This window comes from Stieleria maiorica, from assembly GCF_008035925.1.
GTDB classification, from domain to species: Bacteria; Planctomycetota; Planctomycetia; order Pirellulales; family Pirellulaceae; genus Stieleria; species Stieleria maiorica.
The window spans coordinates 2,947,884-3,005,554 of sequence record NZ_CP036264.1 but is presented as its reverse complement, the minus strand read 5'-3'; the positions used below and the strand labels follow the sequence as shown (position 1 = coordinate 3,005,554).

Annotated in this window: 35 protein-coding genes (2 of these 35 cut by a window edge); 7 read left to right on the top strand and 28 right to left on the bottom strand. The window is 58.1% G+C overall.

Annotated features, from left to right (window positions below):
• On the bottom strand, positions 1 to 1,631 hold the 5' portion of the coding sequence (locus Mal15_RS10345) for a BPL-N domain-containing protein (RefSeq protein WP_167546718.1). Its footprint begins 10 nt before the window's first position; 1,631 of the gene's 1,641 nt are visible here — the first part of the coding sequence; the start codon lies at positions 1,629 to 1,631; its stop codon lies off the left edge, out of view.
• A 48-nt stretch (positions 1,632 to 1,679) separates the two neighbouring features.
• Here Mal15_RS10345 and Mal15_RS10340 point away from each other — a divergent pair, with 48 nt between their 5' ends.
• Positions 1,680 to 2,849 (top strand): SGNH/GDSL hydrolase family protein, encoded by a 1,170-nt coding sequence (locus Mal15_RS10340; RefSeq protein WP_147867685.1) that lies wholly within the window; start codon positions 1,680 to 1,682, stop codon positions 2,847 to 2,849.
• 236 nt (positions 2,850 to 3,085) lie between these two features.
• Here Mal15_RS10340 and Mal15_RS10335 read toward each other — a convergent pair whose 3' ends face one another.
• The gene (locus Mal15_RS10335) at positions 3,086 to 4,150 is read right to left on the bottom strand and encodes a beta/alpha barrel domain-containing protein (protein WP_147867684.1); all 1,065 of its coding nucleotides are present in this window, start codon (positions 4,148 to 4,150) and stop codon (positions 3,086 to 3,088) included.
• A gap of 1,272 nt (positions 4,151 to 5,422) precedes the next feature.
• On the opposite strand from Mal15_RS10335, the gene Mal15_RS10330 reads away from it, so the two are divergent.
• The 3 genes from Mal15_RS10330 to Mal15_RS34005 are packed head-to-tail and all read left to right on the top strand — an operon-like array spanning position 5,423 to position 10,015.
• Positions 5,423 to 8,380 carry a PSD1 and planctomycete cytochrome C domain-containing protein gene (locus tag Mal15_RS10330; RefSeq protein WP_147867683.1) on the top strand — a complete coding sequence of 986 codons (2,958 nt, stop codon included), beginning with the start codon at positions 5,423 to 5,425 and terminating at the stop codon, positions 8,378 to 8,380.
• Positions 8,381 to 8,439: 59 nt separating this feature from the next.
• Positions 8,440 to 9,834: a DUF1501 domain-containing protein gene (locus tag Mal15_RS10325; protein ID WP_147871944.1), complete on the top strand. Its 1,395-nt coding sequence runs from the start codon at positions 8,440 to 8,442 to the stop codon at positions 9,832 to 9,834.
• Between the two features lie 4 nt (positions 9,835 to 9,838).
• Positions 9,839 to 10,015 carry a hypothetical protein gene (locus Mal15_RS34005; protein WP_167546717.1) on the top strand — a complete coding sequence of 59 codons (177 nt, stop codon included), beginning with the start codon at positions 9,839 to 9,841 and terminating at the stop codon, positions 10,013 to 10,015.
• A gap of 226 nt (positions 10,016 to 10,241) precedes the next feature.
• On the opposite strand, the gene Mal15_RS10320 is transcribed toward Mal15_RS34005, so the two are convergent.
• From Mal15_RS10320 to Mal15_RS10310, 3 genes are all read right to left on the bottom strand, one after another.
• Complete coding sequence (locus tag Mal15_RS10320; RefSeq protein WP_147867682.1) at positions 10,242 to 11,609, bottom strand: sigma-54-dependent transcriptional regulator; 1,368 nt, start codon at positions 11,607 to 11,609, stop codon at positions 10,242 to 10,244.
• Positions 11,606 to 12,994 carry a sensor histidine kinase gene (locus Mal15_RS10315; RefSeq protein ID WP_147867681.1) on the bottom strand — a complete coding sequence of 463 codons (1,389 nt, stop codon included), beginning with the start codon at positions 12,992 to 12,994 and terminating at the stop codon, positions 11,606 to 11,608. The genes Mal15_RS10320 and Mal15_RS10315 overlap by 4 nt, the downstream gene beginning before the upstream one ends.
• A gap of 144 nt (positions 12,995 to 13,138) precedes the next feature.
• Positions 13,139 to 14,689 (bottom strand): Do family serine endopeptidase, encoded by a 1,551-nt coding sequence (locus Mal15_RS10310; protein ID WP_147867680.1) that lies wholly within the window; start codon positions 14,687 to 14,689, stop codon positions 13,139 to 13,141.
• A gap of 2 nt (positions 14,690 to 14,691) precedes the next feature.
• On the opposite strand from Mal15_RS10310, the gene Mal15_RS10305 reads away from it, so the two are divergent.
• Positions 14,692 to 14,964 (top strand): hypothetical protein, encoded by a 273-nt coding sequence (locus tag Mal15_RS10305; protein WP_147867679.1) that lies wholly within the window; start codon positions 14,692 to 14,694, stop codon positions 14,962 to 14,964.
• 214 nt (positions 14,965 to 15,178) lie between these two features.
• The gene (locus Mal15_RS10300) at positions 15,179 to 17,125 is read left to right on the top strand and encodes an alpha/beta hydrolase (RefSeq protein WP_167546716.1); all 1,947 of its coding nucleotides are present in this window, start codon (positions 15,179 to 15,181) and stop codon (positions 17,123 to 17,125) included.
• Between the two features lie 90 nt (positions 17,126 to 17,215).
• Here the strand turns inward: Mal15_RS10300 and Mal15_RS34000 are convergent, their stop codons facing one another.
• Positions 17,216 to 17,506, bottom strand: coding sequence for a hypothetical protein (locus Mal15_RS34000; RefSeq protein ID WP_233903393.1), 291 nt, complete (start codon positions 17,504 to 17,506; stop codon positions 17,216 to 17,218).
• 569 nt (positions 17,507 to 18,075) lie between these two features.
• Between Mal15_RS34000 and Mal15_RS10295 the strand changes: the two genes are divergently transcribed.
• A complete protein-coding gene (locus Mal15_RS10295) occupies positions 18,076 to 19,509 on the top strand; it encodes an IS4 family transposase (RefSeq protein ID WP_167546714.1) in 1,434 nt (477 codons plus the stop codon).
• Between the two features lie 443 nt (positions 19,510 to 19,952).
• Here Mal15_RS10295 and Mal15_RS10290 read toward each other — a convergent pair whose 3' ends face one another.
• From Mal15_RS10290 to Mal15_RS10180, 22 genes are all read right to left on the bottom strand, one after another.
• On the bottom strand, positions 19,953 to 20,291 hold the full coding sequence (locus tag Mal15_RS10290; protein WP_147867676.1) for a hypothetical protein: 339 nt from the start codon (positions 20,289 to 20,291) through the stop codon (positions 19,953 to 19,955).
• A 142-nt stretch (positions 20,292 to 20,433) separates the two neighbouring features.
• Positions 20,434 to 20,772 carry a hypothetical protein gene (locus Mal15_RS10285; protein ID WP_147867675.1) on the bottom strand — a complete coding sequence of 113 codons (339 nt, stop codon included), beginning with the start codon at positions 20,770 to 20,772 and terminating at the stop codon, positions 20,434 to 20,436.
• A 785-nt stretch (positions 20,773 to 21,557) separates the two neighbouring features.
• Positions 21,558 to 22,745 (bottom strand): TlpA family protein disulfide reductase, encoded by a 1,188-nt coding sequence (locus Mal15_RS10280; RefSeq protein WP_233903392.1) that lies wholly within the window; start codon positions 22,743 to 22,745, stop codon positions 21,558 to 21,560.
• 1,231 nt (positions 22,746 to 23,976) lie between these two features.
• Positions 23,977 to 24,915, bottom strand: a complete 939-nt coding sequence (locus Mal15_RS10275) for a hypothetical protein (RefSeq protein WP_147867673.1) — start codon at positions 24,913 to 24,915, stop codon at positions 23,977 to 23,979.
• 1,498 nt (positions 24,916 to 26,413) lie between these two features.
• A complete protein-coding gene (locus tag Mal15_RS10270) occupies positions 26,414 to 27,553 on the bottom strand; it encodes a hypothetical protein (protein WP_147867672.1) in 1,140 nt (379 codons plus the stop codon).
• A 1,082-nt stretch (positions 27,554 to 28,635) separates the two neighbouring features.
• Positions 28,636 to 29,334 (bottom strand): PEP-CTERM sorting domain-containing protein, encoded by a 699-nt coding sequence (locus Mal15_RS10265; protein ID WP_167546713.1) that lies wholly within the window; start codon positions 29,332 to 29,334, stop codon positions 28,636 to 28,638.
• 121 nt (positions 29,335 to 29,455) lie between these two features.
• Positions 29,456 to 29,842, bottom strand: a complete 387-nt coding sequence (locus Mal15_RS10260; RefSeq protein ID WP_147867670.1) for an Imm26 family immunity protein — start codon at positions 29,840 to 29,842, stop codon at positions 29,456 to 29,458.
• Positions 29,843 to 31,140: 1,298 nt separating this feature from the next.
• On the bottom strand, positions 31,141 to 31,365 hold the full coding sequence (locus Mal15_RS10250; protein WP_147867669.1) for an addiction module protein: 225 nt from the start codon (positions 31,363 to 31,365) through the stop codon (positions 31,141 to 31,143).
• Between the two features lie 276 nt (positions 31,366 to 31,641).
• The gene (locus Mal15_RS10245; RefSeq protein WP_147867668.1) at positions 31,642 to 32,847 is read right to left on the bottom strand and encodes a hypothetical protein; all 1,206 of its coding nucleotides are present in this window, start codon (positions 32,845 to 32,847) and stop codon (positions 31,642 to 31,644) included.
• Positions 32,848 to 33,452: 605 nt separating this feature from the next.
• Positions 33,453 to 33,917, bottom strand: coding sequence for a hypothetical protein (locus Mal15_RS10240; RefSeq protein WP_147867667.1), 465 nt, complete (start codon positions 33,915 to 33,917; stop codon positions 33,453 to 33,455).
• 1,220 nt (positions 33,918 to 35,137) lie between these two features.
• On the bottom strand, positions 35,138 to 35,896 hold the full coding sequence (locus Mal15_RS10235; protein ID WP_147867666.1) for a hypothetical protein: 759 nt from the start codon (positions 35,894 to 35,896) through the stop codon (positions 35,138 to 35,140).
• 669 nt (positions 35,897 to 36,565) lie between these two features.
• The gene (locus Mal15_RS10230) at positions 36,566 to 36,997 is read right to left on the bottom strand and encodes a hypothetical protein (protein WP_147867665.1); all 432 of its coding nucleotides are present in this window, start codon (positions 36,995 to 36,997) and stop codon (positions 36,566 to 36,568) included.
• Positions 36,998 to 37,612: 615 nt separating this feature from the next.
• A complete protein-coding gene (locus tag Mal15_RS10225; RefSeq protein ID WP_147867664.1) occupies positions 37,613 to 37,921 on the bottom strand; it encodes a DUF2185 domain-containing protein in 309 nt (102 codons plus the stop codon).
• 1,426 nt (positions 37,922 to 39,347) lie between these two features.
• Positions 39,348 to 40,823, bottom strand: a complete 1,476-nt coding sequence (locus Mal15_RS10220) for a sulfatase family protein (protein ID WP_147867663.1) — start codon at positions 40,821 to 40,823, stop codon at positions 39,348 to 39,350.
• Between the two features lie 281 nt (positions 40,824 to 41,104).
• Positions 41,105 to 42,544 carry an MFS transporter gene (locus Mal15_RS10215; RefSeq protein WP_147867662.1) on the bottom strand — a complete coding sequence of 480 codons (1,440 nt, stop codon included), beginning with the start codon at positions 42,542 to 42,544 and terminating at the stop codon, positions 41,105 to 41,107.
• A 237-nt stretch (positions 42,545 to 42,781) separates the two neighbouring features.
• Positions 42,782 to 43,834: an aldo/keto reductase gene (locus tag Mal15_RS10210; protein ID WP_147867661.1), complete on the bottom strand. Its 1,053-nt coding sequence runs from the start codon at positions 43,832 to 43,834 to the stop codon at positions 42,782 to 42,784.
• Positions 43,835 to 43,848: 14 nt separating this feature from the next.
• A complete protein-coding gene (locus Mal15_RS10205; RefSeq protein ID WP_147867660.1) occupies positions 43,849 to 45,459 on the bottom strand; it encodes an alpha-L-fucosidase in 1,611 nt (536 codons plus the stop codon).
• A 370-nt stretch (positions 45,460 to 45,829) separates the two neighbouring features.
• Positions 45,830 to 46,567, bottom strand: a complete 738-nt coding sequence (bshB1, locus tag Mal15_RS10200; protein WP_147867659.1) for a bacillithiol biosynthesis deacetylase BshB1 — start codon at positions 46,565 to 46,567, stop codon at positions 45,830 to 45,832.
• On the bottom strand, positions 46,564 to 47,805 hold the full coding sequence (locus Mal15_RS10195) for a prenyltransferase/squalene oxidase repeat-containing protein (RefSeq protein ID WP_233903391.1): 1,242 nt from the start codon (positions 47,803 to 47,805) through the stop codon (positions 46,564 to 46,566). Before Mal15_RS10195 ends, bshB1 begins: the two co-directional genes overlap by 4 nt.
• Positions 47,805 to 53,675, bottom strand: a complete 5,871-nt coding sequence (locus Mal15_RS10190; RefSeq protein ID WP_147867658.1) for a hypothetical protein — start codon at positions 53,673 to 53,675, stop codon at positions 47,805 to 47,807. Before Mal15_RS10190 ends, Mal15_RS10195 begins: the two co-directional genes overlap by 1 nt.
• A 17-nt stretch (positions 53,676 to 53,692) precedes the next feature.
• Positions 53,693 to 56,101: a hypothetical protein gene (locus Mal15_RS10185; protein WP_147867657.1), complete on the bottom strand. Its 2,409-nt coding sequence runs from the start codon at positions 56,099 to 56,101 to the stop codon at positions 53,693 to 53,695.
• A protein-coding gene (locus Mal15_RS10180; RefSeq protein WP_147867656.1) for a BatA domain-containing protein crosses the window boundary here: on the bottom strand, positions 56,101 to 57,671 show its 3' portion. It continues 697 nt past the right edge of the window; 1,571 of the gene's 2,268 nt are visible here — the last part of the coding sequence; its start codon lies off the right edge, out of view — the gene reads right to left on this strand; it ends in the stop codon at positions 56,101 to 56,103. The genes Mal15_RS10185 and Mal15_RS10180 overlap by 1 nt, the downstream gene beginning before the upstream one ends.

The following is a 57,671-nucleotide window of genomic DNA, read 5'->3' as shown; positions in this document are numbered from 1 at the left end:
TCAATCGAACGTTTGCGGACGTGGGCGATGGCGAGGGGAATCACGTCGGCCTGTCCCGCGGTGCTTTCGAAGTGGGGGCTGATTGCCAATACGCGTCCTTGACCATAACGTGCAAACACGATGGCCGGGGCACCGATCATCGTGTCCTTTTGTGGCTCGTAGATTCCGTTCTCGCTGCGGAAGTAGGCCCAGGGTTCAAACTCGGGTAGCGAGTCGTCGTCACCCGCAGAAAGGATCGGGCCGTTTTGATACCGGATCGGTATTGTTCCAGAAACTCCCAGCACCTCTGCCGCACGAGCGGTCAGTTCGACGTCAACGTCGGTGGCCGGTCCACGATACCACATCGACTTTCGCCCCTTGCCGGGGATCTCCACCGTCTTGTTGAACACGGCGGCGTTCATCAAGTCAAGCGACCATGCATAGTGCGACGAACACAGATAGGCACCGGCGCAGATCCCCACGATTCCTCCGCCGTCACGAACGAATCGGCGAACATGATCGCGACGTTGCGCCCCGATCGCGTTGCCTTGCTTGCTGCCCGAACCACCGGGAAACACCAGCACATCGAACTGCTCCAAAACCGACGGGCGCATGTCATCTCGGCCGACCAACCGCACCGACAACTCCGGCCGACCATCAAGGACCTTGAGGACTTTCGTTTCATTCGCGCCCGAATCGTCGAACACCGCCACGCTGGTCATGCCGCGTTGCGGAGCGGGTGTGAATCGATCGACACAGTCCTCGGTGATCATGCCGATCGACAATAGTGCGGTCGACACCATGTGTCGATGTTGACGCGTCCGCAGCGAGATCGGTTGATCTTTGAAGGTCGTTTCGAAAATAAAACTCGCCGCGCCCAACTGTTCGCCACACGCGCGAGCCAAACTGCCCACCACGGGACCGTTTTGGGCCAGCAGATCGAACGGATGTTTGGGATCCATCACCACGTTGACGGATCGTTGGATGCGTTTGGCAAAGTCGCGTTGGCTGGGGAACGCGATCACACTCGACCCGACCGATTTCGGATTGATGCGGTGAAAGTCGAACCCTTCATGTAGATCAAACACCCACTCCGGCTGATGCTGCATGACGAAATCCCAGATCGCGGCGCTCTGATCGGTCAATGCTTCATCGCGCTCGTCCGTAGGAAAACTGCGATTCAGATCGCGCCGCCGGCGGTCGTTTCGATGCTCCGGCGTCCAGCGAATGTCGGCTGCAAGCCCCAGCCGGTTGACTCGGGGAATGACCACCAGTTTCCCACGCTCGATCGGCCAATGACGGATCTGTTCGGCCGCTCGCGCCCCGGCCGGTTCGTTGCCGTGAATGCCGCCGGTAATCAATACCGTCGGTCCGTCATGCCCGCTGTCGATGACGTACCACGGGGTGTTCCAGGTCGCTTTCGCTCCGAGCGTGCCCGAGGTGATGGTTGGCGACGTAACCGATGTCGCGACCTGGCCCTGCGCCGGTGGGCTAGGCCCCACGGCCAGCGCGAATGCCAGAACGAGAAACCAACCGGCAAGGAAGACCTGACCTGCCGGGTGACGATCCGATCGTGTTTTTTGCAAAGCGGAGATGCCTCGACCGAGTTGGTGGATGGTTGGCGGCGGGACGAAGTATAAAGGACGCATCATCCTGGTGTTCCTGCAACCTGTCCGTCCCCACATACCTTCATCAATTCAATGTCGCTCCGTTCAGTCTATCTCGTCTACACACTGTTTCTCGCGGGATTTGTTTCGCAAGCCATTGTTACGCGAGCCCAGCAACCTGCGACGGACACGGCCACTTGGCAGTACTCTGCCGATCAACTGCGGCCGTTTTGGCTCAGCGACGTCGTGGAGCAGGAACCGGTGTTGTTCGTACGTGATCCCGAATCGGGCGAAGCACGCGGAACACTGTTGTTTCCGATTGACGAGATTCTGACGATGCGAAGTTCCTCGGGCGACATCACGTATCAACAGGGCGTGGACTATCAATTCACTCCCGGCAGTCGCCCGATCGTCATCCCCGCCGGTTCACGCGTGGTCACGACACCGCCGTCGGACCTGCGGAGACCGGCGAATTCGCAGAAACATCGGCTGACGCATCGCGACGGGAATGGGGAGATCCTGTTCGGCGCAAACCTGGAATACCACCGGATGCAAACGCACGTGACATACAAGAAAGCGGACGCCTCTTGGCCGCCGTCGATCCCCGCATTCAATCCCGATTCGCTTCCCAGGACGCTTGAAAAGCTGCGTCGCCAAAAGCCGCTTTCGATCGTGTTGCTCGGGGACAGTATTTCGACCGGTTGCAACGCATCACTTTGGGGAGGCGGGGCACCGTTTCAACCCGCATACCAAGACCTACTTGTCGAGCATCTGCGGCGGCACTATCAAACCGAAGTCACGTTGACCAATCTGTCGGTCGGCGGACAGTCGACCCCGTGGGGCATCTCAATGATCGACCAGGTCACGCCACACGATCCCGACCTGGTGATCCTGGCCTTTGGCATGAACGATTCCGCGGGACGTTCGGCGGAGGAGTTCGGTCAGAACACGGCCCAGATGGTTCGGCAAACGCGAGACACGTGCCCCGAAGCAGAATTCATTTTGATCGCTCCGATGACCGGCAACCGGGACTGGGTGCGGTTAAACCATGACGTGTTGCCGAAATACCGCGACCAATTGGCGTCGCTTTGCGGGCCCGGCATCGCGTTGGCCGATATGACCAGCGTCTGGATCGAAATGATGAAACGCAAGAAGGACGCGGACCTGACCGGCAACGGCGTCAACCATCCCAACGACTTCGGGCACCAGGTCTACGCTCAAGTGCTTTCGGCGTTGTTGATCCAATTCGTTTCCAATGAATGAACGAGACGTGCGCGCAATGATCGTCGGGCCGCTCGCTGACCGGGCTGTCGATTTAGTGAGCCGACGGCGCTAGCCGCGGGCCTAGTGGTGCCAGCATCGCCCTTCGAGGCCCGTGGCTAGCGCCATCGGCTCACTCTTGTTTCGGTTGCGATTAAATCGACAGCCCATGACGCTTCCCGCTGGCATGTGTTGCCGATACCTGAGACGACACTTGCGTTATTTAGACAAGCACGACGTCAGCCTTCCAAGGCATCGCTGGTCGGATGACCCCAGCGATCGCCGTGCAAGTGCGAGACTTTACGGCGGACTTCGGCGGGATCGAATCGCGCCGTCAGCCCTTTCAGGTAATCGTTGCGTTGGGCTTCGGAGTCGAATTCCAGCGGTCGCTTTTCGAACAGGTCGTCCAGCGATTTCATGTGACGACGTTCCAGGAAATTTCGTAGCCCATCGACCAGAGTTCGCACCACCGTCGGGCCTTCGCGACAGACCGCCGAAGTGACCATCGCGACGTCGGCGCCGGCCAACAAGGCTTTCACGACATCAATGCTGGTCCCGATACCGCCGCATGCGGCCAGCGGCATGCCGGGGCAGTAGCTGTGGACTTGCATGACCGGCCCGATGATCTTGGTGACCGTTCCCGGTTCGGTCAGTGTCCATTCCGATTTCAACTGGAACGTGTCCAGAGAAATATCCGTGTCGGGCAGTCGTCCGAACAGAATCAACCCCTGAGCGCCCGAGAGCAACCGGCACGAGAGTTGGCTGAGGCGGGTGTAGCTGCGATGCAATTTGACGAACAGCGGAATCTTGATCGCGTGATCGATTTTGGTCACCACGTCGACGACCGCATCTTCCACCTCGCGCGCCGTGCCATACACACTCGGCGGCGGCGGCTGCAGACACAACTCGATTGCCGACGCACCGGCCTGTTCAACTTCCTTAGCAAAATCCAACCAGTTGCCTCCGCTTTCACCGTTCAAGCTGGCGATCACCGGAATCGAGAGCTGCGATGTGGCGCGGGTGACCATTCCCAAGTACGACTCTGCATCCAATCCGGCGTTCTCCACCGGAACCCGTCGACTGCGTTTGAGCAAAGCCTGTTCCTGGGGCGAAAACGCGACCCCTTTGCGATCGTTCCACAACAACACCTGCTCTTGGAAAAGCGAAGGCAACACGATCGCCCCCGCGCCGGCTGAAACGAAGGCGACTTGGCTCGGTTCCTCCGCCGTCATCGGACAAGAGCCCACCACGATCGGAGCTTGAAGATGTAAGCCGCCAAAGTTGGTGCTTAGGTCGATACTCATCGAATTCCCTGATCAAATGTTGGGGCGTGACCCGAACCAGACGCCCGTGACAAGCTCGCGCGTTCCGTCGTGCGATGGTGGTCTCGGCCCCGCCTTTAACCGAGGAAAAGCAAATCGACATTCCCCGGCCCGGCGGGAACATCCAGTCGACAATCGGATCTTTTAGCATCTCTTGTGCCGAATTGAGTGGTCTCCCTCGTTTGCCGGCGTTTCTTTCACGCGAACGGTTCCGGCCTGTAAAGGGGGGCAATCTCGGCGCCAGAGGCACCGCCAAAGCGACACCGACTCATCAGCTGACTGACGACCTGTTCAGACATCGCGCGGACTGCAAAGGTGGATTCGATGGCCGCAGGACACTCGCAAGAAGCCCGTAAGGGTGCGGAGAATGGGCGAATCCGCGCGCCGCGTTCTCAGGTCCAGGCCGGCTCGTGCGGATTCGCACCTTCGACGTGGCGTTTCATCTCTCGGATGAACCGCCTGCCCCGCCGGGCGCCGTCCGATGTCGCCCTCGCTGTCGGCATGGCAGATGCACTTTGTCGGCTGGTGCGAAAAGAACCAACACCGGCGGCCCCGGAGACAAACCGATGGACATGATGAACGCGATGGTGCTGCCCGGGATCGTCTCGCTTGACGATTGCCGCACTCCGCTGGAGTTCACCTCATTGCCGATCCCGGATCCGGGCCCGGAATCGCGGCACAAATCCCGATCCGTCCAAGAGTCGAAACCTACACGCTCCGACAGGCCAACCGGGCGCTGGTGGAACTCAAGCACGGGCACGTCCGAGGCGCAAAGGTGATCGTGATGGATGGGAAGTAGGACGTGGTCCGGTCGGTTTTCCTAGCCATCGCGGAAAAGGGGGTAGGAAGATTTCGGGGTAAGAAAATGATGAGTTGCACCATCCATTCGCTCGGGCCAATTTTCCTACCTCCAAAATCTTCCTACCTCTTCGCCCTGCCATCGGTGGGCTACTCCCAAACCGCCTCTGTGTTTGAGTCGCGAGTTGGACCAGAGTCGTAAATTGCCTGTCGCGTGTCGCAGTTTCCTCTCGCGGCTTCGGCTCTCAACCGCCATAATGAGGCTCCCACCTGTCCGCGGCATTTCACCTGAGACCATTGTGTCTGGGAAAAAGCCTGCCTAAGCCGCGGCATCGAACTTCAGCTAGAATATCTGGTTCGTCCCCCAATTTCGCTCATTCTGGAGATGAAGTGAATTCGATTCGGAAATTTGCTTGGCGCTGCCTGCTAGCCACCGGCTTAGTGACCTACTGCTTGGTGGGGTCCGCAACGGGCACAGCACCGAACGCCACCGCATCGAGCACGGAAAAGTTGGAGTTCTTTGAGAAAGAAGTCCGTCCGTTGCTCGCCGAGCATTGTTATTCCTGTCACAGCACGACATCAAAAACCATCCAGGCAGGCCTGCGGGTCGACAGTCTGGCGGCGATGCTCGAAGGCGGAGACTCCGGTGAAGCGGTTGTTCCCGGCGACGCCGATGGCAGTCTGTTGATCGAAGCGGTGCGCTACGATTCGTACGAGATGCCGCCCAAGGGGAAGCTGCCGGACGAGGACATCGCGACGCTGGAACGGTGGGTGGAAATCGGAGCTCCCTGGCCGGAAGAAGATGCCCCGGCAGAAACGGTGACGCGGCCCGAATTCGATCTCCGGCAACGCGCGCAAGACCACTGGGTGTGGCAACCGGTTGGTTCGCTCGAGGTCCCCACGGTCCAAAACAAAACCTGGCCACGGCTTCCACTGGATCATTTCGTGCTTCACCGTCTCGAACAGGTGGGTTTGCAACCGGCCGGCGACGCCGACCGATCGGCACTGTTGCGTCGCGTGTCGTTCGATTTGATCGGGTTGCCGCCGACACCCGAACAAGCCGAACAATTTCTCAGCGACGACTCCCCTCAGGCACTCGAGCGACTCGTCGACCAACTGCTCGATTCACAGCACTTCGGTGAACGCTGGGGCCGACATTGGTTGGATCTGGTCCGCTACGCCGAATCGCGCGGCCACGAGTTTGACAACGATGCGATCAATGCATACCAGTACCGCGATTACATCATTCGCGCGCTGAACGCCGACGTGCCCTACGATCAATTGGTTCGCGAGCACATCGCCGGAGACCTGTTGGCCGATCCGCGAACGAACCCGGACGAAGGATTCAATGAATCGATCTTAGGCACCGGATTTTGGTTTCTCGGCGAATGGGTTCATTCGCCGGTGGATATTCTCAAGGACGAAAGCGATCGGTTCGACAACATGATCGACGTCATGTCCAAAACTTTCCTGGGCGTGACGGTTTCTTGTGCCCGTTGTCACGATCACAAATTCGACGCCATCTCGACTGCGGACTACTACTCGTTGACCGGCTTCTTGCAGGGCAGTGATTATCGACAAGTCCGATTCGAATCGATCGACCACAATCGCAAGGTTGCCGAAAGACTGGCGGCGGTCGATGCCAAGTACCGCGACTCGGTCCAACAGTTGCTCACCGAGCATCATTTGTCGCGCGAGCCGATCGGCCCGGTCGACGATGAATTGGCGGCAGCGGTCGTATTTGACTATCAATCCATCGCCACCGACCAGTACTATCAAGACGGGTTTCTGTTCGGTGACCGACCGCGCCAAGCCGGCCAGCCCGTCGTCTCCGCCAAAGACGACAAGCCGGTGATCGAATTCGCGCCCGTCGCCGCCGCGGTCAGCGATCCGTTTTGGAACGGTTTGGAATCGGTCAGCGAAACAGGGATGGGCGATCGAAGCCGTCTGGCCAAGTTGCCACGCAGCAGTCGCACCTTACGCACCCCCACCTTCACCTTGACCGACGGCAACGTCGCCTGCCTGGTACGCGGTGCCGGCCACGTCGTCGCCTGCGTGGACTCGCATCGTTTGGTCGCCGGACCGCTGCACGGCGAGACGATCAAGGCGATCAAATCGACCGATGATTGGGTGCAACTGAATCTGAAACGCTACGTCGGCCACCGGCTGCATCTGGAATTCACACCGGATGAAAACGCCCAACTGGAAGTCTCGCTGGTCACCCAGGGGGCCTCCAAGCAGATTCGCAATCAATTGAAACAACGCCAGGAGTCGATCGCCGCGGGCGTGGAGAAACTGGCAGGCAAAGCCCGCGAACTCCTGCCAAACGAACTTTCCGAAATCGCGCGTTTGTGGCAACAAGAACGAACGCAGTTGCAGTCCCAGATCATGCACCGGTCTCGACTGGCCATGGCGATGATGGACGGCAGCGGTGAAGACGCACACGTCTACATCCGCGGCAATTCATCCAAACCCGGCGAGATCGAACCGAGGCATTTTTTGACCGCCATTTCCGGAGACGCCCCGATGGATATCCGATCGGGAAGCGGCCGACTGGAACTGGCCGAACACATCAATGATCCCGCCAATCCACTGACCTCCCGCGTCATCGTCAATCGGATCTGGCACTACCTGCTCGGTCGCGGCATTGTCCCCAGCACGGATGATTTCGGGGTGCTGGGCCAACGCCCGACGCACCCGAAATTGTTGGATCATCTGGCGACCCGCTTTCGTGAAAACGGCCAAAGCCTGAAACAGATGATCCGTCTGATCGTGCTTTCGCGGACTTATCAAATGTCCAGCCTGGCCGATGAATCCGCGGTGGCCAGCGATCCGAAGAATTTGCTGTATCACCATCGCCCGCCCAAGCGTCTGGAGGGTGAAGTGATCCGCGACGCGTTGTTGTCGATCTCCGGTGAATTGGACCCGAAGCTGTTCGGCGAACCGATTCCGATTCACCTGACCGCGTTTATGGATGGACGCGGCCGTCCCGGAAAAAGCGGACCGCTCGATGGTGCCCGACGACGATCGATCTACACCGCCGTTCGACGCAACTTCCTCTCGCCGTTCATGTTGACCTTCGATACCCCCGTTCCCTTCAGCACAATGGGACGGCGGAATGTGTCCAACGTTCCCGCCCAGGCGCTGATTCTGATGAACGATCCGTTGGTGGTCGATCTGGCCGGCAAGTGGGCCGGGCGTGCCGTCGCATTGCATTCGCAAAGTGGGCCACGGATCCGCTGGATGTACCAGTCGGCGTTTGCGAGACAACCGACCGATCAAGAGTTGGCCGTCGCCGACGCGTTCTTCAAGACCCAACAAGACGCCCGCAAGGTCGGACCGGACGATGTCGGTTTGTGGAGCGATTTTGCCCACGCGCTGATCAACACCAAGGAGTTTATTTTTCTGCGATGACCAAGCACGCCCACTATCATTGCCGACGGTATCAATCCGCACCGACCTCGCGACGCGACATGCTGCGTCGCTGCGCCAGCGGTTTTGGCGCGGTGGCCCTGGCCGGGTTGGCACAGGATGCCGCGTATTCACTCGAGTCTTCTTCCTCGGATGAACTTGGCAAAGCCGGCCACGGACCGCATCACCTGGTCCGCGCCAAGAACGTGATCTTCTTGTACATGGACGGCGGACCGTCGCAGATCGACACTTTCGATCCCAAACCGCTGCTGACCAAATTCAACGGCAAAGACCCCGCCAGCCTGTTCGACGTCGAACCGACCCAGTTCAACAACAACGGCACCGTGCTGGGCAGTCCGTGGGAATTCAAACAACACGGCGATTCGGGGATCCCGGTCAGCAGTCTGTTCCCCCACGTCGCGACCTGCGTCGATGAATTGGCGGTCGTGCGATCGATGGTTTCCGAGTTCCCCGAGCACACCTTTGCCAACTACTTCTTGCACACCGGCAGTGGGCTGCAGGGACGCCCCAGCATGGGCGCGTGGGTCAACTACGGACTCGGCAGCGAGTGTCAAAACCTGCCCGGGTTTGTCGTCATCAACGGAGGCCTGATCCCGCCGGGCGGTTTGGATTGTTTCGGCAGCGGGTTCCTGCCGGCCAGCTACCAAGGGTCGGTGTTCAAACCCTCGGGAAGTGGCGTCGCCAACATCACCCCGACCGAACCGTCGCCAGTCCGGCAACGTGAAAAACTGGACCTGATCGGCCAATTGGATGGATTCGCCGCCGGTCACTTCGGCCGACACGACAGTCTGGATTCCGCGATCCGCAACTATGAACTCGCCTACGCGATGCAAATGGCGGTTCCCGAAGTGATGTCGATCAACGACGAACCGGCGCACGTGCAGAAAATGTACGGGATGGAATCGGAATACGAGCCGACGCGGATTTATGCCGCCCAATGTTTGATCGCTCGCCGCATGGTCGAAAGCGGCGTTCGGTTTATCGAACTGACCTGCCCCCAAGTCGGCGGAGACCGCTGGGATCAACACGGCAATCTGAAACAGGGGCACGAGAACAACGCCCGGGCGGTCGATCAACCCATCGCCGCGCTGCTGAAAGACCTTCGCCAGCGAGGCATGCTGGATGAAACCCTGGTGGTCTGGGCGGGTGAATTCGGACGCACGCCGTTCGCCCAAGGCAAAGACGGCCGCGATCACAACCAGTTCGGTTTCTCGATCTGGATGGCCGGCGGCGGCGTCAAACGCGGAACCACCTACGGCGCGACCGACGAATTCGGTTACAAGGCGATCGAAAACCGGGTCGAAATCCACGACCTGCACGCCACGATGTTGCACCTGATGGGCGTCGACCACACCCGATCCACGTTCCGCTTCGGCGGCCGTGACATGCGATTGACCGACGTCAAAGGCCACGTGATCCACGACATCATTGGCTGACAACATGCGCAGTATTGCTTCGTCCATCGTCATCTTGTCGTCATGCATACTGTTTGCGGCGGCGGGGTTCGTGACGCATAGTGACACCAACCTGTTTTTGAACGGGGTGGCGGTGTTTGTGGGGATCATCGGGTTGATCGGATGGTTTACGTCCTCGGGTGAATCGGGGGCGAAGAAGTGATTGCAAAAATGGCCCACGGATGGCAGCGCGAACCCACGGATAGAATGCGGCCAGGGATCCATCGCTAGACGCTGCGATCGTTGGGTTGAAGCGCTTGCTGCGAAACAGAAATCCGTCTGCGGAACTCGGGTAAGAAAATTTCGCAGGTAAGAAAATGATTGGGCTCATCCACTATTGGATTCAGGCAATTTTCTTACCTCCAAAATCTTCCTACCCATCCACCCGGCTAGGACTCCTGTTTCAACTTGCGGTAGATCGTTTTCCGATCCAGTCCCAGGATGCGGGCGGCTTGGGTCTGGTTGCCTCCGACCGCTTCCAAGACGTGGGTGATGTAGCGGCGTTCGATTTCTTCCATCGTCACCAGTTCACTCGGATCCAGCCCGCCGATGAACACCGTTCCGCCGGCAAAGTGGCTGATCTTTTCCGGCAGGTCTTCGATCGTCACCTTGTCGTAACGCGTCAATGCGACCGCGCGTTCGATCACGTTGCGCAACTCACGAATGTTGCCCGGCCAGGAGTACGCCAGCAGCTTTTCCGGGACGCCCTCGGCAAACCCGTCGACGGATTTACTTTCCGAGCGAGCGAACTGTTTTAAAAAATGTTCGGCCAGTCGCAATGCGTCGGTCCCGCGCGAGCGCAGCGGGGGCAATTGGATACCGATCACGTTGATTCGGTAGAACAGGTCATCACGGAAGCGGCCCTCGGCGACGGAGGTTTCCAGATCGCGGTTGGTCGCAGTCAACACGCGGACGTCAAACGAGATGTCTTTGTCTCCGCCGACCGGCCGCACGGATCGTTCTTCCAGGGCGCGCAACAATTTGACTTGCATCGTCATGGGCATCTCTCCCATCTCGTCCAACAACAGCGTTCCGCCGTCCGCCTCGAGGAACAACCCGCGACGCTGGCTGCGGGCGTCGGTGAAGGCTCCTTTGACGTGACCGAAGAGTTCGCTTTCGAGCAGCGTTTCGCTTAGGGCACCGCAGTTGACGGCGACAAACGGTCCTTCGGCGCGGCGGCTGTTCTGGTGGATCGAGCGGGCCACCAGTTCCTTGCCGGTGCCACTTTCGCCGGTGATCAGGACGGCGGCGTCGGACTGGGCGACGCGTTCTAGTTGTTCGTACAATTGGACCATCGCCGGACTTTTGCCGATCATCGGGCCGAACGCGCTGACCTTTTCGGACGATGCCTGCAGCAATCGAACCTGTTCGGAGAGCTGTCGGTGCTCGATCGCACGCCTCAACGTGATCGCCAACAGATCCATCTCGATCGGTTTGGTGATGAAGTCATAGGCACCGGCACGCATCGCGGTGATGGCGGTTTCCATCGTCCCAAAGGCGGTCATCACGATCACCGGCACGTCGGGTCGGGTTTCGGTCAGCTGTTGACACAACTGCAATCCCGTCGTGCCCGGCATTTTGACATCGGTCAACACGACGTCAAAGTTTTCGTGGCGAAGGGCATCAATCGCTTCGGATGCCGACAGACACCCGCGGCTGTTGATCCCCCGTAGCCGTAGATCGGTTTGAATCAACTCGCACATGTTGCGTTCGTCGTCGACGATCAGGACGTTCGCGTTCGGTAGGGTGTCGTTCATGAATTGATCGCAGTGGAAGGTTGATCGGCGACTGGAAGGTAGACACTGAAGGTGGTTCCCACGTTCTCCTCGCTCTGGACATCGATGTCGCCGCCGTGTTCCTGAATGATCCCGTAGGCGATCGACAGCCCCAGCCCCGTGCCCTGTCCGACGTCCTTGGTCGTGTAAAACGGTTCGAAGACGTGGTCGAGTTGCTCCGCCGGGATGCCGCGGCCTTGATCGGTCACGTGGATGCCGATCTGCTTTCCTTGCGAGGTTTCTCGTCGTTGCAAGGTCAAAGTGACGGAGCCGCCCTCGGGCATGGCCTGGATCCCATTGGTCAGAAAGTTGGTCAGCACCTGCTGGATCTGTGTCGCATCGCCGCGGATCGGATACGGTTGATCGTCGCACCTGAGATCGATTTGCACCGATGAATTCTCTGCGATCGGTTCGATCAAATCGCACGTGGATCGCGCGATCCGGCCGATGTCGATTTGAGTGTGTGTGGATGGCGACTGCCGCGCGAAATCCAACAATTGGCGGATCAGCGTGGTCATGCGCTCGGCTTCGGACTTGATCGTCTGGGCGCTCTGCCGAACCTCCTCCGGTGACAGCTTGCCGCCGGCGATCAGACCGGCCCGCCCAGCCACCACATTCAGCGGCGTCCCCATCTCGTGGGCCATGCCGGCCGCCAGCGTGCCGACGGTGCCCAGGCGGTCGGTGTGCCGAATGGTGTTTTGTTGCTGGTCCAATTGTCGGCTCATCTGACTGATCGCCTGGGCCAGTGATCCGAGTTCGTCGTTGCGCTCAAACGCGGGTGGTTGTGGCAATTTCCCTGCGCCGATTTGATGGACTTGATCGATCAGCAGGGCCAGCGGTTTGCCGACCAGTTGCACCCCGCCGAAGTAGATCATCATTCCCGAGAGTGCGGCGACGCCGACCAACGACAACAGTGAGGCGATTAAGGATTCACGAATGAATTGATCGTGGTGCTCCATTGATTCGGAGACTTCCACGCCGCCGGCCTCGGATCCGTCGATCTCGATCGGCACGAAGGTGCGCGAGACCGTTTCTCCGTCTTGATTCGCGACGGAGATCTGTGAAACCTTCCGCGATGTGATTTTGGTTTCCGCTTCGGCCGCCGGGACGCCGTCGACCCAGCGTAATTGTTGTCCGGGAACATGTCGCGCGGTCACCTCGATGGCCTGTTGAATGGTCACGACGCCGCCGTTGCGATAGGCGTCGTCGATCGCCGGCTTCAGCGCTCCGACGACGTCGTTTGCATGGTCGGCCCGGCGCTGCTCGTCCCACCTCAATTGTCGACGGATCGTTTGCCAGGAGAACAGGGCGACAATACCCAACACGCCCAGCATGAACAGCAGAATCAGTTTGGCGGCCAATTTCATCAATGTTTCCTTGTCGATCGAAGCAATGCTTCAGGATACTCGTTGACGCCGATCGCCAAAACATCGCCGCATAAAAGAGCGGCCAACGCCACAAGGGCGTTGGCCGCATTTTGGTTCGCGCATCCGATGCTCGGGTGGGAAGTCCTATCCTTCGATGACCACGAAGCGGGAGCCTCGCTCGTTGCGAACCAACAACAGCAGGGTCCCGTCCTCGTCCGATTTGACCGCGTCTTCGAACTCGGCCGTCGTCGTGACGTCATTGCGGTTCACCTGGGCAATCACCATCCCCGGGCTCAAGCCGGCCTGCTCGGCACGACTGCCTTCTTGGACCCGTGTGACGACCACACCGGATTTATCCTCCAGCCCGAGTTGCTTGGCGACGTCGGAGGTCAACGGTGTGACCTCAATCCCCAAGGACTGCATCTTGACGCCATCGGGTTTCTGCTCGCGATCGCTGGCGGCAAAGTCGTTCGGTGCCGCCTCGGGATCGTAACTCAACGAAATCGTTTTGCCGTCACGGACGACTTCGACCGAAACCGTTTTCCCGATCGCCGAGCGTTCCACGGCAAGTTGCAATTGCTGTGGCGTGGCGACTTTGGTGCCGCCGAAGTCGACGATCACGTCCCCCGGCCGGAATCCCATCTTCGCCGCCGGCGTGTCCGGGAACACGTTGGTCACTGCGACGCCGCCACGCGGTGAGACACCCAGCTGGGCAGCCAACTGATGAGACACCGGCTGAATCGCGACGCCCAAGTAAGCTCGCTGGACGGTGCCGTTGGCGACCAGTTGGTCACTCACCCAGCGTGCCAGATTCGAGGGAACGGCGAATCCGATGCCGTTGTTCCCGCCACCGCGAGAGGAGATCGCCGTGTTGATCCCGACCACTTCGCCGTGCAGGTTCACCAACGGGCCGCCGCTGTTGCCGGGATTGATCGCCGCATCGGTTTGGATGAAGTTTTCACGTGCGGTGATTCCGATTCCGCGATTCTTGGCGCTGACGATCCCTGCCGTGACGGTGCTTTCCAGTCCGAACGGCTGACCCAGTGCGATTACCCAATCGCCGACCGACGTGGAATCGCTATTGCCAAGTTTTGCGGCGGTCAACGAACCATCGCCGTTGATCTTCACCACGGCAATGTCCGTTTTGGGGTCGGTGAAGACTTCGACGGCTTCGAATTCGCGGCCATCTTGTGTTTTCACGATCACAGTTCCGCCGCCGTCGACGACGTGGTTGTTCGTCAGCACGATCCCCGCACTGTCGATGATCACGCCCGAACCGATGCCGCCCTGTGAACGTGGTGCTTGACGCGGAATCATGTTGGGGTTCATCGGGATCTGGCCGCCGCGGAACATGTCCTCAAACGGAGTGCCTTTGAAGGGGTTCTGACCGCCGGCCGAGTTGTCATCCGGTGCCGGCTTGGCCGAACGCCAGGACGTGTCGGGACGGTTTTCGATCGCGACGACGGCCGGCAGCACGCTGTCGGCGACGTTGCGAAACGCTTGGGAAAGCGAATTGGCGATGTTCAGTTGTTCCGGCGTGATCGCCGGTTTGGTCACGGTCGCCGGCGCGGATGCGGTGGCCGGCTGTTGATCGAGTTTCGTTGCGGGGGCGGCCGCCATCAGCAGACCGGCTGCTGCCAGACTAAGCGGTGCCGCGACGAGTGCTGTCCTAAGACGGGACTTGAGCTTCTTCATAAATGATGTCCTTCATCAGTCGTTGGTATCGGTTGCTGCGGCAAGGCGCCGCGTGGTCGATCAAAGGGAACGCACACGCTGTGCCCGAGCGGTTGGATCAACGTCGTTTCCTGTGTTGGACCCGCAAATCACCGACTCAAATCGTTTTCGCCGGCGAGTCGTGTCGGCCGCATCGATCGACCGCCGCCGTCCCAGAAAGTCCCATCGGGGCAAAATGCCCCAGCGTCGGGGATCTGTCGCCGGACTTGGGAAGCATTCAAACCACGGATGATTGACCGCGAAACATCCGTGGGTTCGCGCTGCCATCCGTGGGCATCTTCTTATCAGCCACCAAGAACCGACCGACGCGCATGGCAGATGCGATCACGCCGCGGGGATCTGGTTTACAATGCCGGTGCCCCAAAAAACGCGGTCGGGTTCGAAAAACGACGTCCCCCACTGCGTTCCTCAATCTGCGATCGATCGTCTCCCCACCCATCCCCGACCACGATGTTGCGTACCTTTTTCAGCCTCTCTCTGCTAACCCTTTTTGCATTCACCACCGCGTCGTTTGCCGAATCTCCCGGCGAACAGAAGCTACACGAATTGCTTCAACGCGATGTCGTCGTGATCCCACTTTGGCCCGAGGGCGCGGTACCGAACCAACCGTCTGACAAGACGACTGCGGAATCCATTGAAAACTCCAAGAACGGCAAACCGGCGATCGCCAACGTCGCGGCGCCCAGCGTGATCCTGGTGCCTCCGCCCGAGGGTGTCCAAGCGACCGGAACGACGATCGTGTTCGCCCCCGGTGGTGGCTACGGACGTCTCTCGCTACCCAACGCAGTCGACGTTTGCAATTGGGCCGGTGCGGTCGGTGCCCACTGCGCGGTGCTGAAGTATCGCGTCCCACGTGCGGCCGACGATCCCGGCCATCAAATCCCTCTCGCCGACGCCCAACGCGCCGTGCGACTGTTGCGATCCGACGCACACGAATTCGGACTCGATGCGGACAAGATCATCATGGTCGGATCTTCAGCCGGCGGTCATCTCGCGTTCAATCTGGCCAACAATCACGACCAACCGACCTACAAACCACTCGATGCGGCCGATCGGCAAAGCGCTCGCCCCGATGCGGCGCTGTTGTTGTATCCGGCCTACCTGACTCAGCCGACCGCTTCGTTGAACGCGGACCCGCATTTGCACCTTGACCGATTGAGCCCGGAGCGCACACCACCGATCTTCATGACCGTCACCCGACCGGACAAGTTCACCTGGGGAGCCGTCAACACGATGTTGCAATTGAGGCAATCCGAGGTGCCGGCCGAACTTCACGTCTACCCCGAAGGCGGGCACGGCGGCTGCTTGGACAAATACCCGTTGATGGAGTTTATCCGTCCCGCGGCCCGGTTCCTGAAAGACCAATCGCTGTTCACCGAAGCAATGGAACAGGAAAGCAACGCGCTGCTGGACCGATTGGAATCGACGTTTTTGGCCACCGTCATTGGGAAGCCGCAGTCGACGAAATCCGACCCGCCGAAACGACCGGCTCTGGCAAACGACTCCGAATGGACGGCCGGTGATGAAAAACTGGCGGCGCTACGGACACCGCCGCCGGAGGTGATCGCGTTGTGGCCCGGTGATGGTAAACGAAAGGACGACCCCGCGATCGAACTGGTGGAAGAGCTTCCGCAACGGCCCGACGGCTTGGTCCGGATCACCAACGTTTCACGGCCGACGATGCACGTTTGGCGGCCCGAACAACCCGATGGTCGCGCGGTCATCATTTTTCCCGGTGGAGCCTACAACGCCTTGGCGGCACAGCACGAAGGCACCGACATCGCTCGCTGGTTGAACGGTCTGGGCATCACCGCCTTTGTCACCAAGTACCGCGTGCCACGTCGCAAAGACCTGGACAAGCATGCCGTCGCATTGCAGGACGCTCAGCGGGCGATCCGGCTGGTGCGAAGCCGCGCCGGCGAATTCGACATCGATCCCGATCAGATCGGCGTCTTGGGGTTTTCCGCCGGCGGCAATCTGGCGACCCTGACCGTCCATCAATCGGACTTTGAAAGTTACCCGCCCGCCGATCCGATCGATCAGGTCGACGTCGCCCCCAACTTTGCGATCTTGATCTATCCGGCCTACCTGACCGCCGACGGGACAGGCAATGGCTTGGACCCGCTGGTCAAGCCACTGAAATCGCGTGACGACTACCCGCCGGTTTACCTGGCCGTGGCAGCAGACGATCGTTTCGCCCCCGATTCGTTGCACTACCTGCTGCACCTGCATCAGACCAACGTGCCCGGCGAGTTGCACGTCTACGCCAGCGGCGGCCACGGCAAGGGGCTGCGTGAGATCGGAGGCCCGTTTGCCCAGTGGACGCGCTCCTGTGCCCGCTGGCTGGAAGATCTCAAGCGGGGAACGACACAAGTCATCGTGGCGGAGAACCAATGACTTTGGTGAGACGACGAATTCCGCTCCATCCGCGTGTGCAAACCGACCGCGATGAATCGGACGCCAGAATCCTGTCGGCCCGCTTTGCACTCAGCCCTGTTCCGGCACGGCCGCTCCGATTTGGCGTTGCAGATCAGCAAAGGGTTGCTGGCTCACGGTAAGAAATCCACCTCGCGGTCGGTCCAGATCGAACACCAGGGTGACGACCGAGCCCAACACCACGATCATCGCCGTCGGCCCTTCCTTCTCATCCGGCGTGCGTTCCTGCCACCAAACCCCGATGCGATAGCCGGCCTCGGATGCAGCCGAGGCAACGATCGCGAACGCGACAAAGATCCCCGCAATCGGAATTGAATCGGCAATCTGCTGAAACATCATCATTTACTACCGTTACGAAGATCACAGTGCCCAACGGCAGCGGAGTTCGGGCGTGCCCAAGAACACTTCGTTGGGAACGCCAAAACATCATCGCGAAAACAAACTCGTCCCGCAAGCGAGTGATTCCGCTTCGCCTCTTGCTCGCGCCGCGGGCGAGTGAAACATCAGGGCGTGACGCCCGTTCGAGAAGCCCCGCGAATGTCCTGGTAGTCACCGCGTCGGCGCGATCGACCGGAACACAAAAACAAAATCGACTCGCCGACTGCCGTGCACTACCTGGTTCGCGCGTTCAGCTACGACGACAGCCTGAGCCATCGCCGCTGATGGCCAATGTACTCGATTGGAAACACCCTGGGACATTCCACTTCGATGACGCTGCCGTCTTTCTGTACATGCGCAATGAAGCCCACAACGTCGACGGGGTAGATACTAGGGCTGGCACAGTGCTTGCCGGTGGTGTCAACCCTCGTTGTTATACACAAATTTTTGATGATGTATTGATTCGCGAAATCGCTCAAACTGTTGCTCACAGGGAGTTCAGGTGCACGACAGCTAGCAACGGAGTGTTTGCGATGGTGAGCCAATGGGTGATTGACGAATTAGAAACGGTGGATCTTGGCGACAAGAGACGAAATGAACGACTTGCCGAAGTGCTCTCCGCCATGGCTGGTTTGCCGAGCAAGAGCATTCCTGCTGCAGTCGGCGCAGGACACAACGAAACAACGGCAGCCTACCGACTTTTTGATAACGATGCGATCTGCTTTGAGGACATTTTAGCGCCCCATATAGATGCCTGCTATAAGCGTCTTGCTGAGCAAGAAGTTGTCATCTTGGCTCACGATACGACGGAACTGGATTTGACGAAACCTAACACGCAAGTAGAAGGGGCCGGTCCGCTAGATGGCAGTTCACGCTACGGCGAGTTGCTTCACCCGCTGATGGCGTTCACTCCCACCGGCACGCCCTTAGGAACCGTTGCAGCGGAACTTTGGACTCGCGAGGAAGGTCCGTCAAAAGCCGATGATCGAAAGAAAGTGCCGATTGAAGAGAAGGAGTCTCTGCGATGGCTTGAAAACCACCGCGAAGCACAGTTAATCGCTAGCGAGCACCCCGAAACGCAAGTTGTCTGCGTGGCTGACAGCGAAGCGGACATCTTTGAAGTCATCGAGTGTAATTCCGATTCTCCAAAGAACTTTTGGTGGATTATTCGCAGTTGCTATGACCGTTCGATCGTTGATCAGCACGGTCGGCCATCAGGAAATCTGCATGAAAAACTCGCCGCGAGCAAAGTACGCTACACCAAAGCGATAACGATTCGTCCGCACAAACCCAAGTTAGCCTGTGACAAACGAGCACGCAATCAACCGCGAGAGGCACGCCAATGCGAACTCGAGGTGCGTGCAACGACGCTGACACTGAAGAACCCCTATCGTCCCGATCGACACCTACGGCCCACGAAAGTCAACGCGATTTGGGCTCACGAGATCGATCCGCCTGAAGGGGATACGCCTATCAGTTGGCTGTTGCTGACCAATATGCCGATTTCGAACAAGGAAGAGATTGAGCTGGTGTTGTCTTACTACTGCATTCGCTGGTTGATCGAAGTATTCTTCCGAACTCTCAAATCAGGCACTCGCATCGAAGCAAAGCGGTTTGAAAAGATCGAACGATTCGAGCGTTGTCTCGCTGTTTCGATGATCTTGGCGTGGCGAACGTTCTACAGCGTGCGGATCGGTCGCGAATGTCCAGACGTCAGCTGTGAAGCAGTATTCGTAGCCGACGAATGGCAGCCGGTATACAAGATCGTCACCGGGGAAGATCCGCCAAAGAAACCACCGACGTTGAAGGAGATCGTCCGCATGATCGCTCGGCTTGGCGGCTACATCGACCGACCACGACATGACGAGCCTGGCACCGATACGGTCATGCGCGGCATGGAACGACTCTACGACATCAGTAGTTGTTGGCGAAGCTTTGGTCCAAATGCAACCAGATCAGGGGAATGAATTGTGTATAACAACGAGGGCTGACGCCACCGGCAGACACTCTACCGGCCCTCCGGGCCTCAGACACATCGCCCGGGCAGCCGGTCCGTTGGATTCAGCAATGACTTTAAGGTCGTCATATCAGTCGTCGGTTTGTCAGCGCACCAGTCAAACGACGAAACCAAATGCGAATCCCAGGAAACAGAGGTCTGAAAAATCCGATGGGCGCTCTTCGAGCGCATCAATCAAACCGGGATGTCAGGCCTAGGACCGCGATGGGAACAGCGGAAAAGAGAGCAACCACGAACGACACGAAAGATGACGTGGCGTTGCGGTCCGGCGTCGGCTAGCAGCGCGAGCGTCACGCGTCACCCGGCACGCGCGAAAGATTCTCAATTTCAAAACCGCCTGACTCGCGTGCTCGCGTGCACGGGTGCACGCGATGGTTCCCCTCTTCTGTAGAGTCAGAGGGATGAACGCAGGCAGAGGATCAGTCGTTTGATTTCCGTAAATGTATCAACTGGCATCCAAACTCCAACGTCCCATGTTACATCGTCGTGTCCCACCACTATGCCCATGATATTGCGGTCGCAAAGGAACCAGTGCGCGGCCGCGTTAAAACAAATTCCAGCCGTGACGGCATGATCATCTGGTACAACGGGCAAATCCTCGCGATTGAGACGATCAATGTCGTCAGCAGACAATAGAACGTTAATTTCGTAGTTGTCTCCTTGGATCTTCACGCTGACAACGTTTTGGTTTCCAGCGAGTGCGAGTTCAGCGACTACGTCCGGACGTTTCACAAAGTTACAGCATTGGTTCGAGGTTCTAGGGTCGAAGCAATCCCAGTCGGGGAACGGCACCAATCACCCGGCGGCGACGAGAGCTTCTCCATTACCAAAACGCCCGACTTCGCCGCACGGGTGCAGTGGATAATTCCCCGCTCTATTTGTCCGCGCGACGCTTCAGTGCTGGGTCACCACGTTCGGAATTAAGTGCAATTAGTGCATCCGCGCCAGCGTCAGTCAAGCGATATGTGTCGTTGGCGTATTCGATCTTACCAGTGATCCATTCGTGGTGGGTTAAGAAGGTGAGTGTTGAATGATGGCCCGTTTCGACAGAAAGGTAGTAGGAAATGTAGTTCGGACGTCGAGCCACGGCAGCAAGCCATTCGTGTGCTTTTGCCTTGTCATGTCCAGGCAGATCTTTGAATTCGGGTGCAACTTGAGAGTAGCTTACGGCGACCGCTTTTGAGTCGGGATAGTTGTGGTCGTGTAGAAACACGCAGCCGCAAGAATCACAGGTACACTTCATGCCTGACGCTGGAATTTCGGCTTGGCAAGCAGGGCATGTCGCGGTTTGCAATGCAGCTCTTGACCGTGAGTGAGGATGAACTGTCTTCAGTCGACGAACGGCCATCGTTCACCGCGGCACGGCGAACGACATTGTGTTTTCGGTTGACGCCGACTCCGTGCCTGCGTGTGCAACGGATGGTTCGCGCGTCCGGCCACGACGACAGCACGTGCCAGCGCCGCTGACAGCCAATGTAACTGATCGAAATCGCCAAGGGAAATCCAGTGCCCCAATCAGCAGCCGACATTCGGGCGTCGGATTGTCTTGGATCGTACTCGTACTCAGCAACGCGGTACTCGTGCTCGCACTCAATCGACAGGCGTCGGTTTGACTTCTTCGGCCGAGTCGACCGCGCACCATTCGAACGATGACATCAGTAGCGAATCCCGGGGAACGGAGGTCTGATGAATTCAGTTGGGCGCACTTCGAGCGCACCAATCAGCGGCATCGACGAAGGGCGTTGGTTTGCTTGCGGCTGTTTCGAGTACGAGTACGAGTACCGGCTGACGCCTGAGTACGAGCACGATTTGGCAGCGTGAACGTTGCGGATCACGCGGTCGCCGCGAGCAATCCTCCACTTCAATAACCACGACTCGGCGACTCGTCGTGCATCCGATTGTTATTCGTCGATCTGTGCGATCAGATGTTGTGCGACTGCACATTAATTCCACCGCTCCGGTCGGGCGATGTTGAAATCGATTTCGATGAGTCGATGCCTATTCGTTAAGCAAGTGCATGACGGCATTCCGCAGCGCTGCACCGCGAAGGCCGCGATAGCGTATCGTTCCAGTCTTATCGATCACATAGATCTGTGGATAGCTGTTTACATTCCAGTTCGTGGAAAGCTGTTTGTCTTTTCCGTCCCACCAAACGCGCCAGGTAATGTCTCCTTCGCTGACGGAGCTGTGAATCGTGCTTAGTTCATCATCACTCATGACGCCTACAAAAACAAACGGCAAACCGCTCAGGTCGTCAATCAGGCTGCGATTTGCCGGGTACATTGCTTCGCAGGGAGCACACCCTTTGTAAGAAAACATCAGCACGACAGTGCTTCCGCGGTAGGAAGTGAGTTTCATAGGCTCCATGAATGCATCAACCTGATCGATTTCCGGAGCCTTCCGGCCGATTCCATGCTGCAACTCAAATTCAACGGCTGGAATCAGAGACAAAACAAGGGGTTGATTTCGCTCCGGTTCTGATCGTTCCAACTGGATGTGCACTGGTGCCTCTCCAGCAATCCTGGGCGCCAATTGCGCAGAGGCATAGTTACCCCGCAATGCTTCGATGATCTCACGAGCTTCGGAACGACACTCCAACGCATTCCTCGATTTAGCTTTCGCGTTTTTATAAGCCTCGATGATTTTCATCTGTCGTGGCTCCGTTGCGTCGAGCAGTGAAATTTGCGAGTCAAAGTACGCAGGAAGATTGCTCTTATTGGCCAGGATGCCCGCAAGGGCAAACATCGCGTTTGCTTTAACATTGTCATGCGAAGCGCGATCTCTGAGCGTTCGTAGGAAGCGTTCATCGTCTGTGCCGCTTCCGACGATTCGGATCACTGTTCCAATATCCCGATAGCCTAAATAGTATTCCCCAAGTCTGGAAATAGCCTCATGCCTCCCCTTCAGTACGTCCCACTCGGATGATTCGGCGAGACGTCCCGGGCGTACGCGACGCGCTTGATCAATCAAGTGATAGAGGCAGCTAAACCCGACGCTTGTCCCTCGGGAGTCTGACTCAAGATCAAGGAACGCTGATACGAGCGAGTTGCCGGGGTGAATCTCAACACCGGGACGAGCCAAGCCTGCCTTAGATTCTCTAGCAAGATTGACAAGCTCTGTGTATCGCATGGAAGACTTGCGAAATTCGAGTTGGAGCTCAGAAAACCGAGCTTCGACTGCGGACATCGCGAGCTCGTCCGATCTACTTTGCGTTTGCTCTGGCTCTTGGGAAATTGCCAACACAGGTAGCAAATGTGCCAAGAGTAACGCGGCCATAGCAGTTGTGCGTACCAATGTCTGCAGTTCCATAAAAGTTCAATCGAATAACGTCAGACATCACCGAGCACGCGCGGTTGATGATCCGCTTTCGAAACAACCCCACTCGCGTGCTTCGGTGTATGTCATTGCTCCACGCTCCCGTTCGGGTATTGTTCACTAGGCATGTGTTCTGAACTAGCAGGCAAACGCCACACGGCGAATCCGTAGGACATAGTAACCCCCATCAAGAATCCCGGGATTGCGTAGACCATAGCCGTGACATCGGCTGGAGTGACGACCATTGCGACGAAAGTTGCGATGAGTAGCAGTTCTCGCCAAACGTGAAACACTACAGCATGCTATCAAGATAAGCGAACGGTGGTTTGTGACGCGATACGTTTTGTCATAGGTCATCGCTTGCCTCATGTTCTGTCGTGGAGAATAGATCACCAAACGCAACACCGCAGAACGTACCGAACACGGCGAACCCGAAACCGGAGTCGTAAACCAGCGTTGAAACAACTGCCGCTCCTACTCCTGCCGCACCGATGAGCATGGGACGAATGCAATGGGAGACGGCGAAGTGCGAACTTGACGCAGCTTCTGTGTGTAAATCTCGCGAGGGCTTGTAGGGATTCATTTCGCGAACATCAGCGATCACCTCGCACACGGACCTTTACGATTGAGATGGCGTGAGCGTGATGACCGAATCGGGTAAAAGTTTGCGTCTCGCAACAATGAGTGTGCTGGGGTGCATCGCCGGGTTCGTGGCGTCGGTCGGCACGCCGGGTTGAAGCATCGTCGCGGCTTGCCAGTGTACTCGATGTGAATTGCCGCGGGAAATTCCGGTGTCCCAATCTCCAGTCGGCACGTCAGGCGTCGGTCGTCAGCATCGAAGTCGACAGGCGTTGGTTAGTCTTCGTCAGCCGAATCGACCGCGCACCCGTCAAACCGTGACATCAAAAGCGAATCTTAGGCAACAGAGGTTGGACGACATCAAGTGGGCCAAATTCGAGCGCCCCCGTCAGCAGCACGGACGACAGGCGCCGGACCATCGCAGCCACGTCTACCGCTACGAACGGCAGCGATCACGCGGCCGCCGCGAGTGATCAACCAGTTCAAAAAAGCACGACTCGGCGGCTCGTCGTGCATCGCATTGTTATTCCATGTCCTCGTACGGTTCTGGCTCTTCAAAGATTGTCCATTGAGGAGGCATGATTGGTAACGTCTCATGTTCATCCCCAGCAGTCACCACAGCGTCCATCGACATCAGGAACATGCCAGAAGACTTTGAATTGAATCGAACCGCAATCTGAGCTGGAATGTCGTCGTCCAGCACCATGGGCTGTGGATAATGCTGTTGCTCTGGCTCAGAATCAGTTTGTTTCGTGTAGTAACGCGTAGGCCTGAATTCGCGGGGGATCGTGCCGTTGTTCTTGTCAATTTCAACGTAGAAGAGGTTGACCTCTGATGGGTAAACGCCCATCAAGGGTTGGTATTCTGGGATCGTTTTCGTCTCGTGGACGGTAACAACAAGATGATCCAGCACAGCATTCTTGAGGCTTGGACGTTTCTGAATCGAAAACTGAATCACGAACGCGCTTACGTACCACGTCATCTGCTCTTCTTCATCGTCAGCGTCGAACGTCGATACATAGGGAATCGGCTGACCATCAACGAGCACGCTTTGTTCGGCACCAAGCCGTGACGCGGGGGACACACTCGCAAGCGAGCCTTTCGCGCACCCACGTGGCTGTCCCAACATTTTCATTGCGCGGTCCTCGGCTTCGTATTTCCAGTCGCGCAGAACGTCAACGGTGTATTTATCGTCATCTCTGTCGATAAGCGTAGAGTGATTCGCACACATCCAGATGCCGTTTTCGGCATCGGCACGCTCTTGCTCTGTCATTGTTGGGTCGTAGCGTGGACCGTTTTCAGATGCAGCGCAGATGTGTGCAGCAACGCCAATATTGACGGCCGATTCGCCGTCCAGCGCTGGGCCGGATGTCGGAGCCAAGCAATTCGGATAGGCGCAGACGTATCCCGATCGCTGTGCAATCGTTCGCTTCGTTGGTGCACTAAAATCGTCGCGTGCCATAAAAACTCAGAATCTATGGAATAACGGCCTGTGGTCACCGCGTCGGCGCGATGGACCGGAACTCAAAAACAAACTCGACTCGCCGACTGCGGTGCACCACTTGGTTCACGCGGATCGGCCACGACGACAGCTTGAGCCATCGTCGCTGATGGCCAATGTACTCGATCGGAATGGCCAAGGGAAATCGAGCGTCCCAATCTGCGGTCAGCACTTCGGGTGTCGGTTGTCAGCGTTGCAATCGTCAGGCGTCGGTTTGTCATCGTCTGCCGAGTCGACCGCGCACCGCTCGAACGATGACGTCAGGAGCGAATCCCAAGAAATAGAGGTCTGATGAAATCCGATGAGCGCAATTCGAGCGCACCAATCGCAGTCGGGATGTCAGGCGTTGGACCAGAATGCGCATAGCGGAGAAGAGATTTGTCCACGAATCACTCGAATGACACGAATCGTAGTGACTGGCGTGTCACGCGTCGGTTGGAAGCGTGAACGTCAGTGGTCACCGCGTCGGCGCGATCGACCGGAACTCAAAAACAAACTCGACTCGCCGACTGCGGTGCACCACTTAGTTCACGCGCATCGGCCACGACGACCGTGAAAACCAGCGCCGCTGATGGCCAATGTACTCGATTGGAGTCGCCGTGGGGCATCCAGTGACCCAATTTGCGGCCGGCATTTTGGACGTCGGATTGCCTCGGAACGTGCCCCATTGGATGCTGGCTGGTCTCTTCTGACAAACACAATGGAACACCGTCCGATGCATCGAAAACCTTGAGGCACAGAAGGCTGGGCCTTTCCTTCGATGTCAAGCCATGTGGCAAACGAATGGATGGCAGACGAATGATTGCAGCTCGTTCTGCCGACGTTGATCGATTCTCTCCTATTCGTCTGCCAATCATTCGTCTGCCACATCTTCCACTTCGGGCGCACCAATTGAACCGTGGATGAATCAACAATCACTGAGGTCGCAGAGGGACACAGAGAAGAGGTGGGCCGTCGCTGCCGGGCGTCGGTTAGCAGCGCGAACATCAGCGATCACCTCGCACACGGACCTTTACGATTGAGATGGCGTGAGCGTGATGACCGAATCGGGTAAAAGTTTGCGTCTCGCAACAATGAGTGTGCTGGGGTGCATCGCCCGGTTCGTGGCGCCGGTCGGCACGCCGGCTTGAAACATCGTCGCGGTTTGCCAATGTACTCGATTCGAATCGCCACGGGAAATTCGAACCTCCCAATCTCCAGTCAGCATTTCAGGCGTCGGTTTTCAGCATTGAAGTCGTCAGGCGTCGGCTTGTCTTCGTCAGCCGAGTCGACCGCGCACCCGTCATACCGTGACATCAAGAGCGAATCCCAGGAAACGGAGGTTCGACGACATCAAGTGGGCCAAATTCGAGCGCACCCGTCAGCAGCATGGACGACAGGCGCCGGACCATCGCAGCCAAGTCTACCGCCGCGAACGTCACGGATCACGCGGTCGGCGCAATAGATTCAACACTTCAATTTAATCCGACTCGCCGACTCGTCGTGCATCCGAAGGTTCTGCTGGAGCTTCGTTTTCTTGCTCTGCTCCTGACAGACGTGGATCGTGAAAAGCAAAGTTCCTTGGCTCCGAGTCTCCGCTCGGTCTCCAAGTCGGACGCTCAAGTGTTTCCCTTAATTTTTCCAGGAACGCCTCCTTGTCACGACTTCTTCCCGCGGGTTCTAACAAATAGGGAAAGTCAGTAAAACGCTTCTTGCTGATCAAGAGAAGTAACTCACGAACCGTGACAATTGCTCTCGACGCAAAAACGCGTAGCACTTCGGCCTCAGTCGAATTTGGCACAAAGCGACTTGAGTGAGCCGGACCTAATTTGCTTCGCGCCATATTGATTCGAACGATCTCGTGTTCGATCACATCGTCATCTATTCCTAATTCGCGGCACTTGTCGCGAATGGTATCGTTCTGCCCACTGAATAGCACTTCAATGACCTTGGCACACCCTAAAATCGTTTCAAGCGATCTTACGTAAGGATTTTGTTGTCCATAGGAACTGTTAAATTCAATGGCCTCTCGGAGATACGTGGCAGCCAACACATATCGCGCCGAGTCCATACACTTCACGATGACCGGAAGTGAGTCAGCGAGTTCCTGGATGCGAGAATCAGGATCAATGACACGAACGGTATGAGGCGCAAAAATCGTCTCTGATCGCGCCTCAACATAATCACCGATACGGATCAACGTTTCGTCCGAACGAATAGCTATCCCGAGACAAACCGAAAGCAGGGCGGGAATGATTTTTTCGCAATTTGTCAAGAATGAGTTGATCCTATCCTCAGAATCCAGGTTGCTCGAGATCTGCATCGTTGCCCCCACGAAAGACACGTCCCACGCGCCGTCGTTGATATCAAAGGTAACTGAAAGTGGTGGCATCATTGTCTTGCCATGCAGCGTCATTCGGCCATTGTTGCCGTTTAGCAAAAAGCGGAAGTCCGTTCCGCCTTGCGGAACGCAGGACCTGCTCTCGTCCTCGCTGACAGGTTCGAAGTAATCAGACGGAACCAGCTTTAGTTGTACGATCGCCTTGGCTGGATAGACAACGTCACGCCAGGCGCCCTCCGTGACCTTCAATATGCGATTGTCTGGCAGGTTGAAACTCACAAGTATTCAGCACTCCAATTAAGCAGAACGGCAGGGTTGACCGGGGCCGAGCGAAAGATCAACCATTTAAAAAGACGCTTTCGAGGCCTCCGCGTCCAACCCATTGTTCTGCCAATTCTCTGCTGAGGCAAGATAGTCAGTATGTTGCTTCGACGAATCCAAACGCAGGCAGTTCGTGTAGCCATCCAGTGAAAAAGTGTGAATGTACGCGAACGGAAAGACATGCAGACGCAAATGCACACGCTGCGTGATACGTCAATTTGTCCAATGTTGTCGTGTTGCCGCATGGGCAACGTATCGGCTCCGATAGCCGGAATCCAGTCGCTACGGAATAGTCGGCATCCATCGCCGATTGCCAATCCGTGCGATTAAGCGGTTCGCCGCATTGCGGACAGCAAACACGTTCAAACCTGGTACCACAGTCCAAGAATTGGGGAGTCCCAAAACTTTCAAGCGAGAAGGAATCTGGGTCGATCGATGACGGATTGTGTTCGGAAACGAGTGCCTTGATTCTTGCGGCATCGTCGGGCGAGAGTTCGCAACGCGCATCCAGCGGGTGAAATTTGAAGACGCTATCACTCATGCTGCAGCATTGGCCTCCAAGGCAGAACATCAGCGATCACCTCGCACACGGGCCTTTCTGATTGAGATGGCGTGAGCGTGATGATCGAATCGGTGCGGAAGTTTGCGTCTCGCAACAATGAGTGTGCTGGGGTGCATCGCCGGGTTCGTGGCGTTGGTCGGCACGCCGGTTTGAATCATGGTTGCGGCTTGCCAATGTACTCGATTTGAATCGCCGTGGGAGATTCCAGTGTCTCAATCTCCAGTCAGCATGTCAGGCGTCGGTTGTCAGCATTGAAGTCGACAGGCGCCGGTTTGTCTTCGTCGGCAAAGTCGACCGCGCACCCGTCAAACCGTGACACCAAGAGCGAATCCCAGGAAACGGAGGTTCGATGACATCAAGTGGGCCCAATCCAATCGCTCCCGTCACCAGCATGGACGACAGGCGCCGGACCATCGCAGCCACTTCTTCCGCCACGAACGACAGCGATAACCGAGTCGCGGCGATTGATTTTCCATTGTCAAAAAGTACAGCACCGCGACTTAGGTTCATCGCCTGGTTCGCCATGTTTACGTCGCGCCGATCTGCGTCGCCGTCCAATAGCGACAATTGCAGCACAAGTTGCGATTCCCATGACGCTCGATGGTTCCGGTACAGAGGTCACGGCTAGGTTGTCGAAACCTTCGGTTTCCGTCGTTACTTGAAATATCGCAGCATCAAACGTAGAACTCGTTGAATTGATCGTAACCCGGGAAAAAACGTTGTCGAGCACTTCCGTGATCGCAAGGACACGAAAAGAATTCATCGTCCCTGTTGCCTGAAGTCCGAGAAGACGAACCGTATCGGCGGGTTCGCCAAAGTTGGCGTCGAGGTCGAGTGAAACCGACGTTGCGCGCTGGCTGAACGTCATCAATGTGTCGCGCAACCCAAGTCCTTCAGCACCCGCGAAATTTGGAACGCTGCGAGGTGAAGTGTTCGAGATTATTGAGAACTGTTCGGTGCGATTTGACAAGGTGATGACATCCCCTAAGTTGACGACGTCGGGGATGTCCCCCGACGCGAATAAGATGCCCAGCGAGGAATAGACATCTCCGTTAGTGGTCGCAACCGGTCCGGCAACAGGCTGGTCGTCGAAATCGATCACAATGTCAGCAAAGCAAGCCGACAGTGGAAGTAATGCGGAGGCAATAAATACCGTGATCATTTTGTGTAGTTGCATCAAGATGAATCTCTCTATTACTGGCGAACGGCCGCGATAACCGAGTCGCGGCGATTGATTTTCCATTGTCAAAAACGACGACTCCGCGACTTCGGTTCATCGCGTGGTTCGCCCCCACGCATTACGACGTCCCATCAGCTTGCTTTTGCGCGAGGACAGTAAACACATTGTATCCCGCCGTTGGCATGTCGTCGCTGAATGGAACAAGGGTATCGACTTCCCACCAAGGGGCAAACTCGCCAATGAGTTGTCCACCCGTCATTTGAATCATCTTAATGTGCGCAAAGCATTTCTTGGCAATTGGCCGATTCACAATCAATTCTTCTGTCGGTTGCGAATCGCCGATCCATTCAAGCAGTCCGGCTAAGAACATTCGAGTGTCTGGTTTTCCTTCGCGTTCAACGCGTGACAGCACAACGCCACAACCAAAACGGCCAGCCTTTAGCGGAAGGCTCCAGTACTGCCCTGGTCTCATGTAAGCCGTAGATTTTGGTGTGAATGGTTTCATTCGTTAGGTGGGCGAACAACAGCGATCACCTCGCACACGGGCCTTCACGATTGAGATGGCGTGAGCGTGATGATCGAATCGGGGTGAAAGTTTGTGTATCGCAACAATGAGTGTGCTGGGGTGCATCGCCGGGTTCGTGGCGCCGGTCGGCACGCCGGCTTGAAACATCGTCGGGAATCGCCAATGTACTCGATTCGAATCGCCGTGGGGAAATTCCAGCATCCCGATCTCCAGCCGGCACGTCAGGCGTCGGTCGTCAGCATGGAAGTCGACAGGTGTCGGTTTGTCTTTCGTCAGGTGAGTCGACCGCGCACCCGTCAAACCGTGACATCAAGAGCGATTCCCAGGAAACGGAGGTTCGACGACACCAAGTGGGCCAAATTCAAGCGCACCCGTCAGCAGCATGGACGACAGGCGCCGGACCATCACAGTCACGTCTACCGCCACGAACGTCAGCGATTACCTCGCATGCGGACCTCTACGATCGAGATCGCGTCAGCTTGATGATCGAGACGGCGGTGGAAGTTTGCGTCTCGCAACAATGAGTGTGCTGGGGTGCATCGCCGGGTTCGTGGCGCCGGTCGGCACGCCGGTTTGAAACATCGTCGCGAATTGCCAATGTATTCGATTCGAATCGCCGTGGGGGAATTCCAGTGTCCCAATCTCCAGTCGGGATGTCAGGCGTCGGTTGTCAGCACTGGTCTTCTCGTGCTCGTGCTCAGCATCGCGGTGCTCGTGCTCGTAATCGATCGACAGGCATCGGTTTGCTTGTCTCAGCCGAGTCGACCGCGCACCCGTCATACCGTGACATCAAGAGCGAATCCCAGGAAACGGAGGTTCGACGACATCAAGTGGGCCAAATTCGAGCGCACCCGTCAGCAGCATAGACGACAGGCGCCGGACCATCGCAGCCAAGTCTACCGCCGCGAACGATAACGATCACGTGGTCGCCGCGAACGACGCACCACTTCAATACGGTCAACTCGGCGACTCACGTGCATCGTCTGGTTCGCCGCGGTCTTTTAATCGAGATTCGTCACGACCACCAACGAACAATCCCACTATGACAACGACGTCCGATTCAATGCGGTAGTATAGGACGGCCGTGAAACGACGAAGGCGGCAGGCGCGGTACCCCGTGTGGTCGGCAGCAAACGACAATGGGCGATCTCGGACGATTGAAACCGAAGTAAAGAACTCCGTTTCCAACTCGTCGCCAAGTCCGTCACGACGCTCATCGAGCCATGCCATAGAGGACAGAAGATCGTCGCGAACTTCTTTGGCGTAGCGGACGTCCATCACGTGCGAGCATCACCGATCTGTTTACGCAATTGCGACTCCGTTAGCGCGGAATCGGGATTATCGCGGTAATCTGCCAAACGTCGGTCAAGTTCGGCCCGTTGCCGATCAGACAGTGCCGTACCCGCGTCCTGCGGCATACGATCCCAGATTGCCTGCACAACGCGCAGCTGCTCGTCGATCGAGAGAGACGAAATCTCAGAAATGGCTTGCTCTACAGTCATGGATCACCTGCCTTTTTTCAGTTGCATCCATTCTACAGCGATGCGACCAAGAGATCCAGATTCGTTCGAAGCTACGTGAAAACCAACGAAATGGAGCACTTTAGTCGACGAACGTCTAGCGATAACGGGTTGCGGCCAAGCGACGTGAACTCACAAAACAACGGCACCCGCAACTCCCGTTCATCGCCTGGTTCGTCGAGTGTCCGATCGGCGACGGTATGTTGCGCGGTCGGTCGCACCAACTTGTCAGCGCGACCAAGCAACTAATCCCATTGGTCACGCCAATCTTGCTTTGGACTTCCGGACGATCCACGTTCCGAGCACCAATCCTGTTAGGAGCAATGGTACACCGACGACAACCAGCAATACCAGCGTTCTACGTCTCTCCATCCATTCGTTGTAGGCGTCCGGGACTGATGAAGACGGTAATTCTGGCGCGGGTCGCGCGGTATATCCGTCCCAGAAGCTCGGATCCGTGTCAGGGTGGCGGCCCGTTTGCAGCCGCCGCGACATGAATGCGACTCGCTCCGCGTGCCAAGCGTCCGCCTCGGTGCGAAGCTGCCGATAGGCGGGATCGAGCAGTAGCTCCGCCTTCACGAAATCGGGCGGAGGAAGTAACGCTTTCAGATTTTCTCCCTTCGGCGCGTCAGGCAAGAATGAGTGCTGGCCCGAGTCCACCAACTCCATGCAACGGAGCCAAGCAAAATACGCGAGCGAATTCCGTCCGCCATCACGGCCCCGAGAGTAACCCGTGGAATTGCGTTGAAGTGCAACGTTCAAGGCGTGAAAGACATCTACGCTCTCCCAAGCATCCCCAAGCACGATCAGACCGGCGAGGCCCCGGACGGCCTCATTGGCCTCCTCGGGTTCGGTTAGTTCACTGTAGATATCTTGGAAGCTCCAATCAAGGAGATTGGGAAGGTATTGAGAATTGTCGATTTGTGGCGGATTAACGATCCACTTCATCGCTTGCAACTGGTACTTTTCACGGCCGAAATGTGCGTCCGGGTTGATCTCAAGAGCCTTAGCGATCTCGTCGCAAGCGGACTCGAGCTCGTCGAGCCTCGATCGGTCGGCACCTTGTCTCGCCCAGCGATGGATGAGAAACGTGCCGAGATTCGCATGATACCGGTAACGGTGCTCCCGGACTTCGGGACGAGAGGAGTCGAGCTTCTCCAGTTCCACCCACTTCCGGTCCATCCAGGATATCGCCTCGTCCCCCAGCCCAAGGCGGTCGCAGGCGACGCCGGCATCGTCGTAGGCGGCGAGGTCGTCAGGATGGCTTTGGAGGTGACGTGAGACTCGGGCTAGTCGCATCTCGTAGTAAAGCGGCGGATTCCGTGTAAACCGGCCGGTCAACGCGGCGACAACCTCGGGCATTCCGCTGGCCTCTTCGGCGGGAGTGTCCCGGTCCCAGAGGCAGGCCTCAGCCGAGAGCTGGCTACTGATCATTAGGGCTAAGGCTGCCAGCGAGCGTATCATCGTATCGCTCCACCACGCATGTTCATGTTGCGATGGTGTTTCCGAGAAACCACAGTTTCGATAAGGAAGTAATCCACAGAACCTCAGTCGACGAACATCAGCGATCACCTCGCACACGGACCTTTACGATTGAGATGGCGTGAGCGTGATGACCGAATCGGGTAAAAGTTTGCGTCTCGCAACAATGAGTGTGCTGGGGTGCATCGCCCGGTTCGTGGCGCCGGTCGGCACGCCGGCTTGAAACATCGTCGCGGTTTGCCAATGTACTCGATTCGAATCGCCACGGGAAATTCGAACCTCCCAATCTCCAGTCAGCATTTCAGGCGTCGGTTTTCAGCATTGAAGTCGTCAGGCGTCGGCTTGTCTTCGTCAGCCGAGTCGACCGCGCACCCGTCATACCGTGACATCAAGAGCGAATCCCAGGAAACGGAGGTTCGACGACATCAAGTGGGCCAAATTCGAGCGCACCCGTCAGCAGCATGGACGACAGGCGCCGGACCATCGCAGCCAAGTCTACCGCCGCGAACGGCCCGCGTCACCGGGGCCCGTGAGTTGAGTATCCATCCGTGAAATCGCGCCAACGGGCCTCCGCGTGCACGCGATGGTTACCCCTTCGGCTTTTCGCGGTGTATGCCAATCTTCTCGCGGATCTGGTTTGGGTCCTCACCAGTCTGGATGTAATCATGAATCAATTTGTCCGGATCGCCACCGTAACTCACTTGGCGACCGCTGGTCAGACGCACGTGATCTAAAGGCACGTCTGAGTCTCGGAGTTCAGAAATATCTACATCCCAGTCGACGGTGATAAGAGATTGAAGTTCCTCGAATGTCCAAGCGTAGTGTTGCGGAACGGCGAGACGATCATACTCGTCACGTAGATCGTGCCATCCGGTTGGCCATTCACCCGACGTGCGAATGTGATCAATGATGAAAACGGCAGTCCAGTCCGAAGCATATGCTTCGCGCGGAATACCGATCACCTGTTTGGCAAACGACAACGCTTTTGCGATTCCGAAAACGGCAAGCAAACAAACAGTCAACGTAACGACAGTAATCAAAACACGTCGCATGGAACGTCAGGTCGCGTGCTCCTAGCTGGGGTAACGTCAGTGGTCACCGCGTCGGCGCGATCGACCGGAACTCAAAAACAAACTCGACTCGCCGACTGCGGTGCACCACTTAGTTCACGCGCATCGGCCACGACGACCGTGAAAACCAGCGCCGCTGATGGCCAATGTACTCGATTGGAGTCGCCGTGGGGCATCCAGTGACCCAATTTGCGGCCGGCATTTTGGACGTCGGATTGCCTCGGAACGTGCCCCATTGGATGCTGGCTGGTCTCTTCTGACAAACACAATGGAACACCGTCCGATGCATCGAAAACCTTGAGGCACAGAAGGCTGGGCCTTTCCTTCGATGTCAAGCCATGTGGCAAACGAATGGATGGCAGACGAATGATTGCAGCTCGTTCTGCCGACGTTGATCGATTCTCTCCTATTCGTCTGCCAATCATTCGTCTGCCACATCTTCCACTTCGCGCGCACCAATTAAACCGTGGATGAATCAACAATCACTGAGGTCGCAGAGGGACACAGAGAAGAGGTGGGCCGTCGCTGCCGGGCGTCGGTTAGCAGCGCGAACGTCGGTGGTCACCGCGTCGGCGCGATGAAACTGAACTCAAATACAAACTCAACTCGCCGACTGCGGTGCACCACTTGGTTCACGCGGATCGGCCACGACGACAGCTTGAGCCATCGTCGCTGGTGGCCAGTGTACTCGACCGGAATCGCCGAGGAAAATCGAGTCTCCAAACAGCAGTCGGCGCGTCAGGTGTCGGCTGTCAGCGTTGCATTCGACAGGCACCGGTTTGTCGACTTCGGCCGAGTCGACTGTGCACCAAGTGAGACAAGAATCACGCAAAGACGCCAAGCCGCAAAGAAGCGAGGTCAAATCTTTGCGGCTTGGCGACTTTGCGTGAGGCCCTTCCAGCAAGTATGTCAGCGCACCTGTCGAACCGTGACTGCAGGAGCGAATAACAGGAAACAGAGGTCTGATGAATCCCGGTGGCCGCAAGCTCGGGTACTGGCATTAGCGTTCATCGGTGTTCATTAGCGGTGCCCAAACGCCGGATACACGAACCGCTAATCCACGCGAATGAACGCAAATCTCGGAACCCGTTTCAAGCAGTCGCGAGCGTGAACGTCACCGATCACCGAGGACCGGGAGTTGAGCATCCATTCGTGAAAACTGACCACCGGTCCTTCGGTGCATCGGATGGTTCGCCGCAGACTCACGCATCGGCAAGTAGGATTCGATAGAAAAGACGCGCAGTTTGGTTTATGACGAGCCCACCACGCTGTCCCATTCCACCACCACCACGAACCACTCGTGTCAGCAAGCCCGCGTTGGAAAGTTGCATTAGAATCTCGTAGTCGTCGAGGTTAGAGCAAAACTTTTCTTGCTCTTTCCAAATGAAACGAATCTCCGTGTTAGGTTCGCGCCATTCACTCGCTACGCGCGTGAGCAAACGTGTCTCCGTCTCGTTGCCCAGTAGATCACGAATAGCATCAATGTGTAGCCAACGAATCGTCTTAATTGCTTCGCACAAATTGAAAAGCTCAGTGGCGTTGATTTCGTCACGGAGGTATGCAGCCCATACCTTCGCAAGCATCTCCGCCTTACCGACGTCGTCCAACTGGTCGATTAGCAGCAATAGCGACGTCCCAACATCGGAGGCGTAACGCCCATCAGCCTCAAGTTGCTCAATATGCTCGTTGATTGCGTCTTCAGGGATATCAGAGAGTCCGTGCAGAAATCGCTCCAATTTGTGTTCCAGTAGTGCATCGCGACCGGCGCGAATCGCCTTAAGCGATTTGTAGGCAGTCGACGCGATTGGGACGGATTCTAAAAATGTGTCATCGAGAACGACGGCAAGAACATTGTCGGTAGATGAAGCAACCACTGACGGTGTCTTCTTGATCAGGCCAACCAGCGCAGCGAGCCAGCTTTTCGGTGTCGGGTTCGGACTGTTCACGGTATCAATGTTCACGTTTCATATCGTCGGCGAACGTCACGCGTCACCCGGTACGCGCGGAAAATATTCAACTTCAAGACCGCCCAACTCGCGTACTCGGGTGCACGCGATTGTTACCCGATTCAGTATCAGCCAAGCGTTGCCGATGAGCAATCAGCTCGAATTTACCATCCGTCGTCGATATGTACACGAGCCGATCATTGATTCTCCGAATGCGGACATCCGTTTCGTGGTTTGGGTTCATGCATGTCGCAGAGCAACCGGGAGCCTCCAAGTAGAATTGAGCATTTGCGCGAACTACGAGCCTTGGAAGAAGCTTGTATGAGACAAACGTGGCCGTCGAAGCGAGTCCTGTCAATGCAACCAGTGACAAAGCGTCATCCGTCACCGACGTTGGATGTAAAAGCAGGTAGACAGTCAGTACCGCAACACAAAACAAAACTGCAGTTGCTATCAATGGCAATCGCTGAACAGAATGTCGTCGCCAGCGTTTGCCTCGAAAAACAGTAATCAACGTCGCCTCGTGAAATCGCTCGGTTTCCATCAGCGATTTGTACTACGTGTGAACCAATTCGGGTAACGGTGGCCGTCACCGAGGACGGACGATTGATTTTCCACTTCAAAAACCGCGCAGCCCGTCCTTCGGTGCACGGCATTGTTATCGCAGTGTATCGCTACTTTGCGTCAAATATCAAGTTGATTAGAAATCCTCTCAAACCGCTGATAGGCCGGGCGCTCGTAGGTGTGGTTCAGAATTCTGAGGAGCATCTTCGTGTCGGTCAATTCGATGATCTGGTAAAGCATGCGATCGCGAGTCCACTCGTCGATCTGAAATTCCGGGATCGGAGCAATCGCCATTGTCAAATCCACTAGAGTGTGCCCCGGTTTGAGTCCGAAAAAGTCTGTGAACTCGCGGGAGTCTCCAGAGTCTCGCAACTCCCACGTTTGATGAAATGGACTACCTTCTGCATCATCACGCCCATTGACGAGACACGAATAAGTTCCATCGGGTCGCAAGGTAGTTACCCAGTCTGGTAAAGGGTGCAAAGCGTCCAGGTCCGTTCCCATCCCGGTAGACTTCCAAACGCCAATTAACTGCTCTCGGTTGAAGCTCATGGGAATTCGTGTCGATGCGATAACGATCGAAATCACGGGGGACGGGCGAAAGACTTGCAAGCAGACCAAGAAACGCGACTCCCGTCCTCCCGTGCATTTCCTGGTTCCCCGCTTCACCACACAGCCATGTCCAGACGAGCAAGCAATTCCTATTCTGCAGTATACCGATCACAGACCATCTTGGATTGTGGGCTATCCTCATCCAGCAGGTGTACCTCGTAGCGCCCAAAATTCAGCGATGCGCCGGTCTCGTTCAAGTCGTATATCCTGATCCAGTAGCAATCGTCAAACAGAAAGGCAAGCGACTCGAGTGGAGTTGGGCGGTCGAGTAAGAGCGTGCCGGGTAAATTTGAGTGCAAGTAATCGATACGAACCTGAGGTGGGGAGGCGTTGATCGTAACGGACGTGATCTGCAAACCGTATTCGGTCTTGTAGCATGCTGAAGGTAGTTCGGATTGATAGCGAAATTCAGTCAAGGCCAACCACGCGATTCGGAGAGGACATGTCTGTCGGGGAACGTCAGCGATCACGCGGCCGCGGCGAATGATCAACCACTTCAAAAACCACGACTCCGCGGCTCGCCGTGCATCGCATGGTTCTGCCTCTTCGTCAGCGTCACTGCGTCTGCTGGCTTCGCTGCCACGGATGCTCTGGGGACTCCCGAACAGCGTACCAACCAACCGGCAGGTCAGCCAGCTGACGGATGGATGGATCATGTTCTGCCACCTGGGATAAGCCGACAATCATTGCGTTTTCCTCTGTCACGTCTCCGCCATCAAGGAATTGCCAGCCACCGTCATCCAAATCGTGAGTTACGTAGAGGACCGGATTGCTGCCATCCATGATTCGATCAAGCGTAATTACGGCAAGATTCTGAGGGCTTTCGAACGGCCATTCTTCGCCCGCCCTTCGAGAGTCGTTCATTTGCGTCTCAGATATATTGGGAAGCTGATTAGATTCGGCATCACGGCGTCCGCAACCCGTATGGATCAAAACGAGAAGTAGTGAGATACGGTAAACGCAAGTCATTGCATCGGGCAAGATGTCAGCACTACCTTTGTGGCAGAACATCAGCGATCACCTCGCACGCGGACCTTCACGATTGAGATTGCGTGAGCGTGATGATCGAATTGGGTTGGAAGTTTGCGTCTCGCAACAATGAGTGTGCTGGGGTGCATCGCCGGGTTCGTGGCGTCGGTCGGCACGCCGGGTTGAAGCATCGTCGCGGCTTGCCAGTGTACTCGATGTGAATTGCCGCGGGAAATTCCGGTGTCCCAATCTCCAGTCGGCACGTCAGGCGTCGGTCGTCAGCATCGAAGTCGACAGGCGTTGGTTAGTCTTCGTCAGCCGAATCGACCGCGCACCCGTCAAACCGTGACATCAAAAGCGAATCTTAGGCAACAGAGGTTGGACGACATCAAGTGGGCCAAATTCGAGCGCCCCCGTCAGCAGCACGGACGACAGGCGCCGGACCATCGCAGCCACGTCTACCGCTACGAACGGCGGTGGTCACCGCGTCGGTGCGATCGACCTGAACTCAAAAACAACCTCGACTCGCCGACTGCGGTGCACCACTTGGTTCACGCGGATCGGCCACGACGACAGCACGTGCCATCGCCGCGGATAGCCAATGTACTCGATTGGAATCGCCGTGGGAAATCCAGTGTCGCAATCAGCGGTCGGCACTTCGGGCGTTGGTTGTCAGCGTTGGAATCGACAGGCGTTGGTTTGTCTTCTTTGGCCGAGTCGACCGCGCACCTATCGAACCGTGACGTCAGGAGCGAATCCCAGGAAACAGAGGTCTGATGAAATCCGGTGGGCGTCCTTCGAGCGCACCTATCGCAGTCGGGTATCAGGCGTCGGACCATGATGCGAACAGCGGAGAAGAGAGTCGTCCACGAATCACTCGAATGACACGAATCGATTTGCGGTGGCGTGTCAGGCGTCGGTTGGCAGCGCGAACGATGAATTCTTGGCAGTCCGACTGCCGTGATTTAGGCATCTTATCAGCAGTCGGACTGCCGATAATGGGTTCCACCCGATTTAAGGGGGCGTGGGCGGGGGCGGTGATGCGGTCGGCCACTCTGAGCTTTCAATGTCGTCCGAATCACGGTCGGGTGAAGCTTCGTTCCGGCCTGTTGATTGAATTCGATCCTACGTGGGATCAGCCGCTTCGCGCGAGCGTACGGGCATTGAATCAGCAAGAGGTTTGTACCGGGCCCGTAGGCTCGCGCCATACGGCTGATTCAATCGACCCGCCGGTTCTCCACCGGCTGAGGTCCTTAGACCGCTGGAAGAAAAAGAGTAGAGTGGTTTGCTCGCGGGGCGACCGCCTGCTCAGGCACTCGACTTATTTCCCTTCGGCGGCCCATTGCTTCATCAGGGCGATGTTCTTTTGGACGGTTTCGAGTTGCTGGGGATCGAATCTTGGCAGACTCAGGCGGTCGGTGTAGACCTTCATGTCGCTGTCGTACATCGCGTCCGATTCTCTCTGGCGGCCTTGGTCACCGGTCTGATCCATCCAGACATCCAGTCGGCGACGCAGGTCGGCCAGGGTCGTCGCATAGGCCGGGTCGTCCGCCAGATTGTGAATCTCGTACGGATCGTTCTTCAAATCGTACAGCTCTTCGGTCGGGCGGACGTCGCGAAACAATAACTCCTGGGTCACGTTCAGCGTGCCGGCCGCGTGGACCTGGCGCAGGGCTATCAGGATCGCTTTGGCGTCCTTGTAGGCACAGGGTTGCAAGTACGGCCGTTTGGGAAGGAAGTTGCGGATGTACTTGAAGTCCTTGGTGCGGACGCTGCGAAGATGGTCGACCGTTTCGTCGCAGCGATCTCGAGCGGCAAAGACGGCTTCTCGCGGGGTGTAGTCCTCGGCCAGGATGTCGCGGGCCTGCATCCAGTCCGGGACTCCGATTCCAGCGGCGGCCAAGGACAACGCCGCGATGTCGATGTGCTCGACCACGTCGTCGCGAACCGTCCCCGAATCGATCCCAGGCCCGGCGATCACCAGGGGAACGTGCAGCCCTTCGTCATAGAGGAATTGCTTGCCACGGGCATGGCTGATCCCATGATCGGTCATGAACAACACGAGCGTGTTCGCCAGGACACCTTCTTTTTCGAGCCGATTGAGCACTTCGCCGACCATCACATCGGTCATCCGCACCGAATCCAAATAAGCCGCCCAGTCGCGGACGATATCCGGATGATCGGGGTAGTAGGGCGGCAGAGTCACGGCGCTGGTCGGCGTGCGGCTGCCGAGCGTCTTTTCCGCCGCGGCGGAAACCCTTTCCCATCCCTCAGCATCTTTGCCCCGCAGCTTGCCGCCTTGGGTTTGGATCTGGGCGAAGAACGGCTGGCCTTCCTGCCGTGACGCCCAATCGTTGGAATCATAGACCGATTCATCCCACTGGAAGTTGTAATCCGTCTTGCCCAATCGTCCGTTGGGCGGCCATCCGGTGATCGAGGTGTGATAGCCGGCGTCTTGAAACAGTTTGGGAACCAATTCGATGCCCTCGGGCAGATGGATTTTCAACTCCCCTCGACCGCTGCGATGATGATGGGCGCCGATGCTGGTCTGGTACATGCCGGTGATGAAGGCCGATCGGCAGGTCGAACAGACCGGCGCGGTGACGAAGGCATTCGTGAATTTCGCGCCTCGCGCCGCCAGCGCATCGACGTGGGGCGTTTCGATCGCGGTCTCGCCGTAGCAGGAAAAGTTTGCCGACATGTCGTCCGGAATGATCCAAACGATGTTGGGACGATCATCGGCATGCACTGCGGCGCAACCGACAAGGAAACTAACGATCAGGAAGTGACGGAGCATGGCGTGCGCGGTGAGGGAAGGCGGGGAAAGAAACGAAGAGGTCACATTGTAAAAGCAAATCCGCGGTCATGACACAATGGATTGGCACTCCGGCATGCCAAAAGTCTTCGCCGCTGCCCGGGACGGATGTATATCAGCCCACCGATCGCTGGGCGTCCCCACGGATGTCGAGCAGCCTGCTATCCGTGGAGAAGCTCTGCCATCCTTGGGTAACCTCCGATTGCAGGCGACCAATCCGACGCACCGAGACGCCACCACAGACGATCGATCCCGCACGGGAATCAAACTTCCGCGGCGACCGGTTCGCTCTCGAAACGGGTGAACGTTCGGATTCCGTAAATGGCGATGACGACGAAGCAAACCATCGGCAAGTAGAACGAATTGCGAACGCCGAGCTCGTCGATGAATTTCCCTTGCAACAGCGGCAGCAGGGCACCGCCGACGATCGCCATGATCAACCCCGCCGACCCGAGTTTGGCTTCTTCATGGGGCAGGTTCTTCAGCGCGATGCCATAGATCGTGGGGAACATCAACGACATGCAGGCCGAGATCAACACCAGGCAGGTCAGTCCGATCTTCCCCGGCAACCAGATCGCCCCCAGGGTGAATGCGATCGCGACGATCGCGAGTGCCGCGAGCAGTTTTCCGGGGCTGAAATATTTCAACATGAACGTGCAAACAAATCGACTGACCAAAAAAATCACCATCGCCGCGATGTTCCACGTTTGTGCTTGGGCCAACGTCAGACCGACCCGCTCCATCCCGTAGTGAATGATGAACGTCCAGCACGTGATTTGGGCACCGACATAAAACGCTTGTGCGACGACGCCTTCACGGTAGTGGGCTTTCGCCAGCAACCGGCCCGCGACCTCGCCCATCGGCCCATCAGGTTCTTCTTTGGCGAAGGTCGGCATTTTGGTGATCGCAAACAGGATCAGAAAACCGATCACCACGCCAGCGATCACGACATAGGGCGTGCGGACGACGCCGAGATCGTGTTGTTGGATCGCCAGAAACGATTCCGGATCGTTGGCCTGCATGTTGGACAATCCGGCGCTGACGGCGCCGTCGAGTGCACCGAACTCTTGTTTGAAATCGGGTAGTCCGTCGGGATAGTCGGCTTCGACGTATCGGATCGCCGACGGCGACTTCGATTCCATCGCGGCACGAAACTCACCGACTTGCAGATTGGGAGCGATGATCGTTGACGCGACGACCATCCCGGTCAGCGATCCGATCGGGTTGAACGCCTGGGCCAAATTCAACCGCTGCGTCGCCGTCTCCGGCGGTCCCATCGCCAGGATGTAGGGATTGCAACTCGTTTCCAGGAACGCCAATCCGAACGTCAAAATGTAGAACCCGACGATAAAGATCCAAAAGTTGGTGTTCAAGCTGGCCGGAATGCTCATCAGGGCGCCCACGGCGTAAAGCGAAAAGCCCACCATGATCGCACCCTTGTACGAATACTTGCGGATGAACATCGCCGCCGGCAACGCCATCGTGAAGTAGCCGCCGTAAAAAGCGAACTGGACCAGCGAACTCTGCGTGTTGCTGATTTGAAAGACCTCCTTGAACACCTTGACCAGCGGATTGGTGATGTCGTTGGCAAATCCCCACAATGCGAAACAGCAAGTGGTCAAGATGAACGCCATCAGGAATTCTCTGGGAACCACCTTGCTAACAGCCTGGCCGGAGGAGGAGTCGGAGGAAGAGGATGACATGGAGTGTTCTGGGGGGACGAGGGGCAAAACGATGGGGGCAAAACGATAGAAGGCAGAATGATTCGGGGCAGGATGATTTTGCGGGTGAAGGAGGGGCGATTCGATGGTGCCGGTTGGTTCCCCGAGGGCATCGAGGTTTCAGGTGAAGCCTAAACTCGTTCCAAGGCTCCGCCTTGGAACACGCTTTAGATACGGCTCCCGCCACCAGCGACCAGAGGCGAGGCCTGGGAACGAGGTTCAACCGATGTAGGGATAGCTGGGATCGATCAGGCCGGCCTCTTTCATCGCCGACCAAAACTCCGCCGGTGGCGACGCGGCGCAAAGGGCGACGTTTTGCTGGATCCGCTCGGGACGGCTGCTGTTGAGCGCGGTCGCCACGACGCCCGGCGGCGACATGCCGAATGCGACACAGGCTTCGGCCGGAGTTACCTCGTGTTGGTTGCAGAGCTGATGAAACCGGTCGCGCCAACGGATCAGCGATTGATCCGATTCGCTTTCGCCGGTGACTTTTCGATAATCAAAGAAATCGCCCCCGGTTAAGAAGCCGGCATGGAAGACCGCGGAATTGATGACCGCGACGTTCCTGACTCGCAGCGATTCAATGAACTCCAGCAATTCGCTCGGGTGCGTGTAGACGGTCAAACTGGTCGCCAGCATGACCCAGTCCAAGTCGCATTGCTCGGCAAGTTGCTGAGAAACCCGCCAATCTTTCGATCCGACTCCGATCCCCGCGACCTCACCCCTGTCACGCAGTTCGACGAGCGCCTGGTAGGCGCCCAGGATGTCGTCCCAGCGTGACTGGCGATCCGACGTGTCCGTGGCAGCGGCCAAGTATTCGTCGGGGTCGTGCACGGAGACGAGCTGTGCTCGATAGGGGGCAAGTAGCTGGCACCCCTGTCGCCAGCAACGCAAGATACCGTCGTAGCTGATGTCTTGGACCGCGTCATGTTCCAGTCCCACCCAAGCACCGGGTTCGAAGGTCGGTTCGGGGGTTTCCAGCGGAACGCGTCGCCACCCCAGTTTGTTGCTGATCAGAACGTCCGCCGGATCGACGTGAAGCTCAGACAAGGCCTTTGAAATCGACTCCAGCGCCAAACCGGCGCCATACTTGCCGGCCGAATCAACGGTCACCATACCCAGCGCGTGTTCGGTCCACTGAGAGACGATTTCACGCTTGGCATCTCCGGAGATCGCTCGGTAAAGATTACCGAACGAGCTGGTTCCGAAAACGATCTTCGGAATCTGCAAAACGTCCCTGCCAGACGCCGTGCCTTGGGTGCTCAGTTCCATGAATCTTTCTTCCGCTATTGGGTGACTTTCAAGACATAAGCGTACTTTGACGGTCTGGTCTTCGGAAGTTGCACCGTCAGTCCGTTTTCATCACGCGACCATTCCAGTTCCTGGTCCGAACCGAGCATCGTGATCGATGCGATGTCGCCTTCGTAGTGCTGGCTGTTACTGGACAGTGTTTTCACGGTGATTTGATTGTTCTCCGGCCATTTCAATCCCGTGACGTACAGCGTGCTGTCGCCGGCGCGCGTGGTGAATCGAAGGTCCGCCGCGGTGAATGGTTTATCTTTCGATTCGGAAACGTGTCCGGTCGAAACCGACGTCGGACCTTCGCCGAACGTCTTCCAGTAGGTCGTTTCGTAGATCGATTCTCCGTTAATCTTCAGCCAGCTTCCGATCTCTTTCAGGATCGCCTGGTCTTCCTCGGGGATCGTGCCGTCGGCGCGGGGGCCGACGTTTAACAACAAGCACCCATTTTTGCTGACGATGTCGACCAAATCATTGATCAACCGTTCCGGCGTCTTGTAGCGTTGGTTCTGGGTGTAGCCCCAGGAGCTGGCGCTGACCGCGGTGTCGGTTTGCCAGAACGGCTTGCGAATCTCGGCCATCTTGGAACGCTCTTTGTCCAACACGGCGGCCGACTCGGGGAACGCTTCCCATTTGTAATTGATCACTCCGGGCTGACCGGTTTGTTCGGACGTTTGGTTGTAGTAATAGGCCGCAAACTGCTTCAAATGGTCCGCGAACGGATTGTCTTGGTAGTTGACCGTTCGACCACCGGGGGTGATCCCAAAATCAAACCAGAAGACATCGGGCTGATACTTGTCGACCAACTCACACGAGCGAGCCAACCAGTCGTCTTTGAATTGTTGATCTTGGGGAACAAAACGGTTCTGGTAGTCCCAGGCGTCCTTTTCGAATAAGAACGGCATCGGACGCCCGTACAAGTCGGCGTATTGCGGATCCGCGTTGTCATAAGACTCGTCACGCACGTAATACATCCAATTGAACGCGCGGTGGCTGCTGACACCGAACTTCATGCCGTGCTTGCGAACCGCGACCGACAGTTCGCGGATCACGTCACGTTTCGGCCCCATCTCCGATGCGTCCCAACGTGTGAAGGCACAGTCATACATCGGGAACCCGTCGTGGTGTTCGGCCACCGGGATGACGTATCGCGCCCCCGTTTCCTGAAACAACTTTGCCCAGCGATCGGCGTCGAACTTTTCCGCCTTGAACTGCGGAATGAAATCCTTGTAGCCGAACTTGCTGTGCGGCCCGTAGGTGTTGACGTGGTGGTCAAAAAAATTGTCCCCGCGGCGATCCCGATTGATGTACATCTGGCGTGGATACCACTCGCTGCCAAACGCAGGAACGGCGTAGGCGCCCCAGTGGATGAAGATCCCGAATTTGGCGTCCTTGTACCACTGTGGAATCTGGTACTGCTCCAGCGATTCCCACTCCGGTTTAAATGTTCCGCCTGCGTTGACCGCCCGAATCTTCTCCACCGCAGGGGCGACCGCGGGATGCGGAAGCGTCGCCGGGTGGGGTTCCTCAGCGAAACAGGAACCGGCAAAGATCGCGGTGGACGCGATCGCGGCACACGTAAGCCTTCTCAGGGTCATCACAACTCTCATGGGGAAATCAGGTCAGCGGCTGTGGGGGAGGGCTTAGCATTGTGACACAGGCCGATCAAATCCCCATAGCCGAGATTGACATCTGCATGTCTATTTTTAACCTGTCCGGCCGCCGGGCGAGCGAGAGCGATCGACTCCTTGTCTCCGCGTGCGAAGGCTCGCGGGGGATCCACCTTCTGGCGAAGGTAGCTACCTTTGCGTGATTATGTCCTAGCTCGATGTGCGCGTCTCAATTGCGATTGCGACATCATTCTGCCAAATCAGGGCCATCGGGGCAAAACGATGGGGGCAAGACGATGGAAGGCAGAATGATGCGGGGCAGAATGATGAGGAGAGGGAGAGGTTGAACCGGGGGCGGTTAGAAGATGTCACGCAGCGATGTCAGGGCCAGGGGTTCTTTGGTGGCGAAGGGTTCGCCGTAGCGACGGGCGATCAGGTTGCCGAAATGGGCGGCGTCGGTTTCGATGCGGTCCAGCATCGTCGGCGGCTCGGCCGGGCGACCGGTGATGAACTGACTTTCGTAGGCGCGGATCGATTCCATTTTTTGCTCGATCGTCTCGCTGATGTCGACGATCCAGCTGGGCTGGATGGCCAAGCGTAAGTGCACGCAGAAGTAGTAGAACGTTCGCTCGGGATGAAACCGTTCGCCCGGCATATCGGTCTTGCTAAGCTTGGCCCAAAACCGAGCCGCTTCGATCAATTCGGTCGCGACGACGTGGTCCGGATGGGCGTCGTGAAAGTAAGGCGCGAAGACCCAGCGTGGACGCAACATTCGAAAGTAGCTGGCGATCCGCTTGCGCGCTTCGAGCGTGTGTTGGAGTTCGCGGTTGACCAACGAGGCATTGCCACGCCAGGTCACGTTCAGGATTTCGCTCGCGCGGATCGTTTCGGCGCGGCGGATGGCTTCGCTGCCATGCGGGGTCGGTTCGCCGGTGGTCAGGTCCAAGATGCCGACCCGCATACCCTGCCGAATCATTTTGGCGATCGTGCCACCCATGCCGATCTCCGCATCATCGGGATGCGGTGCGACGACCAGAAAATCAAGTGGGGCGATGTCACCGATCGCCTCGGGGCCGTCGGTATGGATCTCAGTCATCGTTGATAAATCGGCAAGTAATGGTAGCGGACGGAAAGCGAAAGCAGTGCCAGGGAGGTGGAGTAGACCAGGCCGACGTTCCGTTCTTCACCGCCGGGCGCCATCCACGATCCGTCGCGGCGTTGCCGCGGCAACAGCAGTGTGGAGACGACGCGGCCGGACTTTTCGGCAAATTTGCCGCCGACTTGATGCATGCCCTGGGCGTAGTAATACAGTCCGTAAAACAGGTAGCGTTCGTCCGACGTGGGTTCGTACCCGAGCAACCAATCGGCCGCCGCGGCCACTTCGGGCGCGTCGTATTGTCCACAGACTTGCATCGCCAGCAATCCCGCCGCGGTCATGGTGAACGTAGGACGCGTCTGTCCCGGCGTGTAACTGAATCCGCCTTCGCCGACACCGGTTGCGGTGCGTCGGCCGGTAAAGGAATTGCGGAGGTATTGCAAAGCTTGTTCGATCGATTCGCCGGGCACGTTCATCCCGTCATTCTTTGCCGAGCGGAGTGCCATCAGTTGCCAGATCGAAACCGACAGGTCGCTGTCACGGGACTGCGGCGAGTACCGCCATCCGCCTTCGAGCTTGCGTTCTTTGCGGACCGCTTGCGACGAGAGGATTAATCGCAGCGCATGCTCCAGCCGGTCGTGAATGATCTCGTTCTGCTGGGCGCTCGCGCCCATACCCAGCATTTCGGTCAACATCAGCGTGACGATGCCGTGGCCGTACATCCGTGAACCGTCGTGGGCACCGAAGTAGCCGGCTTCGTTTTGGTGGTGTGGTCCGAGGACAAAATCCAACGCCGCGCGCATGGCGCGTCCGCGGCGGGTGGGCTCGGCCGGTTCGGTGCCGACCGCCGCCAACGCCATGATCGCCAGCGAGGTCAGCGCCAGTTCGTGTCCGCGGTCGGTGATCGCGCCGGTGGAGCGTTGATTGCGGAGCAAAAAATCGATCGCGCGGTCACAGGCCTGGTCCAGTTCGTCGTCGATGTACAGGTTGTCGATCGATGGCGGTTCCTGGGCAGCGGCCGACAGAGCCCATTGCCCCGTGACCGCGCCGGCGAGTGCAAACAGGTCGCGGCGGCGGACCGTCCACACTCTGGCGGGCGTCGCAACGGCTCGATCCGACTTGGCGGCGTTCGGACACCGGCCGGCTTGTTGATTCGAGCTCGCATGCGTAGGGAAGGTACTGCGCGGTGCCCCTCGCTCACGCGTCGGGCTGGCATCCAGACGTTTTCTTTGAGGCATCACTTCGACTCCGCCGCTCGTTTGGAAAGCGCTTTAAAGTAGGCTTTGATCTCGCGCGAGTAACCGGGCGGGATCTGGATCGATCGACCCTGCGCCGCATCATCGACGCCGCGGCGGCGAAGATCGCCCCAATCACCATCGGCGATCGCACCCTGGATCAAATCGACATCGTCGGGGCCGTCTGGCATCTCGCCCTGGCCGGATTCCGAGACCGGATTGGGAGACGAGGGATCGGAGCTGGGCGGTTGGCCGGGTTGCTCGCCGGCTTGTGCTTGCTGCAAACTTCTCAAACGCTCGCGTGCAGCTTGCTGCATCTGGGCTTCCAACATTTGAGCGAGTGTCGGTGACGCTTCGACAGCGCTCTGCGGCGGCTGGCCCGAACCGAGGCGGCCCTGACCGGAGGGTTCGCCACCGGGTTTGCCGACGGCCGACTGGCTGTCAGAGGGTTGCCCTTGATTGCCCTGGGACGATTGAGCGGGTGGCTGTTGAGCCGAGGACTGTTGGGATGCTGAGGCTTGTTGTGAATCGGACGGTTGCCCCGGCGGCGAGGCGCCGTCAGCCAAGGAGCGATCCAGGTCGTCGAGCGTTTGCGCCATTTGCTGGGGCGTGGGTTGGGAGGCCGACGGTTGCCCGCGCTCCCCGGATTGATTGCCGGATGCCGTCTGTCCCGCGGACTGGCCCGACGACTGCCCGGACGATTGACTCGGTGACTGCGTCGCGTCGGCGCTAGCTGTCGAAGCACTTGCGGGGGCGCTCTCTGACGGACTGCTTTGTTGCCCGGGATCCCCTTGCGACGAATCAGCCTGTCCGTCCGGCGATTGCGACTGACCGGTCATCGACTGAATCGCTTCGGCTTGGTCGGCAATCTTTTCGGCCGCCTGCTGAAGCGATTGGGCGGCATCGGCAGATCGTTGGCTTTCGTCGACCGACCGCCCCAAATCTTCGCCGGCCTGTTTCGCCGCTTGGCCGGCGACCTGCTCGATTTGCTTCGCTGCCTGGGCAAGTTGTTGGGCGGCTGGATCGTTTTCCAGACGAGCTTCGTGGCGCGACGCGCGTGCCAAATCATCGGCCGCGGTTTGCACGTCACTTTCGACCCGTTGTTGTTGATCGGCGATGTTTCGCGCCGAATCGGATGTGGCGCGAAGGTCGGTTTCGATGTCGGAATCCTGGGCGAGTTGTGCCAATTCATCGGCCAGGTTTTTCAACCGATCCGATGCGTCTTGCGCCACTTTTTGGCCCAACTCTGCCGCCGGGTTGGGCTTGTCCAACGGCGCGGCTTTGGACTGATTGATTGCGTTGGCCCGTTTTACGGCCTGCTTGCCACGCTCTGTCGCCAATTCTCTCGTGTTGCGGGTCTGCCGGATCGCCCGGTCGGCCTGTTCCAGCAGGTCTTGTTGTTTTTCGATTTCGCGTCGGTGCCAATCGTTGTCGGGATTCTTTTTCAGTTGATCCTGCTCGCGCCGGATCACATTTTCGGCGGCGCGTTTCTTTTGTTCTTCATTGCGGACACGTCGACCGGCGTCTTCTTCGGTGGACGACCATATTTGGCGTTGTTGGTCGAGGGCGCGAAGTTCATTGTTTCGCAGCTGGTTTTCGTTGCGCCGCATCGATTCGGCGCTGGTGTTTCGCCTCTGTTTGTCACCGTGAAGGTCTTTGTCGGCAGCTTGGGCCAATTGTGCGGCGGATTGTTCTGTCGCCCGGGCGGCCTGATTCACTTCGTTCTGCATTTGGCGTGTGGCCGATTGCAATTCGCTTAACGTCGGTTGTCCCCGCGACGTTTGTTCGACCCGGTTGATGGAATCGTTCAATTGTTCGCGGATCATTTCGATCGATTTCTGCGTCTCGGGTTCGTTGGCCCAGCCGGCGGCTTTGGATGCGGTGGCCAGAGTCCGGTCGCGGAGCGTTTTGGCTCGCTGGACGAATTCGTCCAGCATCAATTGTGTTTGACGCTTTTGTTCGGCGAATGCACTGTCTTCGGATTCCAGGCGACGTTGCAGCGCGTCTTCTTCTTTGGCGGCCTGCCTGAGGTTGTCAGCGACCTCGTCGACGGTTTCGGCGGCGATGTCGCTAAGTGCTTCTTGCATCGGTTCGTTACGTTGAAGCTCCTCTTCGAGCTGTCGAAGCAATTCACGCGGGTCTTGTTTCGCGGCCTCGGCCATTTGTTCGGCGTTTTCGTATCGCTCGCTGAGCGCATCGGCGGCGTCCAGTTCCGCTTCCGCCTGGCGCAACTGTTGACGGGACTGTGAGACATCTTGGCCCTGTTCGATTTTTTCGAAGTGCTCGGCCGTTTGCTGCAGCCGCTGGGAAAGTTCGGTCAGTTTTTCTTCGACCGATTCCAGGGCATCGTCACGCTGCTGTTCGGAGGTCGCCGATTCGGCCTGTTTGAGGGCTTCTTTGGTTTCCTGGACGGCTTCGGCGATCAATTCGGCGGCGGCGTCGGCATCGCGCGCCACCTCTCGCTGTTCGTCGTTGACGATGTCGGTCGTGTTGGCTTGATCGATCAGCGCCCCGATGGTTTCGGTCGACTTTTCGATCGCTTCGTCTTGCTCCGGTCGAACGTCTTCTGCTGATTCCTCACTGGCGTCTGCGCGGGCGTCGGTCGCCCGTTTGGCCTGGTCGGCTTCTTCAGCAGCCTGCCGTGCCTGCTGGGCGAGCGTCAACACGTAGCGGCCCAGGACGTCGCGCGCCTGGTCACGGTCTGCCTCCAAATCATCCAGGCCGATCTGCAGGTCGCGGGCGAGCGATTGCAAGGACTTTTCAGCGGACAGGAATTTGTCCATGCTCCAACGCCGGGGATCGATGCGGGCATTGGCTTGGTTGTGATCGTCGTTGTGCCGCGTCGCGTCGATGCGCCCGAGTGCGGCTTTCGAATCGACGTTGGACTGGCGTAGATAGCGGACGCCCAATTCGACGCGAACGTCCTGGAGTTTGAGCCAGACGGGATGGTAGATCTTGCGCAGCGGTGACGAATCGCTTTGCCCTTCGCCTTCGCGGATCGACAACCAGTCTTCGCGGGCCGCGGCGATGTCGCTGGTCGCCTGCAAGACGCCGATCGCGCCGGCGATGGCATTCAGCACCCGGTCGGCCGGCTCTTGATCGTAATCCTGGTACCCATTTTCGGTCACGTTCTTGATCGCTCGCACGAACAGGCTTTGATCGGCGGCATACTGCAAATCGACCTTTGACTTGGCACGATTGAGTCTCTCTTGCCCGGCCGCTCGCACGATCAAACGGTTCAGCTGTGTCTGCCAACGGAGTCGATTCCATTGGACGTCCAAACCGCTTTTGATCGCGTCCTCGGCATTACGATCACGTTCGGCCGCGGACTCGGCGGATTTCCAAGCCCGCCCGGCGTCTGCCAACTCACGCGTCAAATCGGCCAGGTACCGCATTTCTTTGCGGAGATCACGTCCCCAGCGCAACGCCGCGTCGTGTGTCTCGGAATAAACGAGCGATTGTGGCTTGTCGTTGACTTCTTTGCGGAGCGATTGCAAGACCGCATAGACTTGGTCTCGGCTTGCCTGGTCCTCCAGCAGCGTTTCGATTTGGATGCCCCAACGTTGCGACCAGCGCGACCAATGGTCACCGGCGAGATGTTGTGCATGTTGCGGCGAGAGCAACGGTTCGTACTGCTGGATCAACCGGTCGATTTCGGCCAGTTGGCCCGCAACCAGGGTCAAGTAGCGGGGTAAACGCTGTCGCGGCAGATCGTCGACCAGACGGATGACGCCGTCACGCAACATGCTGGCGTCGGAATAAAGTGACGCGGAGAGTGCGAGTCCGAACCGTGCCTGGGCAAATCCTCTCAGCCGATCGGATTGATAGGCGGTTTGTTTCGCATCGCGACCGATCGATGCGAGATGTTTTTTGTGCACCTTGCTCCAGAGGTTTTCTTGATGTTCGCCCAGCCATTGCAGCTGTTTGATCTGGCCGTCCAATCGCGTCTCGATGTCCAAGATTGCTCGGCCGACCAATTCGGTATTCGAAGCGCTGGCGGTGTTCTGTGTGGCGGAGAGCGTTTCGGTCAAGCTTTTGATCAGCGCGACGGATTCCTGTTGCAGCGGTTTCCAACGCGTGACAACATCGCTGATCGGCTGAAAGTCGCCCGAATCGCCGATTGCATTCAGCTCGTTGGCCAATTTTTCGGATTCCAGGGACCACTTCATGATCCGCTCGATCTGATCGGCAAAGGGAGCAAGGAACTGATGACGATCCGCATCGAACCCGTCGCCGGCGATCAGAAACTCGATCACCGGCGATTCGGTTCGGGCGCCACGGCGGTCGATGGCGACCAATCGGGTTTTGACCAGGTCACCGGCGGCCAACTGTGGCGTTTGCGATGATTCGCCCAAACGATGCAGCATGTCCCACGACCAGTTGAGATCCAGTTTACGATCGGGAACATCGATGGGCAGCGGATACGATTCGAACCGTCCGCCATTGACTTGGACTTCTTGCAGCACACGCTCGAGCGGCAAATCGTCGGCGGCCGAAGCAGACAGTTCGATCACGTCCAGGGACGAGACCAATCGGCTGGGTTGCGTGTCATCGGACCAGCGGACGATCGGCGGCGTGTCCAAGACCGGCATGATCATGTTGGTCGGGCTGAACGGGTTGTCCAAACCGCTGCGGACGCTGGTCGCGTCGACTTGGTATTGACCGGAGGTCTTGATGGAGATGCGGGTCAAGAACTTCGTTCCCGACTCGTCGACCGGTTCCATATCGCTGCGCGCCCCACGGACGCCGAATCGGACGACCGGGTTTTCGACGCTCTGGTCAAACGTCACGATGACTTCGGCAGTTGTTCCCTGCAATGCCTTCAGATCGCCGTGTTCTTCATCCGCACTGCGGTCATCCAGTTTGGCGTACGTCGGCAGCCGATAATGTTTTTCGTAACGCACGACATGGGGGCGTGGCAACGGTGTCAGTTCGTGCCACAACGTGATCGCATCGCCGGCGGTGATGCGATATTGAATCGGGACCGAACCGACCGACAGATTCGCTGCGAATCGCGTTCCGGGAGCGTCCTGGACGGTGGCACCGGCGGCGTCATCTGAACCACCAGTCACTTGCGAATCCGCCCCGGGACGAAATGCAGAGGCGTCCATCCGCGGCGTCATGATCGATTCGCCGGATGTTCCATCGGCGCTCCGCCAATGCAACATTACGTCGTCCGCTTCGGCGCCAAGGACACGGACGATCACCCCCACCGCATCACGCTCGGCGACATAGCGGGACGGGGGCGAGGGCTCCAGGATCGTGACTTTGGTGCGAGACGCCCGCTCGATGGCGATCCCCGGCAGGGCGGCGCGAGCGAATCGGCGGCCGAATTGAGCCGACGGGATGAACATCAACGCGATACACAACAACGCCACCGTGGTTCCACTGAGCACCCAACGGCGGACCAGACGGAGCGGCAGCACTTCGCCGACGTCGACTTTAGCGATCCGCCGGGCAACGCGGCTTTGCAGCAGCCGACGGAAATAGGGCGAACCGTTGCTGCCGGCCGGATCGGCCAGTTCGACCGCGGCGACCAGGTTTTCGCGCAGGTGGGGCGCGACGCTTTCGACATGGCGGGCGATTTCAAGTTCATCACGTTTGGCCAACGAAGACAACCCCGACAACCACATCACCGCCGCCGTGGCGGCATAGATCCCGATGCTAAGCAGCCAGCGGATCGTGTCACGAAAGAAGAACAGGTAGTCGAAGGTCGCCAACAGGAGCGTCAGCGAAATGAACGTCAGCAGGGCGACACCGATCGCCCGGGCCACCAACAGCATCCCCCGCCGACGCCGGAATGCGGCCAGCGTGCGTCGGGTGATCGGATCCAGACCGGTTCGGTTCATTGCGTGTTCACGTGCCGTTGCCATTGTTTGATTCCTGTCCGTTAGACCAATCCGGCTCGCTTGCGACACCACCATTCGATGGTCAGCAGCGCGATGATCAACCCAAACCAAAGGTAAGACTGCCACAGCACCGTGTCGGTTTCGATGACGGTTCCGCTGGAAAGCGGTTTCAGCAGTTCCAGCATGCGACCGGCATCGGATTCATGGATATAGGTGCCTTCACCGGCCGATGCGATTTGGCGCAGCGAGTCTTCGTCCAAACTCATCCGTTGCATTTCGGCGTGATCACCTTCGATGACCCAAATCGGCGTCGACGCCAACAGCGCCGATTCGTCGAACCCGCTGGCGCGAATTCGGATCGAGTACTCGCCGCCGGGCAGCGGCGGGACATCGCCGGCATAGGTGCCGCGACTGGGATTATCGACACTCAGCGGAATCGTGGCGACCACATTGCCGTCGCGGATGACCAACGCATCCACGGTGGCGTCGACGACGGGATTGCCGCGGACGTCACGCAACCGGGCACGGACCGCCACCGGTTCGCCGTCGCGATACTCGACCTTGTCGGTCCCGATCGAAACGTACTGGTCGCTGGCCGAAAAGGGCGGCTCCATCGCGGCAACGACCAACTGATTCCAAAACCGTGCGTGAAATCGGTCGGCAACCTTGTACCGCCATCGCCAGGTCTGATCCGATGCGAAATAAAACACCCGCCCCGCGCCGTACATCCGCGTCGCCAACCAGGGTGTGCGGGTGCCGTTGTCCAAGACCGCTTCGCCCCACGCCTCGGCGCCTTCGCTCAATTCAACGTTTGCGGTCCAAGTGGGCGATGGCAACGAGCGCCAGAACGCATCCAGTTGGTCGCTTTGGTCGATCAATCCGAGCGCCGGCTGTTCCAACCCCTCGGGGGTCGCTTGCAATCGGTCGGGCAACGGCGGCGGGCCGCTGCCTCGATAACGCACCGGCATCAATTCGCCAAACTCGGTTGCCGCCAGCGAACGCAGTTTCCCGAATCGCCCGTCGATGATCACCAATCCGCCGCCGCTGGCGACGAATCGTGACACAAGCCCGCGGTCGGCGGTGGTGAACTGGGGGGAATCAACTTCGCCCAACAAGATCGCGTCGTACTGCGCCATCGCCTCGGCGGTCTCGGGAAATTGTCCCGGCGAATCGCCGCGCGGTAATTTGGGTGTGGACGTTCCTGGTCCGAACAAGACCACATCGGTCTGCCAGGCGGGGTCACGTACGAACAGGTTCTTCAGATAGCGGGTTTCCCAGCGGCTGGATCCGTCGACGATCAACAGCCGACGATTTCGAGTCGAGGCGGCCACGCGAAAGTGCGACAGGTTATTGTCGGCCGAATAATCCGGGCCGCTGGATTCGACCTTGGCGACCAAACGCAGCACTTCGTTGGTTCGATTGATGCCGCGAGGGGATCGTGTGCGCAGTCGATCGACCAGTTCACCGACATTGATCTCAAAGGGCACCGATTGCCGAGGCGTGTCCGTGATGCGGACTTGTTTTTGCCACACGGTGTCGCCGTCGGATTCGATCCGGACCAGCACGGGTTCGCCCTGTCGCCCGAAATGTTTCACGACGACTTGGCCGGCCAGTTTGCCTTCGGCGGCGACCGTTTCGGGACGGATGACTTCGACGATGCCGATATCCGGCGGTTCGTCGACCGAACCAAAGCCGAGTGTATTGACCGTCGTTCCGCCGCTGGCAAGTTGCCCCGCGACCGAGGGTGCCGGCCGTTCCAAGCGATTGGCGGAATCGGTGTCGCGGCCATCGGTCATCAGCACGATCGCGGCGCGGCGGACCGAATCGATATCGTCGCCGGAGGACGACAGGCTCACGTCGTCGACGGCCGAATCCAAATTAATCGTCGACAAGATCGATTGAAGTGGTCGCGAAAGATTGGTCGCCGGCCCGTCGGCCGACCAGTCCAACGCCGTGGGCAGTTCGGATTGGTCATCGGATGACCAGATCGCAACGGGATCCGAATCACTGAATGCGATGACGTCGATCGCGTGGGTCTTGTGGATTTGTTCCAGCCAGCCCGGTTCGGTCGCGTTCCCCAACAACGCTGCCGAAGCACGCTGCAAACGATTGTCGGCGGTGGAATCGGACTGGCTGTCCGAAAGCGACATGCTGCGCGAGGTGTCGACGGCGAAGACGACCCGCCCGAGTGTGCCGATGACTTGTCGTCGATGCCAAACCGGCCCCGCCAAAATCAACACCACCAGCGCGACGGCCGTCCCCCGCAGGGCCGGCAACAGGTACTGGTACGGCGGCCGGATCGAACGCGTTTCTCGCGCATAAAGCACGACCACGGCGACGACGGCGACCAGCGCCAATACCGCAACGAGCGGGGCGGGCAGATCACCGGCAAAGCGGATCGACGCAAGCAGTGACGATGAAAGCAGTGGCGCGGCAAGCAGTGCAACCATTACGGCGTGCCTCCCGTGATTCTTCGTCGCGCCACCAGGTTCTGCTGCAACCACAGCTCGGCGACCAAGGCCACCAACAGGACGACCAAGATCACACGCCAAAGCTCGCGTCCGAACGAACGCGAACGGTCGGCGTCTTGCAACACGGCAGCCGTCTGGAAAACACCCGCGTTCAAAATCGTTGCCAATGCCTGTTGGCGTTCTTCACCCACGTCGACCAACAGCGATTCCGAAGCGTCCACCGTGGCGATTCGCATGATTTCCGCGACGGCGACTTTATCTGGATCTTGCAGGTCGGTCACGCGTTTTTGAATCGTGTACACACCGGGGGCATAGGTCGCGGTCAGCCGGACCGGATCGTCGGCGGCGGGCGGCGGGATCTCGAACTGCCCACTCGGCGTACGGGCGGCGTAGGTGGTTCGCGTCTGTGCCCCCAGTTTCACGTCGGGGACCGGCCAGTCGTCTTCGCCGATCACGATCGGTTGTCCCACCTGGAGCATCGCGTCACTCCGTTTGCCCGCCAAGTCCAGTACCAGCTGTTGGACCAATGGCAGAAACACGGGACGCAGCGGCAGATTGGTCCAGGCCGCGTTGCCAGAAACCGCGAACTGCACGACCGTCCCTTCGCCCACGGCATCCATCACCGCCAGCGGGGCACCATCGGCCGTGCGGAGCAAAACGACACGACCGGTCGCGTCGCGCTGATCCGCTTCGTCGACCGCCAGCGAGCGGTAGGCGAAAACGTCGACGCCGGAAAACGGATTGGCGTCGCCCCGCGCCAAGATCCTCCAGGGCTGGTACAGCGTGGTGGGTTGGTCGATCGCAAACGATTCCTCGGGGCCAGCGGAGTCGACGTCGGGATTGCCGACGATCTCGCCCAGCGTCGCCGGAAAGGTCAGCTCGGCATCGTCGCCGCGCCAGACCTGGTTGTAGAGGTCCGCGCGCAGGGTTCGTCCGTCGAACACGACCAAAGCGCCACCCTGGTCAACAAAGATGGCGAGTCGCTGTTTGGCCGAATCGGGAAGCTGTCCGACACCGCAGAGAATCACGACGCGCGTCCGGTTTTCCTGGAGTGCAGATTCCAGCTTTTGCGGGGACACGACAGCGGCACGGACCGGATCGGGGCGATCATCGCCGCCGAAGGCAAACGGGCTGAGCGCGATCGCTAGAAAGTCGGCCTGGCCACCCAGCGGCTCCTTGCTGGAACCACCTTCGACCAGCAACACGTTGACTTCATCGATCACCTCCACCGCGACACGGCGTGTGTTGTCGTCGACCAGGACGTCACCGCGATCGATCGTCGCGGCGACTTCATGAATCCCGGCTCGGTCGATGGAGTGTGTCAGCCGATTGGTCGACGTTGATTTCGCATCGATCGACACCACGCGAGGTTCCAACGGTTTTCCGTCGACCGACCAGATCAGCCGCAAGTCGTTGGCCGGAAGGTCGGATGCATTCCGCAGCGTCGCCGTGTACACGCCCGATCGTTCGCTGACGACGACCGGCGATTCGATCGAGACCGCATCGACCGAGACGTTGGCCAGATCATCCCAACTGGAACCCACGTCCA

What these genes read in the sequence shown, in the direction of transcription:
- Mal15_RS10340 (WP_147867685.1), top strand. Translation starts at nt 1,680, where the DNA reads ATGTCGCTCCGTTCAGTCTATCTCGTCTACACACTGTTTCTCGCGGGA.
- Mal15_RS10335 (WP_147867684.1), bottom strand. Translation starts at nt 4,150, where the DNA reads ATGAGTATCGACCTAAGCACCAACTTTGGCGGCTTACATCTTCAAGCT.
- Mal15_RS10325 (WP_147871944.1), top strand. Translation starts at nt 8,440, where the DNA reads ATGCTGCGTCGCTGCGCCAGCGGTTTTGGCGCGGTGGCCCTGGCCGGG.
- Mal15_RS34005 (WP_167546717.1), top strand. Translation starts at nt 9,839, where the DNA reads ATGCGCAGTATTGCTTCGTCCATCGTCATCTTGTCGTCATGCATACTG.
- Mal15_RS10320 (WP_147867682.1), bottom strand. Translation starts at nt 11,609, where the DNA reads ATGAACGACACCCTACCGAACGCGAACGTCCTGATCGTCGACGACGAA.
- Mal15_RS10315 (WP_147867681.1), bottom strand. Translation starts at nt 12,994, where the DNA reads ATGAAATTGGCCGCCAAACTGATTCTGCTGTTCATGCTGGGCGTGTTG.
- Mal15_RS10310 (WP_147867680.1), bottom strand. Translation starts at nt 14,689, where the DNA reads ATGAAGAAGCTCAAGTCCCGTCTTAGGACAGCACTCGTCGCGGCACCG.
- Mal15_RS10305 (WP_147867679.1), top strand. Translation starts at nt 14,692, where the DNA reads ATGATGTCCTTCATCAGTCGTTGGTATCGGTTGCTGCGGCAAGGCGCC.
- Mal15_RS10300 (WP_167546716.1), top strand. Translation starts at nt 15,179, where the DNA reads ATGTTGCGTACCTTTTTCAGCCTCTCTCTGCTAACCCTTTTTGCATTC.
- Mal15_RS34000 (WP_233903393.1), bottom strand. Translation starts at nt 17,506, where the DNA reads ATGATGATGTTTCAGCAGATTGCCGATTCAATTCCGATTGCGGGGATC.
- Mal15_RS10295 (WP_167546714.1), top strand. Translation starts at nt 18,076, where the DNA reads ATGGTGAGCCAATGGGTGATTGACGAATTAGAAACGGTGGATCTTGGC.
- Mal15_RS10280 (WP_233903392.1), bottom strand. Translation starts at nt 22,745, where the DNA reads ATGTCCGCAGTCGAAGCTCGGTTTTCTGAGCTCCAACTCGAATTTCGC.
- Mal15_RS10275 (WP_147867673.1), bottom strand. Translation starts at nt 24,915, where the DNA reads ATGGCACGCGACGATTTTAGTGCACCAACGAAGCGAACGATTGCACAG.
- Mal15_RS10265 (WP_167546713.1), bottom strand. Translation starts at nt 29,334, where the DNA reads ATGCAACTACACAAAATGATCACGGTATTTATTGCCTCCGCATTACTT.
- Mal15_RS10260 (WP_147867670.1), bottom strand. Translation starts at nt 29,842, where the DNA reads ATGAAACCATTCACACCAAAATCTACGGCTTACATGAGACCAGGGCAG.
- Mal15_RS10250 (WP_147867669.1), bottom strand. Translation starts at nt 31,365, where the DNA reads ATGACTGTAGAGCAAGCCATTTCTGAGATTTCGTCTCTCTCGATCGAC.
- Mal15_RS10245 (WP_147867668.1), bottom strand. Translation starts at nt 32,847, where the DNA reads ATGATACGCTCGCTGGCAGCCTTAGCCCTAATGATCAGTAGCCAGCTC.
- Mal15_RS10240 (WP_147867667.1), bottom strand. Translation starts at nt 33,917, where the DNA reads ATGCGACGTGTTTTGATTACTGTCGTTACGTTGACTGTTTGTTTGCTT.
- Mal15_RS10230 (WP_147867665.1), bottom strand. Translation starts at nt 36,997, where the DNA reads ATGAGCTTCAACCGAGAGCAGTTAATTGGCGTTTGGAAGTCTACCGGG.
- Mal15_RS10225 (WP_147867664.1), bottom strand. Translation starts at nt 37,921, where the DNA reads ATGAACGACTCTCGAAGGGCGGGCGAAGAATGGCCGTTCGAAAGCCCT.
- Mal15_RS10220 (WP_147867663.1), bottom strand. Translation starts at nt 40,823, where the DNA reads ATGCTCCGTCACTTCCTGATCGTTAGTTTCCTTGTCGGTTGCGCCGCA.
- Mal15_RS10215 (WP_147867662.1), bottom strand. Translation starts at nt 42,544, where the DNA reads ATGTCATCCTCTTCCTCCGACTCCTCCTCCGGCCAGGCTGTTAGCAAG.
- Mal15_RS10210 (WP_147867661.1), bottom strand. Translation starts at nt 43,834, where the DNA reads ATGGAACTGAGCACCCAAGGCACGGCGTCTGGCAGGGACGTTTTGCAG.
- Mal15_RS10205 (WP_147867660.1), bottom strand. Translation starts at nt 45,459, where the DNA reads ATGACCCTGAGAAGGCTTACGTGTGCCGCGATCGCGTCCACCGCGATC.
- bshB1 (WP_147867659.1), bottom strand. Translation starts at nt 46,567, where the DNA reads ATGACTGAGATCCATACCGACGGCCCCGAGGCGATCGGTGACATCGCC.
- Mal15_RS10195 (WP_233903391.1), bottom strand. Translation starts at nt 47,805, where the DNA reads ATGCCTCAAAGAAAACGTCTGGATGCCAGCCCGACGCGTGAGCGAGGG.
- Mal15_RS10190 (WP_147867658.1), bottom strand. Translation starts at nt 53,675, where the DNA reads ATGGCAACGGCACGTGAACACGCAATGAACCGAACCGGTCTGGATCCG.
- Mal15_RS10185 (WP_147867657.1), bottom strand. Translation starts at nt 56,101, where the DNA reads ATGGTTGCACTGCTTGCCGCGCCACTGCTTTCATCGTCACTGCTTGCG.